The sequence below is a fragment of the Pseudomonas sp. P4_C8 genome (assembly GCF_056401975.1).
Genome location: NZ_JBFUIH010000019.1, coordinates 57,672 through 115,342 on the forward strand (window position 1 = coordinate 57,672; position 57,671 = coordinate 115,342).

At 58.8% G+C, this 57,671-nt stretch carries 41 protein-coding genes and 3 pseudogenes (2 of these 44 cut by a window edge); 23 read left to right on the forward strand and 21 right to left on the reverse strand.

Annotated elements, in window-relative coordinates:
• Positions 1 to 764 carry the 3' portion of an MFS transporter gene (locus tag AC1DWM_RS13935; RefSeq protein ID WP_477795436.1) on the forward strand. 436 nt of this gene lie to the left of the window's left edge, so the window shows 764 of its 1,200 coding nt (coding positions 437-1,200); its start codon lies beyond the left edge, outside the window; the stop codon is at positions 762 to 764.
• A 73-nt stretch (positions 765 to 837) separates the two neighbouring features.
• Here the strand turns inward: AC1DWM_RS13935 and AC1DWM_RS13940 are convergent, their stop codons facing one another.
• The 11 genes and pseudogenes from AC1DWM_RS13940 to AC1DWM_RS13990 form a co-directional block, all read right to left on the reverse strand.
• The gene (locus AC1DWM_RS13940) at positions 838 to 1,494 is read right to left on the reverse strand and encodes an SDR family NAD(P)-dependent oxidoreductase (RefSeq protein ID WP_477795464.1); all 657 of its coding nucleotides are present in this window, start codon (positions 1,492 to 1,494) and stop codon (positions 838 to 840) included.
• A pseudogene (locus AC1DWM_RS13945) lies at positions 1,461 to 1,856 on the reverse strand (transposase); the annotation flags it as partial. The gene AC1DWM_RS13940 and the pseudogene AC1DWM_RS13945, both read right to left, overlap by 34 nt.
• Before the next feature lie 155 nt (positions 1,857 to 2,011).
• Positions 2,012 to 4,132 (reverse strand): 3-hydroxyacyl-CoA dehydrogenase NAD-binding domain-containing protein, encoded by a 2,121-nt coding sequence (locus AC1DWM_RS13950; RefSeq protein ID WP_477795437.1) that lies wholly within the window; start codon positions 4,130 to 4,132, stop codon positions 2,012 to 2,014.
• A 72-nt stretch (positions 4,133 to 4,204) separates the two neighbouring features.
• Positions 4,205 to 5,983, reverse strand: a complete 1,779-nt coding sequence (locus AC1DWM_RS13955; RefSeq protein WP_477795438.1) for an acyl-CoA dehydrogenase C-terminal domain-containing protein — start codon at positions 5,981 to 5,983, stop codon at positions 4,205 to 4,207.
• Between the two features lie 7 nt (positions 5,984 to 5,990).
• Positions 5,991 to 8,483: an efflux RND transporter permease subunit gene (locus AC1DWM_RS13960; RefSeq protein ID WP_477795439.1), complete on the reverse strand. Its 2,493-nt coding sequence runs from the start codon at positions 8,481 to 8,483 to the stop codon at positions 5,991 to 5,993.
• 31 nt (positions 8,484 to 8,514) lie between these two features.
• Positions 8,515 to 9,585 carry a WD40/YVTN/BNR-like repeat-containing protein gene (locus AC1DWM_RS13965; protein WP_477795440.1) on the reverse strand — a complete coding sequence of 357 codons (1,071 nt, stop codon included), beginning with the start codon at positions 9,583 to 9,585 and terminating at the stop codon, positions 8,515 to 8,517.
• 110 nt (positions 9,586 to 9,695) lie between these two features.
• Complete coding sequence (locus AC1DWM_RS13970) at positions 9,696 to 11,054, reverse strand: DUF1329 domain-containing protein (protein WP_477795441.1); 1,359 nt, start codon at positions 11,052 to 11,054, stop codon at positions 9,696 to 9,698.
• A gap of 39 nt (positions 11,055 to 11,093) precedes the next feature.
• Positions 11,094 to 13,100, reverse strand: a complete 2,007-nt coding sequence (locus AC1DWM_RS13975) for a DUF1302 domain-containing protein (protein ID WP_477795442.1) — start codon at positions 13,098 to 13,100, stop codon at positions 11,094 to 11,096.
• Between the two features lie 251 nt (positions 13,101 to 13,351).
• On the reverse strand, positions 13,352 to 13,828 hold the full coding sequence (locus AC1DWM_RS13980; protein ID WP_477795443.1) for a 2,4'-dihydroxyacetophenone dioxygenase family protein: 477 nt from the start codon (positions 13,826 to 13,828) through the stop codon (positions 13,352 to 13,354).
• A gap of 114 nt (positions 13,829 to 13,942) precedes the next feature.
• Positions 13,943 to 14,812: a TauD/TfdA dioxygenase family protein gene (locus AC1DWM_RS13985; RefSeq protein ID WP_477795465.1), complete on the reverse strand. Its 870-nt coding sequence runs from the start codon at positions 14,810 to 14,812 to the stop codon at positions 13,943 to 13,945.
• 271 nt (positions 14,813 to 15,083) lie between these two features.
• Positions 15,084 to 16,136 carry an AraC family transcriptional regulator gene (locus AC1DWM_RS13990; RefSeq protein ID WP_477795444.1) on the reverse strand — a complete coding sequence of 351 codons (1,053 nt, stop codon included), beginning with the start codon at positions 16,134 to 16,136 and terminating at the stop codon, positions 15,084 to 15,086.
• A 108-nt stretch (positions 16,137 to 16,244) separates the two neighbouring features.
• Here AC1DWM_RS13990 and AC1DWM_RS13995 point away from each other — a divergent pair, with 108 nt between their 5' ends.
• The 7 genes and pseudogenes from AC1DWM_RS13995 to AC1DWM_RS14025 all read left to right on the forward strand — a co-directional run bounded on the left by AC1DWM_RS13995 (position 16,245) and on the right by AC1DWM_RS14025 (position 24,411).
• Entirely contained in the window at positions 16,245 to 17,267 is a 1,023-nt protein-coding gene (locus tag AC1DWM_RS13995) for an alpha/beta fold hydrolase (protein ID WP_477795445.1), read from the forward strand.
• Positions 17,268 to 17,304: 37 nt separating this feature from the next.
• The gene (locus AC1DWM_RS14000; protein WP_317849419.1) at positions 17,305 to 18,960 is read left to right on the forward strand and encodes a 3-(methylthio)propionyl-CoA ligase; all 1,656 of its coding nucleotides are present in this window, start codon (positions 17,305 to 17,307) and stop codon (positions 18,958 to 18,960) included.
• Between the two features lie 141 nt (positions 18,961 to 19,101).
• Entirely contained in the window at positions 19,102 to 20,418 is a 1,317-nt protein-coding gene (locus AC1DWM_RS14005; protein WP_223521733.1) for an MFS transporter, read from the forward strand.
• A 58-nt stretch (positions 20,419 to 20,476) separates the two neighbouring features.
• On the forward strand, positions 20,477 to 21,487 hold the full coding sequence (locus AC1DWM_RS14010) for a YeiH family protein (protein ID WP_223521731.1): 1,011 nt from the start codon (positions 20,477 to 20,479) through the stop codon (positions 21,485 to 21,487).
• Between the two features lie 339 nt (positions 21,488 to 21,826).
• A pseudogene (locus AC1DWM_RS14015) lies at positions 21,827 to 22,623 on the forward strand (transposase); the annotation flags it as partial.
• 127 nt (positions 22,624 to 22,750) lie between these two features.
• A pseudogene (locus tag AC1DWM_RS14020) lies at positions 22,751 to 23,883 on the forward strand (aminotransferase class V-fold PLP-dependent enzyme).
• 339 nt (positions 23,884 to 24,222) lie between these two features.
• Positions 24,223 to 24,411, forward strand: coding sequence for an AbrB/MazE/SpoVT family DNA-binding domain-containing protein (locus AC1DWM_RS14025; protein ID WP_223521727.1), 189 nt, complete (start codon positions 24,223 to 24,225; stop codon positions 24,409 to 24,411).
• A gap of 671 nt (positions 24,412 to 25,082) precedes the next feature.
• On the opposite strand, the gene AC1DWM_RS14030 is transcribed toward AC1DWM_RS14025, so the two are convergent.
• On the reverse strand, positions 25,083 to 25,997 hold the full coding sequence (locus AC1DWM_RS14030) for a LysR family transcriptional regulator (protein ID WP_477795446.1): 915 nt from the start codon (positions 25,995 to 25,997) through the stop codon (positions 25,083 to 25,085).
• Positions 25,998 to 26,232: 235 nt separating this feature from the next.
• Between AC1DWM_RS14030 and AC1DWM_RS14035 the strand changes: the two genes are divergently transcribed.
• From AC1DWM_RS14035 to AC1DWM_RS14050, 4 genes are all read left to right on the forward strand, one after another.
• Positions 26,233 to 27,408, forward strand: coding sequence for a M20 aminoacylase family protein (locus AC1DWM_RS14035; RefSeq protein WP_477795447.1), 1,176 nt, complete (start codon positions 26,233 to 26,235; stop codon positions 27,406 to 27,408).
• Positions 27,409 to 27,454: 46 nt separating this feature from the next.
• On the forward strand, positions 27,455 to 28,234 hold the full coding sequence (locus AC1DWM_RS14040) for an ABC transporter substrate-binding protein (RefSeq protein WP_223521721.1): 780 nt from the start codon (positions 27,455 to 27,457) through the stop codon (positions 28,232 to 28,234).
• Between the two features lie 10 nt (positions 28,235 to 28,244).
• On the forward strand, positions 28,245 to 29,108 hold the full coding sequence (locus tag AC1DWM_RS14045; RefSeq protein ID WP_477795448.1) for a phytanoyl-CoA dioxygenase family protein: 864 nt from the start codon (positions 28,245 to 28,247) through the stop codon (positions 29,106 to 29,108).
• 224 nt (positions 29,109 to 29,332) lie between these two features.
• Positions 29,333 to 30,199 carry a patatin-like phospholipase family protein gene (locus tag AC1DWM_RS14050; protein ID WP_223521716.1) on the forward strand — a complete coding sequence of 289 codons (867 nt, stop codon included), beginning with the start codon at positions 29,333 to 29,335 and terminating at the stop codon, positions 30,197 to 30,199.
• 180 nt (positions 30,200 to 30,379) lie between these two features.
• Here AC1DWM_RS14050 and wrbA read toward each other — a convergent pair whose 3' ends face one another.
• Both wrbA and AC1DWM_RS14060 read right to left on the reverse strand, forming a co-directional pair.
• Positions 30,380 to 30,982, reverse strand: a complete 603-nt coding sequence (gene wrbA / locus AC1DWM_RS14055) for an NAD(P)H:quinone oxidoreductase (protein ID WP_223521715.1) — start codon at positions 30,980 to 30,982, stop codon at positions 30,380 to 30,382.
• A gap of 354 nt (positions 30,983 to 31,336) precedes the next feature.
• Positions 31,337 to 32,242 (reverse strand): pirin family protein, encoded by a 906-nt coding sequence (locus tag AC1DWM_RS14060; RefSeq protein WP_477795449.1) that lies wholly within the window; start codon positions 32,240 to 32,242, stop codon positions 31,337 to 31,339.
• 128 nt (positions 32,243 to 32,370) lie between these two features.
• Here AC1DWM_RS14060 and AC1DWM_RS14065 point away from each other — a divergent pair, with 128 nt between their 5' ends.
• Positions 32,371 to 33,282, forward strand: a complete 912-nt coding sequence (locus AC1DWM_RS14065) for a LysR family transcriptional regulator (RefSeq protein ID WP_223521711.1) — start codon at positions 32,371 to 32,373, stop codon at positions 33,280 to 33,282.
• Positions 33,283 to 33,300: 18 nt separating this feature from the next.
• Here the strand turns inward: AC1DWM_RS14065 and AC1DWM_RS14070 are convergent, their stop codons facing one another.
• Together AC1DWM_RS14070 and AC1DWM_RS14075 are read right to left on the reverse strand one after the other, a co-directional pair.
• Entirely contained in the window at positions 33,301 to 34,206 is a 906-nt protein-coding gene (locus AC1DWM_RS14070) for an NmrA/HSCARG family protein (protein ID WP_477795450.1), read from the reverse strand.
• 456 nt (positions 34,207 to 34,662) lie between these two features.
• A complete protein-coding gene (locus AC1DWM_RS14075; protein ID WP_223521707.1) occupies positions 34,663 to 35,340 on the reverse strand; it encodes a dTMP kinase in 678 nt (225 codons plus the stop codon).
• Between the two features lie 303 nt (positions 35,341 to 35,643).
• Between AC1DWM_RS14075 and gfa the strand changes: the two genes are divergently transcribed.
• Entirely contained in the window at positions 35,644 to 36,222 is a 579-nt protein-coding gene (gfa, locus tag AC1DWM_RS14080) for an S-(hydroxymethyl)glutathione synthase (RefSeq protein WP_477795451.1), read from the forward strand.
• Between the two features lie 282 nt (positions 36,223 to 36,504).
• The gene (locus tag AC1DWM_RS14085; RefSeq protein ID WP_477795452.1) at positions 36,505 to 42,120 is read left to right on the forward strand and encodes a putative Ig domain-containing protein; all 5,616 of its coding nucleotides are present in this window, start codon (positions 36,505 to 36,507) and stop codon (positions 42,118 to 42,120) included.
• A gap of 135 nt (positions 42,121 to 42,255) precedes the next feature.
• Here AC1DWM_RS14085 and AC1DWM_RS14090 read toward each other — a convergent pair whose 3' ends face one another.
• Positions 42,256 to 43,626: an HlyD family type I secretion periplasmic adaptor subunit gene (locus AC1DWM_RS14090; protein ID WP_223521571.1), complete on the reverse strand. Its 1,371-nt coding sequence runs from the start codon at positions 43,624 to 43,626 to the stop codon at positions 42,256 to 42,258.
• Positions 43,619 to 45,340 (reverse strand): type I secretion system permease/ATPase, encoded by a 1,722-nt coding sequence (locus AC1DWM_RS14095; protein ID WP_223521569.1) that lies wholly within the window; start codon positions 45,338 to 45,340, stop codon positions 43,619 to 43,621. The genes AC1DWM_RS14090 and AC1DWM_RS14095 overlap by 8 nt, the downstream gene beginning before the upstream one ends.
• Before the next feature lie 604 nt (positions 45,341 to 45,944).
• Between AC1DWM_RS14095 and AC1DWM_RS14100 the strand changes: the two genes are divergently transcribed.
• Entirely contained in the window at positions 45,945 to 46,385 is a 441-nt protein-coding gene (locus tag AC1DWM_RS14100) for a hypothetical protein (protein WP_477795453.1), read from the forward strand.
• A gap of 79 nt (positions 46,386 to 46,464) precedes the next feature.
• On the opposite strand, the gene AC1DWM_RS14105 is transcribed toward AC1DWM_RS14100, so the two are convergent.
• A complete protein-coding gene (locus AC1DWM_RS14105) occupies positions 46,465 to 47,367 on the reverse strand; it encodes a LysR family transcriptional regulator (protein WP_477795454.1) in 903 nt (300 codons plus the stop codon).
• A 106-nt stretch (positions 47,368 to 47,473) separates the two neighbouring features.
• On the opposite strand from AC1DWM_RS14105, the gene AC1DWM_RS14110 reads away from it, so the two are divergent.
• Positions 47,474 to 48,871 (forward strand): MFS transporter, encoded by a 1,398-nt coding sequence (locus AC1DWM_RS14110; RefSeq protein ID WP_223521563.1) that lies wholly within the window; start codon positions 47,474 to 47,476, stop codon positions 48,869 to 48,871.
• Positions 48,868 to 50,142, forward strand: a complete 1,275-nt coding sequence (locus AC1DWM_RS14115; RefSeq protein ID WP_223521558.1) for a glucarate dehydratase family protein — start codon at positions 48,868 to 48,870, stop codon at positions 50,140 to 50,142. The genes AC1DWM_RS14110 and AC1DWM_RS14115 overlap by 4 nt, the downstream gene beginning before the upstream one ends.
• Positions 50,143 to 50,310: 168 nt before the next feature.
• Here AC1DWM_RS14115 and AC1DWM_RS14120 read toward each other — a convergent pair whose 3' ends face one another.
• Complete coding sequence (locus AC1DWM_RS14120) at positions 50,311 to 51,081, reverse strand: ParA family protein (protein WP_477795455.1); 771 nt, start codon at positions 51,079 to 51,081, stop codon at positions 50,311 to 50,313.
• A gap of 202 nt (positions 51,082 to 51,283) precedes the next feature.
• Positions 51,284 to 51,784 (reverse strand): Lrp/AsnC family transcriptional regulator, encoded by a 501-nt coding sequence (locus AC1DWM_RS14125; RefSeq protein ID WP_223521549.1) that lies wholly within the window; start codon positions 51,782 to 51,784, stop codon positions 51,284 to 51,286.
• A 119-nt stretch (positions 51,785 to 51,903) separates the two neighbouring features.
• Here AC1DWM_RS14125 and AC1DWM_RS14130 point away from each other — a divergent pair, with 119 nt between their 5' ends.
• From AC1DWM_RS14130 to AC1DWM_RS14150, 5 genes are all read left to right on the forward strand, one after another.
• The gene (locus AC1DWM_RS14130; protein WP_477795456.1) at positions 51,904 to 52,938 is read left to right on the forward strand and encodes a histone deacetylase family protein; all 1,035 of its coding nucleotides are present in this window, start codon (positions 51,904 to 51,906) and stop codon (positions 52,936 to 52,938) included.
• Between the two features lie 50 nt (positions 52,939 to 52,988).
• Positions 52,989 to 54,044 carry an ornithine cyclodeaminase gene (locus AC1DWM_RS14135; RefSeq protein WP_477795457.1) on the forward strand — a complete coding sequence of 352 codons (1,056 nt, stop codon included), beginning with the start codon at positions 52,989 to 52,991 and terminating at the stop codon, positions 54,042 to 54,044.
• A 175-nt stretch (positions 54,045 to 54,219) separates the two neighbouring features.
• Complete coding sequence (locus AC1DWM_RS14140; protein WP_223521545.1) at positions 54,220 to 55,635, forward strand: amino acid permease; 1,416 nt, start codon at positions 54,220 to 54,222, stop codon at positions 55,633 to 55,635.
• A 276-nt stretch (positions 55,636 to 55,911) separates the two neighbouring features.
• Entirely contained in the window at positions 55,912 to 57,249 is a 1,338-nt protein-coding gene (locus tag AC1DWM_RS14145) for an MFS transporter (RefSeq protein ID WP_223521778.1), read from the forward strand.
• Positions 57,250 to 57,497: 248 nt separating this feature from the next.
• A protein-coding gene (locus AC1DWM_RS14150) for an amino acid synthesis family protein (RefSeq protein ID WP_201112043.1) crosses the window boundary here: on the forward strand, positions 57,498 to 57,671 show its start. It continues 417 nt past the right edge of the window; only the first 174 of its 591 coding nucleotides appear in the window; the start codon lies at positions 57,498 to 57,500; the stop codon falls past the right edge of the window.

The following is a 57,671-nucleotide window of genomic DNA, read 5'->3' on the forward strand; positions in this document are numbered from 1 at the left end:
GCAACGCTTTGGCGACAGTTATTGCTGCGCCATTGGGTAGTTTTCTTGGCGCCCTGATTGGCTGGCGCGGTGCATTCTTGTGCGTCATCCCAGTCGCGATAGTCGCCTGTGTCTGGCTGTTGTTAAGCCTTCCAGCAATGAAATCGCACAACGGTTCAGGCACTGGCAACGTCTTCAAGCTAATGAAAAGCACGCCGGTTGCGTTAGGCATGGTGGCGGTCAGTGTGTTTTTCATGGGCCAGTTCATGCTGTTTACCTATTTGCGCCCATTCCTTGAAACGGTCACTCATGTCAGTGTCTCCATGCTGTCGCTGATGTTGCTCGTGCTGGGTCTGGCGGGCCTTGCCGGAACCTTCCTGATTGAAGCGTTCTTGAAAAATGGCCTGTATCGAATCCTCATCGTCATCCCGATCCTGATGGCAGTGATTGCACTGGCGCTTGTTTCATTCGGTAGCTCGGCAGCCACTACGACTGTCCTGCTTGGCCTATGGGGACTGGTTGCGACTGCGGCGCCCGTGGGATGGTGGATATGGCTGGCAAGAACGTTGCCAGACTCTGCTGAAGCGGGAGGCGGTTTAATGGTGGCGATCATCCAACTCGCTATTGCGTCTGGCGCAACCGTTGGCGGGCTGGTCTTTGACTCGAGCGGCTATCAAGCGACCTTCGAATTGAGCGCCACTTTGCTAGGCGTGGCGGCCGTTCTTGCCTTCCTGGCTGCACGCGCAGCATTGCGGGAGCCTGTTGCATCGGTAAGCATTGCTTGAAATAACCGCAAGACACGCCAAGGCATGTCTTGCGGTTTCGGTGGAGGATACGCTCGAAAATTGGACGTGACCGTCAGCGTGCGCTGTCGATGATTTGGCCACCATCCGGAGTAAGGCTGTAACCCGTCAGGAACTGCCCATCCTTGCTGGCAAGGAACAGCACGACCGGCGCAATATCCTCTTCGGGCGATCCATAACGGCCAAGTGCGTTAGTGGGTGCGGGCGCATTGGCCGCTACCCTCCAAGTGTCTGCGACCGGCATGGCATTGTTTACCGTTATCTTGTCAGCGCCCCACTCCCTCGCCGCCGAACGGGTCAGGGCACGCACCGCCTCCTTTGCCATGTTGTAAGGGGCGTAACCCTGCAAGCCGATGACACCGGCCAACGATGCAAAGTTGATGACTCTACCCTCCCCGCTGGCTTTCAGGTGTGGGTAGCAGGCTTGCATCGTCCGCAGATAGGCAATCGGCCCCATTTCCAGATTGCGTTGCAATTGCTCGGCCGACAGTTCGAGTACCGACGAAAAGACCGCCGAAGGGTCGAAGGCATTGTTCACCAGGATGTCGATCCGGCCATATTCAGCAACGACCTTTTCCACCGCGCTTTTGATCTGATCCGGGTCGGCGATATCACACACCACTCCGAAAGCGATGCCGCCCGCCGCCTGGATCTCGGCGACGACACCCGCGACATTTTCAGCCGTGCGGGAAACACTACGAACTGGCGGCAGACACTACGAATGGCTTTACCGTTGTCCTTGCGAAAGTCGGCAATGGTTTTAAAGTCCGGGGCCAAACGCCCCGTGAGCCACATCAGTTCGACGTTGCGCTCGGCTTCACGCTCAAGCCGGCGACTGGACTGAATCCGATTGAGATAGCCGTAGATATAGATCTTCAGCAAGACCGCTGGGTGGTAGGCCGGACGACCCGTTGCAGCAGGATCGACACCCTCAAACCCAAGTACACCCAGGTCGAGTTCATCGACGAAAACGTCGACCACTCGCACTGGATTTTCTTCGGCTACGTAATCGTCCAAGCACTCAGGCAGCATCGTGACTTGCGTCCGAGCCTCACCCTCAATGAATCGCTTCATGATCGCCCCCGATACGATCTAGGCGATCAGAAGGTTAAACAATCACTGGCGTTTTCACACACTCTGGGCCATAAGCAGACGGTCAGGGTTGCATTTGATTAGACGTTAAGTGCTAAGGGCGGCCAGTTTGCGACGACCGCCAATAGTCACAAAGATCAGATACGTTCGACGCCGGTCTTGCCAGATGCGACCAGGCGCTCCAGCAAATGTGCTGGCTGGAACCACATGGCTCCATAGGCACCAAGTACCTCTCGGTAATGACCGATTCGCTCCAGCACATGCGCAAGCCCCAGCCCTTCGGCGTAGTGCAATGGGCCACCGCGCCAGGCCGGGAAGCCGTAGCCATTAATCCAAACCAGATCGATGTCGCTGCTGCGCTGGGCGATGCCTTCGTCGAGCAACTGGACACCTTCATTGATCAGCATCAACAGGCAGCGATCGTGGATTTCCTGATCGCTGATCACTCGGCGCTGGATGCCCAACTCACCGGCGATTTTCTCGGCCAGTGCGACCACTTCCGGATCATCCTTGCGCTCGCGACCTTCATAGAGGTAATAGCCGCGACTGGTTTTCTGACCGAAACGGCCGAGGGCGTAGAGCGCATCGGCAAGTTTGCAGTAACCGGGATCATAGGCAATGACCTCGCGGCGCGACTCACGAACCAGAAAGCTGACATCGATGCCCGCCAGATCGTGCATGGCAAAGACGCCCATCGCCATGCCCAGACCAGTGAGTACCTTGTCAATCTGTGCAGGCGTGGCGCCCTCCAGCAGCATACGATGCGCCTCGCGGGAATAGGGTTCGAGCATGCGATTGCCGATGAAGCCGAAGCACACCCCGGAAACCACCGGGATCTTGCCAATGCGCTTGGCCACTTTCAGCGTGGTGGTCAGGACATCGGCGGCCGTGGCCGCGCCGCGCACTACTTCAAGCAGGCGCATGACGTTGGCCGGGCTGAAGAAATGCAGGCCGACCACGTCCTGCGGCCGGCGGGTGACAGCAGCAATGGCATCGAGATCCAGGGTGGAGGTATTGCTGGCAAGAATCGCGCCTGCCTTACACACCTCATCCAGGGTGCGAAACACCTGCTGCTTGATCGGCAGATTCTCGAATACGGCTTCGATCACCAGGTCAGCGTCGGCGATATCGGCGTAGTCCAGAGTGCCGTGGATCAGCGCCAGTCGCTCATTCACTTGCTCGGCTGTGAGCTTGCCGCGCTGGACACTGGTGTCGTAGTTTTTGCGGATTAGTGCCAGGCCGCGCTCCAGAGCATCAGCCTTGAACTCCAGCAGCGTCACCGCCATGCCCGCATTGGCGAAGTTCATGGCAATCCCTCCGCCCATGGTGCCGGCACCAATGACCGCGACCCGGTTGACCGGACGAATCGACGCGCCGGCGTCCAGCCCCGGCAACTTGCCGACTTCACGTTCGGCGAAGAACACATAGCGCAGGGCCTCGGACTCGGTGGAAGCCTCGGCCTCTTTGAACAACTCGCCCTCACGGGCCAGACCCTCGGCCAGCGGCAGATTGCAGGCTGCTTCTATCGCCGCCACCACCCGCTGCGGCGCGCTCTGGCCTTTCCAGCGCGACTGATTCGCCGCGCGGTAGTCGGCAAAATAGCCCGGCAGCAAGGCTGCGCCCGGGTTTGGGTGCGGCCAGTTCGGGCGGCACGGGCGGCCCGGCGCCTGTCTGGGAATCAGTGCTAAGGCCAATGCCTTGGCCGTTTCTAGCAAACTATCAACGGTGGGTGCCACCCAATCCAGCAGCCCCAGCACTTGTGCTCGATGGGTGCCGATCGGCTCGCCGGACGCAATAAATTTCAGCGCTGCAGCGGCGCCAATCAGACGCGGCAAACGTTGCGTACCACCAGCGCCAGGCAGCAAGCCAAGCTTGATTTCCGGCAGGCCAAGGCGCGCGCCGGCTTCAGCCACCCGGTACCCGCAGGCCATGGCGAGCTCAAGCCCACCGCCCAATGCCAGCCCACCGATGGCGGCGATTAGCGGTTTGTCTAACTCGGTCAGACGGGTCAGCAGACTTGGCAGGTCCGGCTTGGCGAATGACGCCGGGCTACCAAACTCGGATATGTCAGCGCCGGCGCTAAACACAGAACCTTCACCGTGGAGAATAATCGCTTTCACACTGGCGTCCGCGACGGCACGTTCACAGGCCTCCAGCAATTGTTCGCGCAAGGCCTGGCCGAGAGCGTTGACGGGAGCATTGGCGAGGCCGATCAAGGCCAGCGGACCTTCGCAGCGATAATTGATTAAGCTATTCATATGTGATCTCTCTGTCGGATGAAGCAAATAAGCTGTCTTCACCCAGTTGGTTCTTCCTGAAACTGATCATGTTCAGAACTGTGCGGCATCCAGCGAATAGAGGCAGTCACTGCCAGCCTTGACCGAGACGCTGAGCGAGTGGATACGTGGTAGCAAGCGAGCGAAATAGAAGCGTGCCGTGCCCATCTTGCTGGCGTAGAAATCATCCTCGGCCTGTTTGCCCATAGCCGCCTTGGCCATGCGCGCCCACATATAGGCGTACGCGGTGTAGCCGAACACGTGCAGGTACTCGACAGAGGCCGCGCCGATTTCATTCGGGTTGCTTTGCGCCCGGTCCAGCAGCCACGCAGTCAGCTCATCGAGGGTATCGACAGCTGCGTTCAGCGGCTGGGTAAACTCGCCGAGATCGGCACAGGTATTGGCGGTGAAGTGGCGGATTTCCGAAGCGAACAAGCGGTAAAGCGCCCCGCCGCTGCCGACAATCTTGCGCCCGGCCAGGTCGAGAGACTGGATGCCATTGGTGCCTTCGTAGATCTGGGTAATGCGCACGTCGCGCACCAGTTGTTCCTGACCCCATTCGCGAATGTAGCCGTGGCCGCCGAAGATCATCTGACCGTGCAACGTGGTTTCCAGCCCCATGTCGGTGAGGAATGCCTTGGCCACCGGGGTCAGCAGCGCCACCAAATCCTGGGCGCGGTTGCGGGTGACTTCATCTTCGCTGTACTTGGCGGTGTCCAGTTGCAGAGCCACATAGCTGGAGAAGGCACGTCCACCTTCATTCAAGGCTTTCATGGTCAGCAGCATGCGTCGCACGTCCGGGTGGACAATGATCGGGTCGGCGGTCTTGTCCTTGTTCTGCGCACCGGTTGGCGCACGACTTTGCAGGCGGTCGCGGGCGTACTCGACGGCGTTCTGGTAGGAGCGTTCGCCCTGTGCCAGGCCCTGGATACCGACGCCCAGACGCTCGTAGTTCATCATGGTGAACATCGCCGCCAGCCCCTTGTTCGGCGCGTCGACGATCCAGCCTGTCGCGCCGTCAAAGTTCATGACGCAGGTGGCGGACGCCTTGATGCCCATCTTGTGCTCGATGGAGCCGCAGGACAGCGAGTTGCGATCGCCCAGTGAACCGTCTGCATTGACCATCATCTTGGGCACCAGAAACAGCGAAATGCCTTTTGCCCCGGCGGGAGCACCTGGCACTTTGGCGAGTACCAGGTGGATGATGTTTTCACTCAGATCGTGTTCGCCGCCGCTGATGAAAATTTTGCTGCCGCTGATCTTGTAACTACCATCGGCCTGGGGCTCGGCCTTGGTGCGGATCAACCCCAGGTCGGTACCGGCATGGGCCTCGGTCAGGCACATCGAACCGGTCCAGGTGCCGGCGTACATGTTTGGCAGATAGCGTTCCTTGAGTTCCTGGCTGGCGTGGGCCTTGAGCGCCAGGCAGGCACCCGCCGTCAGCATCGGGTACAGGCCGAACGAGAGATTGGCCGAGTTGACCATTTCTTCAATCTGGGCGGAGATCGCCTTGGGCATGCCCATGCCGCCAAACTCCGGATCGCCACCGATACCGCCCCAGCCACCTTCGGCAAAGGCCCGATAGGCTGCCGGGAAACCGTCCGGCGTGGTCACTGCACCGTCGTTCCAGGTGCAGCCTTGCTCGTCGCCACTGCGTAGCAGCGGCGCGATGATATCGGTGCTGATTTTGCCGGCCTCTTCAAGGATCGCGGCAGCCGTCTCTTCGTCGATAACCTCGGCTAAACCGGGCAATTGAGCCCAGAGCCTGGACACCTCGAAGACTTCATTGAGAACGAAGCGCATGTCGCGCAGGGGGGCTTTGTAAACAGACATGATTGGCTTACTCGGACATTGTGAGGGCATGTGGCACGCCCGGTTTTTTGGAATTGTCGGTATCGTTGAGTTGCCCCTCCGGTTCAGCCGGAGCAGCAGCACGGCTCAGTGAGGGCCCACGCAGCAGAAAGTAGGACAGGGCCGGAATCAGGATCAGTGCACCAAGCATGTTCCACAGGAACATGAAGGTCAGCAGGATGCCCATGTCGGCCTGGAACTTGATCGGCGACCAGGCCCAGCACACCACACCGGCCGCCAGAGTGATGCCGACCAGGCCGACCACACGGCCGGTGAAGGCCACCGCGTTGCGGTAGGCTTCGGACAGCGGCATACCGCTGCGTTGGTAGTGCAATTGCACGCTGAGCAGGTACAGCGCGTAATCCACACCGATGCCCACACCCAGGGCAATCACCGGCAAGGTGGCGACTTTCACGCCGATGCCCATGGCGACCATCAAGGCCTCGCAGAGGATCGAGGTCAGTACCAGCGGCAACAGCGCCACCAGCGTGGCGCGCCAGCTGCGGAAGGTGATCAGGCAGAACAGTGTCACCGCCAGGTACACGTACAGCAGCATGGTGTGATTGGCTTCGCGGACCACAATGTTGGTCGCCGCCTCGATCCCGGCAGTGCCGGCGGCGAGCAGGAACTGGCGATCCGGGGTGCTGTTTTCCCTTGCGAACTTGTCGGCGATCGCCACCACGGCATCCAGGGTTTCGGCCTTGTGGTCCTTGAGGTAGGCAATGACCGGCATGACCGAACAGTTGTTGTTGAACAACTCCGGCGCATTGACCGATGCCTGTTGCGCGCCGTAGTTCAACACGTCCTGGTTGCGCTGGATGTTGTTGAGTTTGGGGTTGCCCTCGAAAGATCCAGCAGTGATCTGGCGCACCGCATTGACCAGCGATGAGGTCGCTTGCACACCCGGATATTGCTGCAGTTCCCAGGCCAGGCGATCGGCCAAGACCAGCGTCTGATAATTCAGGCAGCCCTCGGGCGGGGTCTTGATCATGACCGCGAACAGGTCGCTGGACAGCGCGTAATGGTCGGTGATGTAGGCGTTATCGCGATTGTAGCGCGAGTCGGCACGCAGCTCCGGAGCTCCACTGTCGAGGTCGCCGATCTTCAGATGCGTACTGACCGCGAAACCGGCAATACCCAGCACCAAGGCACCAAGTACAGTGCCAATGGCCCAGTTGCGGGTGGTGAAGCGATCGAGCAAGTCCCACAGCTTACCGAAGCCACGATGCGCGGCAGCGCGGCTGTCGATCTTCAAGGCGCGCTCGGCGGCCTTCTTGCCAACGCCGACGTACGACAGCGCGACCGGCATCAGCAACAGTGAGGTGAAGATCAACACAGCCACACCGATACTGGCGGTGATCGCCAGGTCCTGGATCACCGGAATATCGATCAGCATCAATACGGCGAAGCCCACCGCATCGGCCAACAGCGCAGTGACACCGGCGATGAACAAACGGCGGAAGGTGTAGCGTGCCGCGACAAGTTTATGAGTGCCGCGAGCGATGTCCTGCATGATGCCGTTCATCTTCTGCGCGGCATGGGACACGCCGATGGCAAAGATCAGGAACGGTACCAGCACCGAGTACGGATCGATGGCGTAACCCAGCCAGGCGACGATGCCCAACTGCCAGACCACCGCCGTCAGCGAGCAGAAGATCACCAGCAGGGTGCTGCGGATGCAACGGGTATAGCAGTAGATGATGGCGAACGAGGTGACCACGGCCAGGCCGAAGAACATCATCACCTGGATCAGGCCGTCGATCAGGTCACCGACCAACTTGGCGAAGCCGATCACGTGAACCTTGTACTTGCCGGAGCCCTCCTTGTCATGCATTTGCCTTTCAAGTTTCTTGGCGAACGTGTGGTAGTCGATGCTGTGACCGGTCGCCGAAGCAGTGTCGAGCAACGGCACGATCAACATGGTGGATTTGAAGTCGCTGGCCACCAGGCTGCCGACAATGCCAGAGCGGTTGATATTCTGGCGCAGCTGTTCGATATCCGCAGGCGTGCCCTGATAGGTATCGGGCATCACCGGGCCACCCTGGAAACCTTCCTCGGTGACTTCAGTCCAGCGTACCGCCGGGCTCCACAATGACTTCATCCAGGCACGGTCGACGCCCTCGGTGAGGAACAGTTCGTCGTTGACCTGTTTGAGCACGTTCAGGTATTCGGGGTCGAAGATGTCGCCCTCGGTGTTTTCGACCACTACCCGCACCGAGCTGCCCAGGCCGCGCAAGGACTGGCGGTTTTCCAGGAAGTTTTTGATGTACGGCTGGCTCTGCGGAATCATCTTCTCGAAGCTGGGACGCAGCTCGAGGCGGGTCGCCATCATGTAACCCAGTACCAGGGTGATCACTGCCATGAGCAACATGAACAGGGGGCGGTGATTGAAGACCCACCTTTCCAGCCGGTTACCGGAGCTGCGATCGAAGTCTTGCAAATTGCAAATCACCGGCATCGTGTCTTGTTGGATATTGCCCATGTCTGGGTACCTCAAATTGATACAGTTCTTATTATTGTGAAAGCACGCGTGCACCACGATTGCCGACCAACACCAGTGCGCCATCGGCTGCCTGAACGGCGCCGGCGACCGGTGACGGGTTCTGCTGCGCCATCAATTTCAAGCCTTGCCCGCCATCCTGGCTGACCAAGCGTTGCCCGGCCTGGGTAAACAGCTCGTAATGACCGTCGGTGTCCAGGGTGGCGGCGGTGATGTTCACTTGAAGACCCGAATTGAGTGGGGTCCAGCTGGCGCCGCCATCGGTACTGCGAAACACATGCCCGCGCAGGCCGTAGGCCAGGACTTCGCCGGGCTTGCCGACCACACCGAAAAAGCTGCCTTGATAAGGCGTTGGCAGGGTCAGGAAACGCTGCTGCGCGTCATCGAACTTGAGCAGCAAGCCCTGTTCGCCGGCGATGTACAGCGCATCGCCGGCGGCGGCGATGGCATTGAGGTGCAGGCCCTGCGGGTTATCGGTACGGTCCTGGAATGGGGTCCAGTGCTTGCCACCGTCTTCAGTGCGCAGGATCAGATTGAATACACCCACCACGTAACCGAGTTGGTCATTGGCGAACCAGACGTCGAGCATTGGCTTGTCGGCGCCCTCTTTCGTCAACCGCTGACCGTCTTCGACGAGCTGCGGCCATTGTTCATTGCCAGGTTCTGTCTGAGCCAGGGCGCTGTAGTGCTTGACCAGCAAGTCGCCGATCTGGCGGCCATCGAGTTGTTTGCTCCAGGTTGCGCCGGCATCGCTGCTGTGCAGTACGACGCCATCGCTACCCACGGCCCAACCTTGCTGCGGCGTAGGAAAGGACACGGCATTGAGGTCGGCGCTGACCGGCACGCTGGCCTGAAGCCAGTTCTTGCCGCAGTCGTCGGAGTAGAGAATGTGACCACGCTGCCCAACAGCGACCAGGCGCTCACCCGCGCGAGCCGTGGCCAGCAACGGGCTGCGCACTGCCAGGGCGCTGAGCCTGGCTGGCTGGTCCAGCACGTCAACGAAGTTGGCGGCCTGGGCGATTCCCTGCGCCAGTACCAGCGAGGCGCCCAGCGCTAGCAACAGGCACTTTTTGTAAGAACCCATAGTGCATCCTCTTGAGAAAACTGCGCCGGGGGGCGCAAAGGCGCACCCCGGCGTTGGAGTCAGGCGCCCAGGTATGGAGTGGATCACCTGGGCGCTTTATCACAGAGTGCTTAGCGGATGCCTGCACCGGCCAGGGACTCAGCTGACCACTGCGCCTTGGAGAGCGGCTCGATGTACTTGATGCCGCCGTGCGGGCCTACCACACCATTGATGTTGTAGGAACCGCCAACCAGGTCGTAGATCATGAACGGCGTAGAGTCCGGCACCTGCTTGTCATAGCTTTGGCTGAGGAAGGCGAAGGAACCACGGTAGAGCTGACCATGTGCGTCGTACTGGTCGGAAGCCAAAGCTGTCCAGCTGTCTTCGTCCAGGTAGAAGCGACGCTTCTGGTAGATGTGACGAGCACCGGCCTTGAGGTTGCCTTCAACGATCCACACACGGTGTTTCTCCCAACGCACGAAGTCGGGTGACAGATGGTTAGGGGTAGTCAGCGACTTCGGGTCCTGGACGTAAGTCAGCTTGTAGGTGTTGTAAGGCAGGATCATTTCCTGCTTGCCCACCAGCGTCCAGTCGTAGCGGTCCAGCGCGCCGTTGAACACAAACCCGTCGTCGAAGGTCCCGGCACCGGCGGTACCTGGGTTAGGCGTGTCATAGGCCAGGCTGGGAGCCAACTTGACTCGCCGCTGGCCCGGCAGGTACTGCCAGGCGCGGCGTGGTTGTTGCAACGGGTCGGCGGCGTCCTTGATCATCAGCGCCTCACCGGCACGGCGGGCTGGGCCGGTGTAAGACACCTTGATCTGGTAGTACACGTCCGCGCTGCTGATCGGCTGCGACATGTTCTCGTAGATTGGGTAGCTGATGAAAGTCTGTCCGGCAGTGGCCAGGCTTGGCACGCCCGCCGAGTCAACGTTCCAGGAGTCATACTTGGTGCTGATGTTGACGCCCTGGTAACGCAGCAGGAAGTTCCACATCGCCTCGGCACCGTTGTGCGGGACCGGGAACGGCACACCAGGCAGAACGTTGTCGATGGCCAGGCCGCCTTGCAGGGATTTGGCGCCGCTGGCGTTCTTCACGCTGTTGTCCAGGACGGCCTGGGGCAACGCTACGGTGCGGTGAGTCGGGTAGACATCAACGCGAAACGTGGGAAAGCGCTTGGCCAGTTCAGCCGTGGTGGCAGTGAGCATGCCCTTGTATTGATCGACGTTCTTGCCATCGATCACCAGCAGCGGCTTTTCGCTGGCAAAGGGGTCCGGACGCATGGTGTCGCCCGATTTGAAGCTGGCCGGCGCGGTGGTCAAGCCACCGGCGTAGGCAGGAATCGATCCGTCGGCATTGGCGGCCTTTTCAGCGCCTACCAGGGTCAGACTGCTGCCGAGCTTGGCAGCTTCTACGGCGGTTACGGCCGCCTGCGCATGTGCGCCCAAAGTCATGGCCATAGTAGCGGCCAACAGAGTTTTGACGAATTTCATTTTGTTGTTCTCCTGCTTAGTATCTAAGCAATGGGTGTATCAGAAGGTGGTTTTCAGCGTCAGGTAAACGGCACCACGGTCTTCTGTGGTTGCGCCGCCACCCGAGAAGGCCGAATAGCCACCGGCGAAGCATGCATAGTTCTCGTTGCCACTGAAGGCGTTCGGGGTCGATCCATCGCCACTTCCGGCGTTGGCTGCACCGGTGCTGTTGCCGCTGACGTTGCACTTGTCAGTCTTGCCAAAGGAATCCACATACTTGAGATCGACAAAGTATTTGTTGTAAACGATGGCGCCGATGCCAGCGGCATAGTTGCCGGTGTCCTTGGCGCCACCGCCGACCACAGGGGAAACACCATCGAGGCCCACGTTGACGGACATCGGCGCGTTCAAGTCCACGCCCGGGAACACCTGGTACCAGGTCGGTGTGAAGTTGACGGCGATACCCCAGTTGTCGCGGGTCGGCGCATCGATACCGCGGTAAGTGCTCTTGCCTTTGTAGAGTGCCGAGTTCTTGTCATCGAGCTTGAGCAGATTGCTGTAATACAGTTCTGCGAGCAGCACGGCCTGGTCGTACACCGGCGTCTTGGGCAGGGTCATCAAACCGTTGAGCGTCCAGTGCAGCGTATCGCCGGTGGCGCTCATGCTGTCGCCGTTGTGCGGGACGTCGTAGATGACACCGGTGGCCGCGGTACGTGCCGGCAGCAGGCCAAGACCTTGCCCGAAGCCCAGCGGGCTGGTGGAGCTGACGATGGCCGGGATACTCGCCAGCGGCATGTTTTTGCGAATGTTCAGGTCGCTGCCGACACTGATGCCGCCGAATTCCTTGGACAGGCTCAAACCGTAGATATCGACGTCGTCGGAGTACGCCAGTTGATAGGTGGCGGTGCTCAACGAATTCAGCGTGTTGACAACAGCCGGCACCTGGCCCGCTGGACGCGTGCCATTGGGGTTGGCCGAGGTGACCCCGCGAGTGTCGAGCCAAGCCTGCGGCAGGATGTCCGAGGTCTTGCGGTAGTAGACGCCGAGGGTGCCGTCCAGCCACTCCGGTGACCACTTGGCCATTACGCCCCAGTCGCCTTGATTGCCAGGGGTCAGGTCATGACCACGAACCACGTTGGTCAATGCGTTACAGGGGGCGACGCCGCAACCGAGCGGGCTGCCCGGCGTGATGGAGTTGGTGTTGCCCAGCAGGAACGACTGCGCACCGAAGCCCACCAGGTCGGAACCGCCATAGTAGGTGCCCGCTTCCGGCAGACGCGCAGCATCCCAATTCAGGAAATACTGGACCCCCACGGTCAACTCGGGATTGACGGTGAACGACATCGACACCTGGTTACGCGGGACGAACAGCTCCTTGGCTTCAGTACCCGGCGAGGCGGCGAGCTTGGCAAGATCGAGGCCGGACTGGCCGTAACTGACCGAATGCACCGGGTTGAGAATGGTCTCGCCCCAAAACACGTTGTGCTGGCCGGCCTTGACGCTCAGCATCGACTCGTCGCCCACTTCGGTGCTGTAGAACACGAAGGCATCGAGAATTTCGCCGGACGGACCGGTGTAATAACGCTGGGCGTAGTTGCTCAGGTGCGGGCTGCCAAAGCCGACGTTGTCGTTGGTGACGCCGGCCAGGCGTGGGTCGTTAGCGACCAGACCGGACCGTGAATCATTGCCGTTGACGAACGGGTTGGAATTGGAACCGGTGTTCTCATAGGCCTTGTCGTACCAGCTGGCGGCGCTGACACGAAAGCCCATGTTTTGCTTGTAGACAACATCCATCTCGGTTAACAGGTCGACACGGTTGGTGATGTTGGTCCCGGACTTGCGGAAGTTGTAATCACCATCGTTGTTGTTCGGCGAGCCGAGCATGCGCTTGTCGGCGCTTTCGGTGCGTACGCCGTAGTTGTACTTGACGGTGTTGTCCAGGCGAACAGACCAATCCGGGCTACCGGTATCGAACTCGAACGCGTGGCCGGCGACCGGCATGATTGCAACGACAACAGCTATGGCCAGCGGACTGCGACGCAAGGTGAAAGGCTGACTGTGTTTCATATGGCTAGCTCCACTTCTTATTATTGTTAGGGATGCTTGGATCGACGAAATCCCGCCCACGGCCTGGCAAACAGGAACTGACTGGTCGACACCAGAGATCGCTGTCGTTGAACTTGACACCTGTTACCGGCAAGCAGCGGAAAGGACGTAGTAACCTGACACCAGAACAGTTAATCGAACTGCTCGGTCAAGATGGGCGGCCCCGACACCAGCTTCGTGGATAGCTATCGGTGTCGAGGGCCCGTTTAGCCTTAGTGGAAGGCTGTGAGATCCTGTGGTTCGATCCCGTTCGCCTCGCAGTAATCCAGGTAGCGCTGAAGCGAGGTTTTCCAGTTCTCGATGGCCATGACCTTATCGTTTTCATCGACGAAGATGAGGTCTCCGCTCACGATCACCAGCGTCACCATGTATTCACCACCCTCAGTGCTGACTACTTCCGGCTGGTGAGTGGATGCGGCGGTCTCGTAGACAATGCTGCCCGGCCCGGCGACCCAGTCGTGCTCTTTGTACTTCCAGTGGCCTTCCATGGTGTAAACGATGACGGTGCCGGAGTGATGGTGCTTGGGCAGTACCATGTCGATGGGCGCCTTCATCATGACGATGATCTCGCCGCGAATCGGGTCGAGCTTGAAGTACTTCAGCAAGACGTTGTCTGCAAAAGGGGTGAAGGGAACCCAAGGCAGCGACTCGCCGTGCATGACGGCAGTTTCAACTTGTTGAAAAAGCATGACTATCTCCGTTTCTATTGTTTTTGCCAGAAGCTGATCGCTCGGTTTGACCGACGACGATGTACGCGCTCGACTGATCCAGCACGAGGCGCAGACCTCTGGGAATGGGGTGGATCAGTTAAGAGGGGTACCGGTCAACGTCGCGCGGAGCATCTTGCGCGGCGCATTGCCGTAATCGGCTACTGCGTAGTGCTGGCACAGCAGGTTGTCCCACATCGCGACGGTGTTGGGTCGCCACTTCAGGCGTACCTGGTATTCCGGAATCGCAGCCTGGGAAATCAAATAGTTCAACAGATTATTAGCTTCCGGCTTGAAGTCCTGGCCGCAACGGACGTCCTTGAAGGTGTAGAAGTTCGAGAAATGGGTGGTGAACGCCGAGTTGACGAACAACACCTTTTCGCCTGTCTCAGGATGGATAAGCACAACCGGATGCTCGGCGACGGGGTTCTTCGCGGCCATCGCGTGACGATCGGCGATCGGCATCTGGGCGAAAAAGGCGTGCTCGGCATCGTGCTTGGCGTACAAGCCATCGATTCGTTGCTTGATGGTGTCGGGCAGGCTTTCATAAGCCATCACCATGTTCGACCAAATGGTGTCGCCGCCGGCCTCAGGACCCAGTTCGCAGCGCAACACCGCGCCGCGGGGCGGTGCCTTCTTGAAGGTGACATCGGCATGCCAAAGGTTTTCGCGGCTGATCTTTTCGACCATGTTCTGCTTGTTGGGGTCGAGATTGCGGTACAGCATCAGCAACTTGTCCGCCTGCGGATGGCTAGGCGCAACGGGATGGGCTTCCAGTTCGGCGAATTGCGCCGCGAAATTCTGCTGCTCCATCGGAGTAATGTCCTGGTCGCGAAAGAACAGCACTTTGTGCTTGAGCCACAGTGCCCGGATCTCCGCGATCATTTCAGGGTCCTGGGCAGCGTCGGCCAGGCTGATGTTGCTGATCTCGGCGCCGATGTTAGGCGTGCAAAGCTCGACCTTGATCGAATGTTGAAGAGCCGAAGGACGGATAATCGCCGGTGATGGCGATGAACTGTTTTGGAAAGCTGTTTTTTTTATCATTGAAGTCTCCAGTCTCTGGTGTACGCCGGCATGCAATCGCATGCCCGGCAAATCAGACAGGATCAAAGCGAGCCAATGGCACCGTTTCGGTTCCTTGGAGAGATGCTAGGGATTGCCGTCGCCCCAGCTTTTGCAAGACGGGACAACATGTTGGCATTTTCGGACAACGAGGGCGGCTGGGTATCCGACTTCGTCAAGGCTTCCCGGGAGGGGGGGGCGGCATTTGGGTGGACCCAGCTGCCGCATGCGCACGATGCTGTATCGCCCACTCCGACGGGGACATGCCGAACTGGTGACGGAACCAGCGAGAGAAGTCGGCGCCTGATGAAAAACCCACCAGGCCCGCGATTTCGTAGAGCTTGCGCTTGCTGGTCAACAGGTACTCCTCGGCGAGTTCGACACGCACCGCATTGACCACAGAAAGCCCACTCTCGCCGACTTCCGCCAAGCGCCGATTGAGTGTGCGGCGATGCAACCCCAAGTGCTGGGCGACACGATCGACCGAACAGGTTCCGGTGGGCAGCAGTACCCTGATGACCTGGCGCGCCCGATCCAGGGGCTCATCGCCTTGGTCCGTCAACTGCATGTCCAGCCAGCGCTTCACTTCTCGATTGAGCTTGGGTGTGGCTGCGACAATGGGCAAGTCCACGTCGCGAGCCCGGCAGACAATGCCGTTAAACTCCTGCCCAAAGTCGATTGCCGTTCCGAGCACGCGGCGATGAACGTCCAGCTTGGCTGGACGTTCGTGGCTGAAACAGATGTTCACCGGTTTGAAAGCATCGTGCGCCAGCGCCCGATAGGACCGAAAAATAATACCTGTCGAGATTTCGACCACCTGGCGCAAAAGCCCCGGGTACTTCTGCTGTATATCCACATGCAGAAGCACCAGGTCTCCGGCGTCTTCAAGGCGCAATTGCACACCGGCGTTATGAAGTCGCATATAGCGCGCGGACGACTCCATCGCAGCGCGCAGGGTGGGTTCCTCGCGCATCATAAGGGCAAGCATGCCAAAGTCGGCCAAGTCTCGGCGCTCCGCCATCAGCAGGCCGAAGGCTTCCTGGCCGGAAAGCCGTGCCGACTCTTCCAACAGCCAGCAGACCGAATAGCCGTTGATCAGAAGATTCGGATCGTCAAGCACGCGGGGTGGCAATTTGGCCAGCCGCAACATCCGGAACGGGTCCAGCCCGACTGAGTGGGCAATGGAGGCATAGCCGGTCAAACAGGCACTGCGAATCAGGCTGGACATGCGGTCACCCCGTCCCGTTTTGATAAGTTGGTGTCCTGAATAGCCAAACTCAACCACCCCTATCTCGTCAAGCTCTTCCCATACAACAACAATATGACGAGTACTGCGATGAATTTGGAACACTTCCAGGACCAGCCCCTGCGGGACGTTGACGCTCCCCTCGCGTTCGCTCACAACTTCGTTGAGATCAACGGCATCCGGATGCACTACGTCGAGGAAGGTCAGGGCCCCCTGGTCATCCTCCTGCATGGATTCCCCTACCTCTGGTACATGTGGCGACGACAGATCCCGGCCTTGGCATCTGCTGGTTATCGGGTGGTCGCTCCTGACCTGCGAGGTTTTGGCATGTCCGACAGCCCTGCTGCGGTCGAGGCCTACGATATGAGCCAAGCGGTGGGTGACATCGTCTGCCTGATGGAGGCCCTGGGCGAAACCTCCGCGATCGTCGTCGGCCACGACCTCGGTGCCTGGGTAGCCCAGTCCTGCGCCATGCTGCGCCCCGAACTGTTTCGTGCACTGGTCATGCTCAACACGCCAGTGCCTCCGCGCGGCCGGATCAGGCCCACGGATGGGCTGCGGGCGATGGCCAAGGGCAAGGGCTACCACCACCTGTACTTCCAGCAGCTGGAAAAGCCAGACCGTGAACTGGCCGCCGACACGCGCAAGACCTTGCGCAGCATCTACTACTCGGTCTCGGGTGATGCGGTCGGTGCCGAGCGCTGGCGACTGTTCATCGAGCCTGATGAACCCATCCTCAATGCCTTCACCGACCCTGTAGCATTTCCCGCTTGGTTGAGCCCCCAGGCGATCGACTACTACGTGGATGAGTACACCCGTGCTGGCTTCACCGGTCCCCTGAACTACTACCGTTGCCGCGACCGCAACTGGGAGATCTCCGCCTTTCTCGATGGCGCGGTGGTGCGCCAGCCCAGCATGTTCATCGGTGGCGCCAACGACCCATCCATCGAGCCGCCACAGATTCGTGGGCTGTATGACCAGCTCGAAACCTATCTGGTCGGGCTGCGCAAGAAGGTATTGCTACCCGGTGTGGGCCACGCCGCGGCGGAAGAAACGCCAGAGCAGATCAACGCGTTGCTTCTCGAGTTCCTCGAACAACTGGACGACAACTGAGTCGATCCCTCGTTGGCTATTCGCCAAGGTATTTCACATGAACAACAATAAGACGGTGTCCAACATGAATGGACTGATGCAGCAACAGCAGCTGCTTATTTCGACGCTCCTCACCCATGCCGAGCGCCACCATGGCTACCAGGAGGTCGTCTCCCGCCGCGTCGAAGGCGATATCCATCGACAAACCTATCGCGACCTTGGGCAACGCGCACGCTGCCTGGCCAATGCGCTCGCCACGCTCGGCGTCAGCTTTGGTGACCGCGTCGGCACGCTCGCCTGGAACGGCTACCGCCACATGGAGCTGTACTACGCCGTATCCGGCTCGGGTGCCGTGCTGCACACGTTGAACCCACGCCTGCATGCCGACCAGGTGCAGTGGATTGCCGACCACGCAGAGGACCGCGTGCTCTTCTTCGACCTGACCTTCCTGCCGCTGGTCGAATCCATCGCCGGAAAAGTCTCGACCATCACCCGTTTCGTGCTCATGACCGACCGAGCGCATATGCCGGCGGTTACCTCGATCCCCGATCTGCTGTGCTACGAAGATTTGATCGAAACCCACACCGACGACTTCGTTTGGCCAACCTTCGATGAGAACAGCGCATCGTCGCTGTGCTACACCTCCGGTACCACCGGCCATCCCAAAGGTGTGCTCTACAGCCACCGTTCGACGCTTCTGCACACCTACGCCGCCGCCCTCCCCGACACCTTGAACTGTTCGGCGCGCGACACCATCCTGCCGGTGGTGCCGATGTTCCATGTCAACGCCTGGGGTTTGCCGTACATGGCCTGCATGGTCGGCGCCAAGCTGGTTTTTCCCGGGCCAATGCTCGACGGCGAATCGCTCTACGAGTTGTTCGAGGCGGAGAAAGTCACCCTGTCCGCCGGCGTGCCCACCGTCTGGCAAGGTTTGCTCGCCCATGTCGAGGCAACGGGCAAGACATTCTCGACCATGCGCCGGACGATTATCGGTGGCTCGGCCTGCCCTTCGGCCATGATGGCGGCTTTCGAGGACCGCTATGACGTACAGGTGCTGCACGTCTGGGGCATGACCGAGCTGAGTCCGCTCGGGACCGTTTGCACCCCCAAGGCCAGGCACCTCGCCATGGACAGCGCCGAACGCCGCGTCCTGCAGGCCAAACAGGGTCGGGTCGTATACGGCGTCGACATGAAAATCGTCGGCGATGATGGCAAGGAACTCCCCCGCGACGGCAAAACCTCGGGCGAGCTGATGGTGCGCGGTCCCTGGATCATCTCCTCTTACTACAAGAGCGACACTGGCGATTCGCTGGTCGATGGCTGGTTCCCAACAGGCGATGTCTCGACCATCGATGCCGAGGGCTTCATGCAGATCACCGACCGCAGCAAGGATGTCATCAAGTCCGGAGGTGAGTGGATCGGTTCCATTGACCTGGAAAACATCGCCATGGCCCACCCGGCGGTGGCGATGGCCGCGTGTATTGCGGCCTACCATCCGAAGTGGGATGAGCGCCCGCTCCTGGTCGTGACCCGCAAGCCCGGTAGCGAAGTTTCGCGCGACGAATTGCTTGGCTTCTATGAAGGCAAGATCGCCAGATGGTGGACCCCGGATGACGTGGTATTCGTCGACAGCATCCCGCTCGGCGCGACCGGCAAGATGCTGAAGAACAAGCTTCGCGAGATGTTCCACGACTACCGTCTGCCCACCGCCTGAGGGCCGGCCTCGCTCAATGCGCTCGGGCGGGCAGTGACACGCGCCGATGCTTGCCCGAGCCGCACGCAGGTCAAGGCCCGGTTCACGAGTCCGATCAGGGCCGTGCAATAACAACAAGAAGCCCAGATTCAAGGAAACGCCATGAATGTTCACCACGCCCTTGCTGACAATATCGAAACTTCGACCGTCAGCGTGCCCCGGCTGTATGCCTGGTGCGTATTTGCACTAAGTTTCGGTTTGCTGATTTCAGACTACATGTCGCGACAAGTGCTCAACGCAATCTTTCCACTGCTCAAGTCCGAGTGGACCCTGAGCGACTCCCAGCTCGGCCTGCTGAGCGGCATCGTCGCTCTGATGGTGGGCCTGTTGGCCGTACCCTTGTCAATAATGGCCGACCGCTGGGGGAGAGTCCGCAGCCTGGTACTGATGGCCGCGCTTTGGAGCCTGGCTACTCTGGGCTGCGGCCTTGCGCAAAATTACCAGCACATGCTCCTCGCCAGATCGTTGGTCGGCATCGGCGAGGCGGCCTATGCCAGCGTTGGCGTCGCGGTGGTGCTTTCGGTGTTCCCCAAGCAGCTGCGTGCGACCCTCATCAGCACCTTCATGGCTGGCGGCATGTTTGGCTCAGTACTGGGCATGGCACTCGGTGGCGTCATCGCCCAGCACCTGGGCTGGCGCACCGCTTTCATCATCATGGCGATTTTTGGCATGACGCTCGCCATCCTCTATCCACTGGTAGTCAAGGAGTCGCGCCTTGGCAATTGCGATAAGGGCGCAGGCCAATACGCCGAAGCAAGCGGCAAGAATCCTCTGCGTACGCTGTTCGCCAGCCGCTCGGTCATCAGCGCTTATATCGGCAGCGGTCTGCAGATGTTCATCGCCGGCTCGTTGATTGCCTGGTTGCCCAGCTACCTTAACCGTTACTACCACATGGGCACCGATCGGGCTGGCATGATTTCCGCCATCCTGATCCTGGCGGGTGGCGCCGGCATGATTCTCTGCGGCATCCTTAGCGACCGCCTATGCCGTAAAGCTCCCGGGCGCAAGATTTCCCTCGCCATCGCCTACTGCCTGATTACTAGCCTGTTGCTGTCAGTGGCCATGCTATTGACCCCAGGCCTGGCGCAACTGGTATGCATTGCTCTGGCCATGCTGGTGGTCACCGGCACGTTTGGCCCCGCCGGCGCCGTGATTGCCAACTTGACCCACCCTTCGGTGCACGGCACGGCCTTTGCCATTCTGGCCCTGGCCAACAACCTGCTCGGTCAGGGGCCCGGTCCCTATGTCACCGGCCTGCTGGCTGACGCCTTTGGTCTCGATCGCGCTTTCCAGTTGATCCCGCTGGTCAGCATCGCTGCAGCCTTGGTGTTCTGCTACGGCAAGCGCCACTACCACCGCGATATCCAGAGACTCGTGACGACTGTCACAGGTACATCGCCAGCCGGAAGAATGTCATGAGCGCCCCCGTCGAGCTGCCCGTGGCACAACCACTGCCCTGCCCTCAGGAGAGTCCTGCATGAGCTCCGCAACCATTGCCTCGCTGGGGGTACGCAGCCAATTGCTGATGCCCGGCTTTATCGTCAGCGCCATGGTCGCCGCTGCGGCCACGTTCCTCTCCGAGCACTACGGTGCACCGGTGATGCTCTTCGCACTGCTACTGGGCATGGCGATGAATTTTCTTTCCGGTGACGGCGTATGCAAGCCTGGCATCGAATTCACGGCCCGCGAGATCCTTCGGGTCGGTGTTGCGTTGCTCGGCATCCGCATCACCCTGGAGCAGATCGTTGCCCTTGGCTGGCAGCCAGTTTTGATGGTGGTGACGCTGGTGGTGGTGACTATCCTGGTGTCCATCGTCGCGGCTCGTGCCATGGGCTTCAGCACCTTGTTCGGCCTGCTTACCGGCGGTGCCACCGCAATTTGTGGCGCTTCGGCAGCCCTTGCCCTGGCGGCAGCGCTGCCCAGCCATGAGAAGAAAGAGCGGGCGACGCTGTTCACGGTCATTGGCGTTTCGGCGCTATCCACCATGGCAATGATCCTTTACCCAATGATCGCCCAATTTTTCAACCTAAGCCCACTCCATGCAGGCTTTTTCCTCGGCGGAACCATTCACGATGTCGCCCAGGTGGTTGGCGCCGGCTACGGCATGTCACACGAGACCGGCGACAGCGCCACGGTCGTGAAACTGATGCGCGTGGCGATGCTGCTACCGGTGATTCTGTGTGCGGCCATGATCACCCGCGCCCGCGGCGTCGAACCTGGCAGCAAGCGACCACCGCTGCTGCCGTGGTTCGCGGTGGGATTCGTAATCCTTGCCGCAGTCAACAGCACCGGGTTCATTCCACAGATGGTTCAGGACGCCGGCAACAGCCTGTCACGCTGGTGCCTGGTGATCGCCATCAGCGCACTGGGCATGAAGACGCAGCTCAAGGAGCTGGCCTCAGTGGGGATCAAACCCATTCTATTGATGGTGGGAGAAACCGTATTCCTTGGCGCACTGGTGCTGGCAATGCTGCACTGGGCCATGTAAACCGAACCCCTGCGGGGTTATCGACGCTCTCGTCAAACAGAGCTTTTTGCCGCATCGGAGTTGTGTACCAGCTGCTCCGTTACGCGGCATTTTTTATCTCGAAATTTGCTTGTTCGGGCTTATCTGCCGCGAGGAACTATTACGAGCGCCTGAGCAGTCGGGTCGGTTACCGCTTGCATGAAAGAAACATGACGCTATAACGCGGTGTCAGAGGTGTTTTTCTCCGGACGCAACAGAGCCGCCCCGCCTTCTTACGAATGTCCGCTCTGGGTCCAGGCTGTGTGAAAACGCCTGCGATTGTCTAACCTTCAAATCGTCGAGATCGTGGCGGGGACGATAATGAAGCGATTCATTGAAGGTGAGGCCCGGACGCAAGTCACGTTGCTGCCGGAGTGTCTGGACGATTACGTAGCCGAAGAAAACCCAGTGCGAGTGGTCGACGTTTTCGTCGATGAACTCGACCTGGGTGCACTTGGGTTTGAGGGTGTTGATCCTGCTGCAACGGGGCGTCCGGCCTACCATCCAGCGACCTTGCTAAAGATCTATATCTACGGCTACCTCAATCGGATTCAGTCCAGCCGTCGGCTTGAGCGTGAGGCCGAGCGTAACGGCGAGTTGATGTGGCTGACGGGACGTTTGGCTCCAGACTTCAAAACCATTGCCGACTTTCGCAAGGAAAACGGCAAAGCCATTCGCAGCGTCTGCCGCCAGTTCGTAGTGCTTTGCCGTAACCTCGACCTCTTCTCTCAATCGATCATCGCCATCGATGGCAGCAAGTTCAAAGCCGTCAACAACCGTGACCGTAACTTCACCCAGGGCAAAGTGAAGGCGCGCATGCAACAGATCGAACAGCGCATTGATCGTTATCTGGTGGCGATGGATTCGGTGGATCGGGCAACGCCCGAAGTGGCCGAGGCCAAAGCCGAGCGGCTGAAAGAAAAAATCGAAACCCTGAAACAGCAGATGCAGAAACTCAAGGACATCGAGGCGCAGCTCCACGACAGTCCAGACCAACAAATCTCTCTTACCGATCCGATGCACGCTCAATGGCCACGAGCGGCCGAGGCACCGGAACGGTTGGCTACAACGTCCAAACAGCTGTCGACGACATGCACCATCTGATCATTGCCCATGAGAGTTGCCGCCCACAGGTGATGCCAGCCGCTCGACAGAAGTCGCAATTCAATCCCGAGCAATCTTGTCATTTGCCAAGGCTTAGGGCAGGGTCGATACCACTGACATCTCTGCCAAAGGAGTCACCCCATGTCAAAGCTATATCCCAGTATCGACCCTGAGGGGCTGGTCGAGTACTCAGTGGTCTACACCGACCGCTCGCTCAACCACATGTCGCAGTCATTTCAAGCCGTGATGAAGAACATTTCCAGGACCCTGAAACAGGTCTACAACGCCCAGGCTGTTGCGGTGGTCCCGGGCAGCGGCACATTCGGCATGGAAGCGGTGGCGCGACAGTTTGCCACCGACCAGCAATGCCTGGTGATACGCAACGGCTGGTTCAGTTATCGCTGGAGCCAGATCCTTGAGATGGGCAACATCCCGGTGGCCACCACGGTGCTGAAAGCCCGACCGGTCGACACTGGTCGCCAGGCTGCCTACGCCCCCCCCCTCTGGACGAAGTGCTGGCAGCCATTCAAGCGCAGAAGCCGCAGATTGTCTTCGCCCCCCACGTTGAAACCTCATCAGGAATTATCCTGCCCAACGACTACCTGCGGGCCGTCGGCGACGCCGTGCATGCGGTGGGTGGCCTGTTCGTGCTGGACTGCATCGCCTCTGGCACGCTTTGGGTTGATATGCAGAAATGCGCAGTCGACCTGCTGATCAGCGCACCGCAGAAAGGCTGGAGCGCCTCCCCTTGCTGCGCCCTGGTGATGCTCAGTTCCTTGGCCCTCGAGCGCATCGAACAGACACATAGCAGCAGCTTCGCCTGCGACCTGAAAAAGTGGCTTCAGATCATGCAGGCCTACGAACAGGGCGGACATGCCTACCATGCGACCATGCCCAGCGATTCCCTCGCGCGATTTAACGAAGTGATGAAAGAGACGCAAGCCTACGGTTTCGACAAGGTCCGCGGCGAACAACAGGCTCTGGGCGATCGGGTGCGCGCAATGTTGACCGGCAAAGGCATCAAAAGCGTGGCCGCAGCCGGCTTTCAGGCCCCTGGCGTAGTGGTGAGCTACACCGATGATGCCGACATCAAGAGCGGTAAGAAATTTGCCAACCACGGCCTACAGATCGCCGCCGGAGTGCCGTTGCAATGCGACGAGCCGGCTGACTTCCAGACCTTCCGCATCGGTCTGTTCGGACTCGAAAAGCTGCACAATATCGAGCGCACGGTCAGCACCCTCGAGCAGGCACTGGACGAGGTGATGGTTAACTAAGCCCTCATCTTGCCCTCAGCACATACCGAACTTGTGAATTCCAGGAAGGCATCCTGCCCTGGGCACTGCCGGCCCATGGCGCTGATCTTCGACGAATATGACGCTGGTCGCCCGGACGTCATGTTAGAACCATAAGGGAAAGCCCGTGCACGCGTCTTACTGACACGTGCGCCCTTCAGCGCTATCAAAAAAGGGTTCCAACGAAGCCTTTCACGGGGCGGATGATTGGCGGCTGTATGACTTGGATCGGCCAGGAGAAGTCATCACCAGTCAGCAGCACGCTTCAACCGGCAAAGACATTGCGAGCATAATGAGTCATCCCCGCATGTGAGTAACATCATGACCGAAGCCCAACGCTGGACAGTGAAATGCCAAGATCCTGCGGATGGAAGTGGCGACGTCATCGTCGACTTGCCACCTGAACTACTCGCCAGTTTAGGATTGAGCGTCGGCGACGTACTGACCATAGAAGTGATCGACGGCGCGATAGTTCTGACGCCGAAGTCGAGCCACTCAGCTACACGCTGAATCGAACTGGCGCGCTTTACCTAGTCTTCAAACGGGCATACGCGAACGGCACATCTGAGCGGCAACGATCGGACTAAATTGCCGTCGGCGAAAGTCCGCTACATTGGGTCGCAAGCCGTACTTGCTGACAGGCAGCAATCGACCATGTGAAATCATTAGTAGTTGCCATCCCCGCCGATGTCCAGGCCGGAAAGACGTGAGGATGTGGGTAGCAAACGCAAACCGTAGCCAAAACAACACGCTCGAATCCGGGAGCACACTGCATTGAAGAAACACGGCCTACAGAAGCGGGTAGGTCCGGAAGTCGCTGGCCAGCTCCATGAACATAGATCGATGAACATTCGCCCACGGCATTAGCCCTAAACCCCCAGCAGGACGAGGCACCGGCCCACTTATGAACAGTAAACATCGCCCATAAATGATGTGTCTGGATGGAACTTCTATCGCTGTCACAGGTACCTAAAAACCGGACTTTGCCGTTAATCACCAGAATCCCCGGAAATCAACAGCATACGCGCCCTACCCGACGTACCTGACAAGCGAACTGGGCATGAAGTTCTGCTCAATGACCGGTTACATGGTCGGTCACGACAGGCAGGGCTCGGCCAGGAGCGGACAGTGAGGTATGACTATGAAACCAGTGACGTTCCACTCAGTTTCGATAACCGCTCTCAGACCAGTAAATCGACGGTCTGCAACATCCGTCGATAAGGAGAATGCGCATGCCCCATCTCCAGGTGAATGGTTTCGATCAGACACTCCAGAAACCGTTCGGCCGCCGGCCGCAGGGGCTGCCCGCTTCGGCTGATGGCGCCCACCGAGGCACTGCTGACCGGCTCGCGCAGAGGCAAGGCGCACAAGCCTTCGCGCTGAGCGCATATCTCCACCAGCGGCCAGGGAAAGATGCTCAACATGTCGGTTTCACGCAGCAAGCTCAAGATGATCGAGAGCGAATGGGCGAAATGCACATGCCCCTGCGTCGAAATCGTTCCGTCTTGTTGCGAGGCCAGTATCCAGTCAGCCGACGCCAGATCCTCCATGGTCCTGCTGTTCGACAACGGGTGTTGCTGACGGGCTACCACCGCACAATCGGCCGTGAACAGCGGCAGATAGGTCAGGTCGGTGCTGGAAAACCGGGTATCAAGCCGTCCGATAAACAGATCGACACTCGCATCCCGCAGCAGCGGACACGCGACCGATGAAAGCCCCTCATACAATTCAAGTTGTACCTTTGGAAACAGCTGGCGAAAACGCACGACGGATTTTGGCATGAGCGTCATCGCCAACCAGGGTGTCACGGCGACCGACAAGCCCCCCTCCAGTTCCCCCTTGCAATCAGGCAACACCTGACGGGCACAGACCATCTGTGCCACCAGCAGACGTGCCTGAATCAACAGCTTCTTGCCGAGTTCGGTAAACACAATCCCTGAGGTATTACGGATCAGCAATTGTGTCGCGGTGTCTGCCTCCAGCTTCTGGATGGCCTTGGTGACCGCTGCCGGGGAAGTGTCGAGCCTTTTTGCAGCGCCGCGGATACTGCCCGCATCGGCCACCGCTACCAGTGCATTGAGTTGATAGAACTTCATAGTGTCCGCCGGTGTTAACCCTGGGTTGCCTTGTTCACTTTCGATTGCCTGTCAGCTGCTGCCTTGGCCCACTACTCTCGGACCAACACCACCTGGGCTTCGAACCTCACCAGAAGACCGTACCAGAAAAAGCCCAGGCACTTTGATGAAACGCATGATGCCGTAAGCCATCGTGGATTGTGGCCCTTGCGACAGATTGGTTTCTCCTCTTGGTCACCAAGGAAAAACACTGCCAATGACACAGACCATCACGCTGTTAAAAGAGATTGAGCAGGAAATGCGCGAACTGCGCCACCAGATCCATGCCAACCCTGAACTCGGTTATCAGGAGGTCGAGACTAGTGAGTTGGTAGCCGGACGATTGATCAAATGGGGTTACGACGTGACGCGCGGCTTCGCCGAAACCGCAGTCATCGCCACGCTGAAGAAAGGCACCAGTTCGCGTGTGATCGGCATACGGGCTGATATGGACGCACTGCCTATTCTGGAAAAAACCGGGCTCCCCTATGCAAGCCGGATACCGGGCAAGATGCACGCGTGTGGCCATGACGGGCATACGGTCATGCTCCTCGCCGCCGCCTACGCCCTCGCCCATGGCCATCCGTTCGATGGCACGGTCCGTCTGATTTTCCAGCCGGCCGAAGAAGGTCTGGCCGGCGCCCGACGAATGATTCAGGAAGGCGTGCTGCAACAGTTCCCCTGCGATGCAGTGTTCGCTGCACACAACATGCCTGGTTACCCTGTCGGAAAACTCGGGTTCCGAGCCGGGCCCTTCATGGCCTCCGCCGACCAGGTCAATGTCACGATTCACGGAAAAGGCGGTCACKGCGCGATGCCGCATCTGAGCGTCGACCCCGTGGTGGTCTGCGCAAGCATCATCATGGCCCTGCAGACAATCGTCTCGCGCAACACTTCACCTCAGGAAATGAGCGTTATCACCGTCGGGGCCATTAACGCAGGTAAGGCGTCCAACGTGATCCCGGACAGCGCGCACATGCTGATTTCCGTCCGCTCACTGAACAATGCCGTCCGGGACCGTCTGGAGAGCCAGATAAAACACCTCATTCACGCCCAGGCGCAGGCATTCGGCGCGACCGCCGAGATCGACTACAGTGCCGACTACCCCTTGCTGGTAAATGACGAAGAAATGACCCGGTTTGCCAGCCAGGTGGCCATCGACTGGCTCGGTGAGGACGAGGTGATGAACGACATCGTGCCCTTCAATGGCAGCGAGGATTTCGCCTACTTCCTGCAGCAATGCCCTGGCAGCTATCTGATTATCGGCAATGGCGACGGTGAAAAGAGCTGCATGGCTCACGACCCTCGCTACGACTTCAATGACGACATCCTGATACGGGGCGCTGGCTATTGGGTCAAGTTGACTGAGGCCTTCTTGCCACTCGACGCTTGAGCAAAGACCTGCCAAACCGTGAAAACCAATAAAAAATGAGGTCATCATGCAACTATGCAAATTTCAATACATCACCCTGCTATTCGGGTTGATCATCACCCCGCTATCGCAGGCAGAACCGGTGATCAAATTCGGCGTCGACCCTAGCTACCCACCTTTCGAGCAAAAGCAGCCAGATGGTTCATTGAGTGGTTTTGATATCGATCTGGGCAATGCCCTATGTGCCGAGTTGCGGGTCAAGTGTATTTGGGTCGAGCAGACCTTCGACAGCATGATCCCTGCGTTAAAGGCGAAGAAATTTGACGCCATCCTGTCTGCATTCAGCGCCACCGAGGCACGTCGCCAGCAGGTCGATTTCAGCAACAAAATCTACACCGCGCCGTCTTCTCTCGTTGCCAGAAAAGACACCGGATTGCTGCCGACGGCAGAATCATTGAAAGGCAAGTCGGTTGGGGTGGTTCAAGGCTCGCTACATGAAAGTTATGCCAAGTCGCAATGGGGCCGCCAAGGCGTCAATATCCTTTCCTACCAAACCCAAGACCAGGTGTTTTCAGACCTCATCACTGGACGCCTGGATGCCTCGTTCCAGGCTTCGGTACAAGCCGACATCGGATTACTGCAAAAGCCTCAAGGCCAGGGCTTTGCCTTCGCCGGTGAGCCCATCACCGACAAAAGCATCATTGGCGATGGCGTTGCTATCGGTGTCCGAAAAAACGAGCCTGATCTCAGAGAGCAGCTGAACACGGCCATTGCCAGTATTCGCCAATCAGGCCAGTACGACCAGATCGCGAAGCAGTACTTCAACTTCGATATTTACGGCGAATGAGGTAATCCCCATGGACGAAATGACACAACGCGGTGAATCTCGTTTTGCCTTCCCCGTCAGCGACGAGACTGTGCGTGCCTTTCAAACTGATGGTGCAGTGTGTATCCGTAATGCGTTTACTGCGCAGCAAATCAGCGAACTGACGCAAGGCATCGAGCGCAACCTTGCCCATCCCAGCCCTCGCGCAAAAGTGGCGAGCAGCCCTACAGATCCGGGATGGTTCTTCGAGGACTTTTGTAACTGGCAAGAGAATGCACACTATCGCGACTTCATCTTCAACTCCGCCATCGCCCCAATCGCGGCCGCCCTGCTGAACAGCCAACAGGTGCGCCTGCACCATGATCACTTGCTGGTGAAAGAGCCCAATACGCGCCAACGCACGCCTTGGCACCAGGACCAGCCTTACTACAACATCACYGGTTCGGACACCGTGAGTTTCTGGATTCCAGTTGACCCCGTGCCCAGGGAATCGACCCTCGAATTCATCGCCGGCTCACACAAGGGCCCCTGGTTGATGCCTCGGTCCTTCATGGACAGCCAAGCCAAATGGTTCTCCGAGGGAACACTAGGCGAGCTACCGGATATTGAAAGCCATCGCGAGGACTTTCCCATTCTCGGATGGACGTTGTCGCCGGGGGACATGGTGTGTTTCAACATGTTGACTTTGCATGCCTCTGCTGGCGTGGGCGGGAATAACCGTCGCCGCGCGTTTTCAGTGAGGGTCATAGGCGATGACGTGCGGCATGCGCCGAGACCTTGGGCCACCTCACCCGACTTTCCAGGGCTGAAAGATGCTCTGGCATCAGATGTACCTATGGAGCACGAGCTTTTTCCGACGCTCTGGCATCGAGAAACCAGAATCTCCGAGCGATAAGTTTATGATGCAGAATGGCTCAAAAACAGGTGATGGGAGTGGGTCGGTTGTTTCACGGAACAGGAAAGCCGGGGCATGTTACGCATTCATCCCGTTTCCGTTGGGATTCGGCATGGTCCGTAACTCCTGACTTGCGAAATATCGATCATGTGGCGGGCTGCCGGAAGTAATGCCGACCCGCCAGCTACACTCATTCGATACATTTCCGCACAGAGACTTCCGCCATGGCGACCAAAACCGCAATCGTATTCGCTGGCGGTGGCAGTTTGGGGGCGGTGCAGGTGGGCATGTTGCGGGCCCTGGTTGAGGCCAATGTTCGATGCGATATGGTGGTTGGCGCTTCGGTAGGCGCTATCAACGGTGCCTACTTTGCCGCAAGGCCCGACTCCGACGGCGTCGAGGCGCTCGCCGGATTCTGGCGCGGACTGAGTAAAACTGACATCTTCCCCCTCTCTTGGTTCGATACCTGTAGAGGATTGATCAAACGGCGTGGCTATCTGTTGCAGCCGTCGGCCTTGAATCGGCTGCTGGGTCAGGCACTGCCCATTCACCGCATTGAGGATGCGGTGCTGCCCCTATACATCGTCACCACCAACCTGCTCAGTGGTGCCGAGACGGTTCTGTCCAGTGGCGAACTCGAGCAGGCGTTACTGGCCAGCGCTGCCATTCCGCTGGTGTTCCCCTGCGTACAAATCGCCGATCAGTTCCTGGTTGACGGCGGCGTGGCAAGCAATACACCTATTTCGACTGCCGTAGCCTTGGGAGCCACCAACGTCGTGGTAATCCCCACCGGAATGAGTTGCGACCTAAGGCAACCTCCCCGAGGACTGGTCGCCTTAGCCCTGCACACCGTCAATCTGATGAGCATGCGCCAACTGGTGAGCGACATCGAACACTTCCGCACTTTCACCAGTCTGCACATCGTCCCGCCCTTGTGCCCGGTGGATGTCTCGGTTTTCAACTTTGACCAGACCGAGTCTTTGCTGCAGCGTGCCTATGAGCAGACCCTCCGGTGGCTGGAACGTGGGGGGCTCGAACGCACCAAGGTTCCTGGTGCCCTCACCATCCATTCGCATGCCCATGAGCATTGAGTGATGTGAATTACCAAAAAAAAGGCCCGCACCAGCGAACCTTCAGGCCGGAGCACCCAGAACGATGCCTGCTTTGATAGCGCAGATGGTCACGGCGTCTGGTGCAGCGCAGCCGCGCTGTGTGCTTTTTTGTTTGCCAACCGTCGCACCAATCATTTGAAAGTGCTAGTCCATCACGGATTAACCGGCGAGCTTTTTTGCAAGCTCAGCGACGTGCTTACCCTGGAAGCGCGCAATATCCAGTTCGTTCTGTGACGGTTGTCGTTTTCCGTCGGCACCTGCCAGGGTGGTCGCGCCATAGGGCGTACCGCCGGTGATCTCGCTCATGTTGGTCAGCCCTGCACAGGTGTAAGGCACACCCACGATGACCATTCCCTGATGCAGGAGTGTGCTGTGGAACGACGTAATAGTGGTTTCCTGGCCACCGTGCTGGGTGCCGGTCGACGCAAAGACACTGCCGATTTTCCCGACCAGCGCGCCGCTCATCCACAGTCCGCCGGTCTGGTCGAGAAACGTACGCATCTGTCCCGCCATATTGCCAAAGCGCGTAGGTGTACCAAAGATGATGGCATCGTAATTGCCAAGCTCGTCAGGTGTCGCCACCGGTGCCTTCTGGTCGAGTTTGACGCCGATGGCAGCTGCCTGTTCGGCCGGGATGGTTTCGGCGACACGCTTGAGCGTCACATCGGTGCCGGGTACGGATCGTGCGCCTTCGGCCACTGCGCCAGCCATCGTTTCGAGGTGACCGTACATTGAGTAATAGAGAACAAGTACCTTCGCCATGATTTTTTCCTCGGTTCAGAACCATTCGATCGGTTTGAAACACCTTGGATTACCCCGCCGTCGATGGACAACAGCGTAGGCATAGCGCCGGATGCCCCATGAGACTGCTGAGACTTTGACGGCGTGCTGACTAACACTAGCAGCTCAGTAGTTTGCCTGCCGTCAGACATGGCATGGCGCTTCTGAGCAGGATCGTAGCCATCGCCCTTCAAGCGTGATGTCCAATGCGATGCTATGAAACCATTTGGCCTCCAATTGAGTCATTCATTCGGTGAGCGTCGGCTATGGGTCGTTTATAGCCCTTCGCGACAGGCTGAAATCGACCAACAGCAAAAGCATCAGAGTTTCAGTGGGTCACTTGAAAACCGGTACGCTGGCTGACCCGTTTGACTTTTTCAGGTATTCACGCAGCCGGGCGCCAATCTCGGCAATTTTCGCCTCCCCCGACCGCAAGGCGTGCGGGTTGGTGTGCACCGAGTAGTTCCCCAGAGCCAGATCGTAGGGATGAGGTTCTGCCGAGCCGATCACGAAGACCGTATCCTTGTGCATGGCCTTGAGCGTAACAGCACCGTTACCTGGCTCGAAGATGACCATTTCTCCCGCCATGACCACACCGGGAACGGAAAGGGTTCCGCGGCTGACACTCAACCACAATGACTCGTGTCCATTGGGTGGAATATAGGTCCAGGATTCCCCGGCGGGCAGCGTGACCAGCAGGTAGTTCATCCCGGCGGGAGCGCGGACCGGGCTTTGAACCCCTTGATACGACCCGAGAATCACACGCGCCGGCCCCACTTCTGGCATCACCCTCGACTCGAGGTATTGGCTGTCGACGCTGGCGTTTTCCAACGCCGGTGGGAGTGCCACCCACAGTTGAAACCCCTGAATCCGCTTCGATGTACCGACCGACATTTCCTTGCCGTGCCACACGCCACCTCCGGCCCGCATCCATTCGACACCGCCATAGTCAATCATCCCCTTGCCCGAATCAGCATCTTCGAAGCGCAAATTGCCTTCGGTAATAACGGTGACGGTGGCGATGCCCGAGTGCGGGTGCATTGGCATGCCGTTGATGAATGAGCTCTCACCTTCAAACAGGTCGAGGAACACAAAAGGCTTGATCAGGTGGCCCAGATCGGAAGGGCTCATCAACCGGACAATAGAGCCATGYCTGCTACCGGGGGTGCGGTAGCTAATTGCGCGGTCGGTGATGGTTTCGCGGTCAGAGCGAGTACCGATTTGAGTTTGTAGTAGGGTCATGGGTAAACCTGCCGTGCGAAGTTGGGAGGCTGTAGGGCCGATGCCTCAAACAATAAGGCCGGGGCGATTACTTGATTAGTCGATACAATTGGATTGCACTCGTCCACCAACGGCAGGAATGTCCCGTTATGATCGACCTCAATGACATCGCCATGTTTGTGCAGGTTGTACGCTGCGGCAGCTTTGCCGAAGCGGCACGGCGGCTGGGCATGCCAGCCAATACCGTGAGTCGCCGCATCCAGCAGCTCGAAGCGCAACTCGGCACGCGGCTGCTGCAACGCTCCACTCGCAAGCTCACGCTCACCAGTGCCGGCCAAGGCTTTCACGAGCGATGCGTGGGTGCCGTCGATGGCCTGCTCGAAGCGGGACAGGCGTTGATGACGGGCAGCAACGAACCCAGTGGGCTGGTGCGCGTGGCAGCTCCGGCCGACTTTTTCGACTTTTTCCTGATGGAATGGGTCACCGGGTTTCTGGCCGCGCATCCGCGTGTGCGACTCGATTTCGTGCTCAGCGATGCGAAGGCCGATCTGATCGCAGAGCAGATCGACGTCGCCTTTCGCGGTGGGCCATTGCGCGACTCGGGCTATGTCGGCCGTCAGATCCTTGCCCCGCTTAGCGTCGGGATGGTGGCCAGCCCCGCCTACATCGCGGAGCGTGGTTCACCCCGCACGTTGCAGGATCTGGCGAGCCACGACTGCGTGATCTCCGCGCAACCCGGCGGCCACGCCACATGGCGTTTGGTCGGTCCCGATGGCGAGGAAGAAGTGCAAGTTGCCGGGCGCTTCAGCGGCAATACCGCCCAGGCCCTGCGCAAGGCTGCCGCGGCCGGGCTGGGCATCGCGCTGCTGCCGCCCGTGATGGCCAGGCTTGAAGTAGAGGCCGGCGTGCTCGTCCCGGTGCTGCCGCAATACCAGCCCAAAGGCTATGGACTGAACGTGCTGTACCCGAGCCGCCGGCAGCTGCCACTTGCCGTGTCGGCGTTCATCGGGCTGGTGATCCAGAAGATGAATGCGCCAGACACGCCGCAAGGGTATCGATAGCGAGTGGCGATTGTTGCGTCAGGCGGACGCCGGAATTTCGAAGTTCTCCCGGGCCCACGCGGCAAATTTCGTCGGCTGTCGGCCGGCGACTCGGTTGGCCAGCGCGATGGCATCGAGCGAATCCGCACCGAGGTAGGTATGGGCCTCGAAGTAGGCGAGCATTTGCGCGACTTCCCCGGCCCCCGGGAACCAGCCGGCAAAAACTTCTTGCGGGACGTGCTTGAACGAGAAATGGTGCCCCAGCCGATTCAACTCGGTAATTACCTCGTTGAAGCTCAGGAAGTCACCGACCATCGGCAGATATTCGCCGTTACCGGCGAGTTCAGGCTGCGTGAATGCCCCGACAACGACGTGGCCAAGCTCGGTGATGTCGCCCATGTGAATAACGCGCTGCTGCGGGTCGATTGGCATCGCCCAGCCAATGGTTCCATCGGCTTGTTGAGTCGGAGCCATTACGCCGAGCAGATTCTGGTAGAAGAACGGCGCGATCACGAAGGTGTGGTGCGCGAATCCGGCTTCACTCACGATTTGGTCGATTTTTGCCTTGTTGGTGAAATGCGGGACATCGAGCTTACCTTGGCTGATCGACTCCACGTTCGGCAACGTCGACCAGATGAAGTGTTGAACGCCGGCAGCTTTCGCCGCGTGGATAGCCGCGAGTGCCTGGGTGTGCTCGTCCGTGCCAGGCTCCCAGAAATTGGTGACCAGAAACACCCCGTGTACCCCGGCAAACGCGGCTTCCAGGGTTTGCGGATGCGTCAGATCCGCCAGCACGACTTCGTCCGCCAACTGCGGATGTTCCGCCGGATTGCGCGTCAATGCACGGACCTTGAATTGACCGTTCGCCTGCAACGCACGCACAACTGCGCCGCCCTGATGACCGGTGGCACCGACAACGGCGATGAGTTTCCGGGTGTCTGACATGGTCGTTTTCCTGTGAAAGTTGGCTGGATAGAAAAATCGGCGGGCCTCACGACCCGATGCCAGAAACAGTAGAGTTGGACCGATTGATTGACTAGCCGAGACAATTGGATTGCACTCATCCACCTGCAAGAGGAATGACCCGTCATGCACCACTTTCGAGAACATTGGCGAGGAGATCAGCGCGCGGCCAAGTGACCTGGAACTGGCGGGAGAGTTGCGGAAAAACACGAGGCTTGCAGTCAACCCGCCACTGCCGCGCCAGGCTTCTACATCTCGCGATAAAGAATCATGCCCGCGTGGTACTCACTTGGCATACATCTCCAGCAATGGACGCTCGAACCGTCTGATCATGTAAGACCCACCCCGGGCAGCTTCGGCTCAGAGTTCGATGACTGGCACCCAGATCAAAGCGTCAGCCGGCTACCGCTGCGGCGACAAATCAACCCTTCGATTCTGCTAACGATCTATATCTACGGCTATCTCAACCGCATCAAGGCCGGCGCAGCGAACTTCGCCTACGGGGCATTGAAGGACTCTATAGATCTCAGAAACCACCTGCATCGTTGCGTCTTCGATCGTTCCTTCATTACGGCATAAAACCCAGCCGTGATCTGCAATCGCTTGCTCGAACGCCTGGGTACAAGCGACATGTTCTTCCAGCTTATGGATCACCGTACTGCTCAGCCCACGCCGTCGTGCCGCTGCCCTTGCCCATGAAATTTCAGGGTTGGTGACAACCCCGACATGCAGGTCTGGCACTTGCACGTTTCGATCAATGTTCAATTGTAGAATTTCTGCAAACGGTACTATCCGGCGAAACGCGGCATCAGATGGGTACCAGCGATCGATCAAGATAATGCTGCCTGGTGGCTGTTTAGCCAGCACGTGCTGGGAAATCCAGGTACGGCTATCAGCAAAGCGCTCACAAACCTCCAACTCCAAATCCCGGGTGGGATTTCTGACGAGTTTGTTAACGAGGGTCATTGTTTCACCCCTATAGGGATCGCTTTTTTTCTCGCAAAGCCGGATCACCTTTTTGTTGTCTGCCCTCAGTACTTTCGTAACGGCCTCCAACAGTGTGGTTTTACCGGCTCCCTTGGGCCCATCTAAAGAAACAAACAGCGGACGATTCATTCTTCACATAACGATTGATATACGGTTTTTTTTGCTCGGTCGTTCGCTGGAGCCGCTTGGCGTGACTACGCGAATCGAGTGGAGGGCCCTTATGAACAGACATTGATGAACACTCTAACCTGCTTTCTGGCTAACGGGTCTCAAATCAGGGTTACCGCCGCTTATGAACATCGGTCATCGCCCATAAGTTAAATGATGTGTCTGGGCAGAACTTCTCTCGCTCGAGGTTTTATCCGCCAAGAGGAACGCTTCGAACGACGAGCTATCCTTTATCTGGGGACAAACTGCAAAGGAGACGCCAGCATGACCACCTTGAAACTTCACCCTGCACTGGACAATGGTATCCAACCCGCCGCCACGAATTTCACAGGTGGCACCCTGCAATGCCTGTGTGCGACCGACAAGGTCGAGGTCAGGATTGACGCACAAACGCTGCATAACCACGCGTGTGGCTGCAGCAAATGCTGGAAACCGCAAGGCGCGACATTCGCCGTCATCGCCGTGGTACCTCGGGACAAAGTCAGCGTCACTGCCCACGGCGAGAAACTGGCAATTATCGACGAAACCGCCACCATTCAGCGCCACGCCTGTAAGCAGTGCCACACCCATCTCTTCGGGCGCATCGAGAACAAGGACCATGCGTTTTATGGCCTGGACTTCGTCCACACCGAACTATCTCCACAAAGCGGATGGGCTGCGCCGGGTTTCGCCGCGTTCGTGTCCTCCATCATCGAAACCGGCACACCGCCAGCGCAAATGAAGGCGATCCGTGAGCGCCTGCGCTCGATCGGCCTGGAGCCCTATGACTGCCTGTCCCCGGACTTGATGGACGCAATGGCGACTCATGTTGCGAGACAGAAAGGTCTGCTCCCCGCCGCCTGATTGATCGGCCATCGCGGCGACCCTGTCGGTGGCATGAGCTTTTTCGTTTTCCAGTAAGGCAATGCGGGCCTGCTCGGCCAGGGCACGATCCTGGCCGATGCTGCGATAGTGGCACTTTAAGCAAGCGTCAACAGAACGTTACTTATTTGAAACACCTCACAACCGCTGATCAGTTAGTTCGGTTTTCTGTCAAAACTTTTGCGCTCCGCTGGGTCATAACACGGTGGCCGCCGATGGAATATTGGCGCCTATCGAGGTTTTAACCTGATACGGAGTAAGTTTATGATTTTCAACGTACAGAATTTTGGCGCCATAGGAGATGGCATCACAGACGACACAGCGGCGATACAAAGTGCGATTGATGCAGCGGCTGCCGCAGGCGGCGGGCAGGTGTATATGCCGACCGGAACTTATATCGTTTCGGGAGGCGAGGAACCCTCCGACGGCTGCCTGATGCTCAAGAGCAACGTCTACCTGTACGGCGACGGCATGGGCGAAACCACCGTCAAGGTGGCTGACGGCTCTGACACCAAGATCACGGGGGTCATCCGCTCGGCCTATGGCGAGGAAACCCACGACTTTGGCGTCAGCAACCTCACCATCGATGGTAACCGCGACAACACCACCGGCAAGATCGACGGTTGGTTCAACGGCTACATTCCCGGCGTAGAAGGCTACGACTCCAACGTCACCCTCGACAGCGTTGAAATCAAGGATTGCTCCGGGTACGGTTTCGACCCCCACGAGCAGACCATCAACATGGTCATCAAGAACAGCGTGTCCCACGGCAATGGCCTGGACGGCTTCGTGGCTGACTTCCTCAGCGACAGCACCTTCGAAAACAACGTCGCCTACGACAATGATCGCCACGGTTTTAACGTCGTCACCAGCACCCACGACTTCACCCTCACCAACAACGTTGCCTACAACAATGGCGGCACTGGCATCGTGGTGCAGCGCGGCAGCGAGAACATCCCCTCCCCCAGCCACATCACCATCACCGGTGGCGAGGTGTACGGCAACGGGGCCGAAGGGGTGTTGATCAAACTGTCCAGCGAGGTGACCGTCAGCGGCGTCGATATCCACGACAACACCAGCGCCGGGATCCGAGTCTACGGAAGCAACCACGTCGAAATCATCGACAACACGCTCAACAACAATTCCTTGGGCAGCCCCGTGCCGGAAATCATCATCCAGTCCTACGACGACACCTTGGGCGTGTCCGGCAAGTACTTCAACGGCAGCGACAACACGATCCAGGGCAACATCATCAGCGGCAGCAACCTGTCGACCTACGGTGTTGCAGAGCGTAATGAAGACGGCACCGATCGTAACGCCATCATCGGCAACACCATCAGCCACACCAGCAATGGGGCCACGCTGGTCTATGGCGACGGCAGCTACGTCAGCGCCACGGTGCCGATGACCACCGTGCAAGGCACGGCTGGCAACGACACCCTGCTGGGCAGCACCGCCAGCGAGATTTTCTACGGCGGTGCCGGCAACGACACCATCAATGGTGGGGCCGGCGCCGACATTCTGGTAGGCGGTGCAGGCATCGACAAACTCACCGGCGGTACCGGCGCGGATACGTTCCGTTTCGCCGCTCAGTCCGACAGTTACCGCAACGCAACCGCAAGCTTCGATGACACCATTACCGACTTCGATGTCACCCAGGACAAGATCGACCTCGCCGGCCTCGGTTTCACCGGCCTGGGCAATGGCCGTGGCGGCACCTTGCAGGTCAGCTACAACGCCAGCAACAACCGCACCTACATCAAGGACTACGATGCCGACGCCAGCGGCAATCGCTTCGAGTTGATTCTCTCGGGCAACCTGGCCAGCACCCTGACCGCCAGCCACTTCATTTTCAATCGGGTGGTCACCGGCACCAGCGGCAGCGACTCGCTGTCGGGTAGTGATTCGGCCGACACCTTGCTCGGCCTGGCGGGCAACGACAGCCTCAGTGGTGGCGCGGGCGACGACAAGCTCGATGGCGGCGCCGGCATGGATACTCTCACTGGTGGCGCCGGGGCGGATACTTTCGTGTTCTCCAACCGCCTGGACAGTTATCGCAACTACAACACCGGCGGCGTCAACCTTGGCGACCTGATCACCGACTTCGATATCACCGCCGACAAGATCGACCTCTCGGCCATGGGTTTCACCGGCCTGGGGGACGGCAAAAACAACACCGTGTACCTGGTGCTTAATGCTGCTGGCACCAAGACTTACATCAAGACCCTGACCGCCGACGCTAATGGCAACCGGTTCGAGGTGGCACTGGACGGCAACTACGTCGACAAGCTGAGCAGCGCCAACTTCGTCTTTGCCACGTCGTCACCGACTAACCAGGCACCGGTGGTGGCAACGGCGTTGCTGGATCAGAACGCCACCGAAAACACCCCGTTCAGTTATGTGGTGCCGGCCACCAGTTTTACCGACCCGGATAACGACAGCCTCAGCTACACCGCCAAACTGGCTGATGGCAGCGCCCTGCCCGGTTGGCTCACCTTCGACGCCGCCACCCGCACCTTCAGCGGCACGCCAAGCGACACGGCGTCGGGCACTTACTCGATACAGGTCACCGCGTCCGATGGCAGCAATGCAACTGTCAGCGACAGCTTTACCTTGGCCGTACAGGATGTACCCGGCGCACCCACTATGATCAATGGCACGCCGAACAACGACACGCTGACGGGCACTGCTGCCAACGAACAACTGTTCGGTGGCAGCGGTAACGACACCCTTAATGGTGGCGCCGGCAACGACATTCTGATCGGCGGCACTGGCGTGGACAAACTCACCGGCGGCGCGGGTGCCGACGTATTCCGCTACACCTCAAAGCTCGACAGCTACCGCACCGGTTCCACCAGCGCCAGTGACCAGATCCTCGATTTCGACGTGACCGCCGACAAGATCGATGTCTCGGCGCTCGGCTACACGGCCTTGGGCAATGGCCTGAACGGCACGCTGCAAATGACCTACAGCGCTTCGACCAACCGCACCTACCTCAAGGATCTCACCGTCGACGCCAACGGCAACCGCTTCGAAGTATCGCTGGCGGGCAACCTGGTCAACAGCCTGACGACGAGTCATTTTGTCTTCGCCGACCAGAACACCCCCAGCAATATAGCGCCGGTGGTGACCATCCCCCTCCTCGACCAGAACGCCACCGAAAGCACGCCGTTCAACTACACCGTGGCCCACGACAGCTTCACCGACGCCAACCAGGATGTGCTGACCTACACCGCGACCCTCGCCGACGGCAGAGCCCTGCCCGCCTGGCTGAGTTTCAACGCCACCAGCCTGACGTTCACCGGCACGCCGATCAGCACAGCGTCTGGTAATTACAACGTACTGGTCAAGGCCACCGATCCTTCAGGTGCGTCGGTCAGCGACAGCTTCGCCCTGGCGGTGGCCGATGCGCCCGACAACACCATCACTGGCACCAACAATGCCGAAAGTCTCAACGGCACGGCGGGCGCCGACCTGATCCTCGGCCTCGGTGGCAACGACACCATCAAGGCCGGCACCAGCGCGGACATCGTCGACGGCGGCGCCGGACGCGATTCGCTGTACGGCGGCGACGGTGCTGACACCTTCCGCTACACCAACGTCCTCGACAGCTATCGCGACTATGACACCGGCGGCGTCACGGCCACCGACACGATTTATGACTTTACCGTGGGCGTCGACAAGATCAATGTTTCCGGTCTTGGCATTCTCGGTCTTGGCGATGGCAGCAATGGCACGTTGTACACGACCCTCAATGCCGCCGGCGACAAGACCTACATCAAATCCGCCGAGGCCGACGCCGATGGTAATCGCTTCGAAATCGCCCTCAACGGCAACTACCTCAACACCCTGACCACCAGTGATTTCGTGTTCGGCGAGCGAGCCCAGCAAGACATCCTCTACCTGCCCACACTCGGCCAATCCAATGCGCGCCTGCTGCGCATGACGGAGGACGACGATCAGTCCGGCACCTCGATGCTGGTCAACGACCTGGACCGCTACACCCCCTATGACGTGCGCAGCCAGTTCACCGACGCCGATGGCAACGGCATTGACATCGCCGTGGGTGGAAGCACAGTCAACGGCCTGTCGACCCTGAGCGCCGAGGAACTCAAGTTGTGCTGGTGGCTGACCGACACCAACCAACCCGGACCTGCGCTGTTGCGTGCCGTAGCGTTGCTGCAGGACCAGCTCACCGAACTCCAATCCATCGATAACGTCACCATGGGCATCATTTGGGGCCAGGGCGAGGAAGCCGCCCAAGAGATCGGCCGCGCGACGGACAAACCGGCGGCCGCAGCGGCGTACAAGGCCGCGACCCTAAAAGTGTTCGATTACCTGCATGCCCAGTTCGGCAACTTCAGTGTGTACATGATGGAAACCGGTCACTACGAGCAGGACGCGGCGCGTGCCCGTGGTTATTCAGAAGAGAAGATTGCCTCCATCGTCGAGGGGGTCGGCTATGTCCGCGCCGCCCAGGAAGCCATCGCCACCGAGCGCGCCGACGTCAAGCTGGCAGTGGACTACACCGACCTGCCCTTGCGCTATGAAGTCGATCCGCTGGTGTATCCCGATGACGTCTGGCACCTTCACGAGGAATCGGCAGAAATCGTCGGCCAGCGCCTGGCCGACTACATCGCCGATGACCTTGGCTTCCAGGGCGACCCCAACGACAACAACAGCGTGCAGGACATTTTCGACAACGCTCAGAACCAGGGCGGGATGATTTCCGGCACCGATCAAGCGGACACTCTGGTAGGCAGCTCGGGCAATGACACACTGGATGGAGACCTGGGCGCCGACACCATGACCGGGGGTGATGGCAACGACATCTACGTGGTCGATAACGCGTTCGACAGCGTGGTAGAAACCAACACCTCGACCTCGCAGATCGATACGGTGCAGGCCTCGGTCAGTTGGACGCTGGGCGCCAATCTCGAGAACCTGGTGCTCACCGGTGTGTCGGAGATCGACGGTACCGGCAATGAGCGGCGCAACTTCATCACCGGCAATGCCGCCGACAACGTGCTCGATGGTGCCGCAGGTGACGACAGCATGAGCGGTGGCGATGGCAACGACACTTACTATGTCGACAACGCCGACGACAGCGTGATCGAGACCAACAGCAATAGGGTGCCTGGAGGGATCGACAGCGTGCACAGCAGCCTGGCGGCCTATACCCTCGGCAGCAACGTCGAGAATCTGTATATCGATAGTGCTGGCGCTGCCAATGGCACAGGGAATGCGCTGGACAACACGCTGTTCGCCGGTGCCGGCAACAACGTGCTGGACGGGCGCGATGGCAATGACACAGTGTCCTATGAGCGTGCCTCGGCGGGGGTTACCGTAAGCCTATCGACGTCCGCACAACAAAACACCGTGGGTTCCGGGCTCGACACCCTGAAATTTATCGAAAACGTGACGGGAAGCGCTTACGCCGACAATCTGTCGGGCAACAGCTCCGGGAACATTCTGAACGGTGGTGCGGGTAACGACACGCTGGTGGGTGGTTCGGGCGATGATCGGCTGATCGGCGGTGCAGGCACTGACAGCCTTACCGGTGGCACTGGCGCGGACACTTACGCGTTTGCTGCCCTGTCGGACATGGGCGTCGGGGCTTTGCGTGATGTGATCAGCGGCTTCAAGACCACCGAGGGTGATCATCTGGACCTTACCGGCCTGGATGCCAACCCCCTGACGGCCACCGTCGACGCCTTCACGTTCATCGGCAGCAACGCCTTCGACCCCACCAACGCCACCGGCCAACTGCGCTTTGCCGATGGCATCCTCGAAGGCAGTGTCAACGCCGACGCCACCCCTGAGTTCGAATTCGAACTGGTGGGCGTCAAGGAGCTGCACGCCAGCGACTTTGCAGCCTGAGTTGCACATTGCTCGCGAAGGCGGCGGAACATTCAGCAAGCAGGCTGACTGATCTACCGCTTTCGCGAGCAAGCTCGCTCCTACAGGGGATATGGCGTGTCGCGACCGCCGCGATAGCGGCAACGGCGGTCATGCTCATTCCTCTTTGAAGGCCGCTAGCAGGCGTTCACGCAAAGGTTTCATCAGGTAATTCATCAAGGTGCGTTCCCCCGTTACCACCGTGACATCGGCGAGCATGCCGGGGCGCACCAGAAGGCCGGAGGCCTGCAGCGAGGCGACGGTGTCGGCGGGAATTTCGACCTTGGCGGAAAAGTACGGTTGGCGCGTCTGTTCATCGATCAACTGGTCCGCCGACACCGTAGTCACCGTGCCGGTGACGGTCGGCGTATCCACCCGTTGCAGCGCGGTGAAATGCACATGCACCGGCAGCCCCGGGCGCAACTTATTGGCCATCAGCGGCTCGAAGCGCGCGGTGATCGCCATCGGCGCGTCCAGCGGCACCACCTGCATCAGGGTTTGGCCGGCCTGCGCAACGCCCCCGACCGTATGAATGCTCACGTCCATGACCTGCCCGGACACCGGCGCACGGATCGCACCGTTGTCGACTTCAAACTGCAAGGCATTAATCTGATCGGCATAACCTGCGGCCTCGGCAGAGACCTCGCTGAGCTGGGTTTCGGCATCGCGGCGAAATTCCTGCTTCGCCTGCAAGGCCTTGAGCCCGCTTTCGTTGATCGCCTGGCGGGTCCTGCCGACATCGCCCACCCCGGAGGCAATCTGCCCGGCCAGTTGGGCTGCGTTGCGTTCGGCCTCTAAAAGCTTGTTCCGCGGAATGTAGCCTTCACTGGCCAAACCACGCAGGCCTTCCAGCTCCTGCTGCTGGAAACGCATCTGCGCGTCGTAGTTACGTTTGACACCTTCGTAACCTTGCAATTGCTGCTGCAATGCCGCGACTTCGTGTTCGATGATCTGCAAGCGGCTGCCCAATTCTGCGCGGCGGGTCAGAAACAACTGGCTCTGCAAGACCATGGCGGCCTTGACCCGTGGCTCGTCGGCACGTTCCAGCAGTTCAGCGGGCCATTGGATCTCGGCTGAGCCCAGGCGCTCGGCAATCAATCGCGCCTCGACGCTACGATCGTTGAGCAACTTGCCCAGGGTCACATCCCGTTGCGACTGCGCCTGCACCGTATTGAGCTGCACCAGCAACTGTCCCTGCGTGACGCGGTCGCCATCGCTGACCAGCAGCTTTTCCACCACCCCACCGACCAACGACTGCACAGCCTTGCGTTCGCCCGCCACCACCACAGTGCCGCTGCCCACGACCCCCTGGTCGAGCGGCGCCAGGCAGGCCCAGAGCAGGAAGCCGCCCAGTGTCAGGACCAGGAAACCCACACCATAGCGTGCCGCCCCCCCGGCGTCGGTACTGGCGCAGGGCTGCGGCGTGGTGCCGCGCACGGTCAGCCCCTGCTCGCTGTACATTTGTGTCCCGGGGGTCAGATCACGCATTTCTGCCAGCCTCCCTGACTGCGGCCGGTCTTGGCCCCGGCATCAATGCCTTGAGTACCCGATCCCGTGGACCGAATGCTTGTTGAGTGCCGTCCTTGAGCACCAGGATGTGATCGACCACCGCCAGCACATTAGGCCGGTGGGTAATCAGCACCACGGTGCTGCCAGCAGCCTTGAGCGCATTGATGGCCTGCACCAGCGCCAGCTCTCCGGCTTCATCGAGGTTGGAATTGGGCTCGTCGAGCACGATCAGCGACGGGCACCCATAGAGCGCGCGAGCCAGGCCGAGGCGTTGCTTTTGTCCACCGGACAAGCCAAGCCCGCCGGGGCCCAGCGGCGTGTCGTAACCCTTGGGGAACCTCAGGATCATCTCGTGAATGCCGGCGTGACGCCCGGCGGCGATGATCTTGTCGGCGTCCTGCTCGCCGAAGCGGGCAATGTTGTCGGCCACACTGCCGTCGAACAGCTCGATGTCCTGAGGCAGGTATCCGAGGTGTGGGCCCAGGGCGTCGTGGGACCATTGACTGATCTCGGCATTGTCCAGGCGCACCGACCCGCCCATGGCCGGCCATACCCCGACCAGCGCTCTGGCCAGCGTTGATTTACCACTGGCGCTGGGGCCGACGACGGCGAGTACATCACCTTTGGCAAGGCTGAAATTGATGCCCCGCAGGACCGGTTGCGAGGCGCCGGGCGGGCCGACATACAACTGCTCCAGGCGCACCGCGCCGGTGGGCGGTGGCAAAGGCATGCGCAGGCGCTCGCGCGGATGCTGGGCAAGCAGTTGGCTCAGGCGCTGGTAGCTCTGGCGGCCGGAGTTGAATTGCTTCCACGAGCCAATGGCGATTTCCACGGGCGCCAGCGCCCGCCCCAGCAGCAGCGACATCGCAATCATCATGCCCGCCGACAATTGGCCTTCAAGCACCAACAACGCCCCCAGCCCCAGGGCCAGCGACTGTCCGGAGATGCGTACAAAACGGGTCGTCGAAGTGATACGCGCGCTACGATCGCTGGCATGGGCCTGGGCGGCAATGATGCGTTGCTGCAGCAGGCTCCAGCGCTGGCGCAAAGGCCCGAGCATGCCCAGGGCCTGGATGACTTCGGCATTGTGTAACGTGCTGTTTACATAGATCGATGACTGCACACCCAGGCGATTGGCTTCGCCCAAGCGCGTGCGAGTCGCCAACTCGCCCCACAGCGCCAGGCCAATCAGCACCAGGGCCAGAACCAGCGTCAGCACGCCGAACCAGGGGTGAAAGATGAACGCCACCAGCAGGAAGATTGGCAACCACGGCGCATCGAGCAAGGCTATCAGACCTTGGCCGGTGATTAACTGACGCAGTGTCGCCAGATCGGTGAGCACCTGCGCCGGATTGGCGTTGTGCTCGCGCAGGCTGCGGGCGAAGGCAGCGTCGAAAATCCGCTCGCCCAAGGCATCGTCCAGCCCCGCACTCATGCGAATCATCACCACACCACGTGCCCACTCGATCAGGGCGCTGAACATGAACAGTCCCAGGGCGATCAATGTGAGCATTAACAAGGTGGTTTCGTTGCGGCTGGTGAGGACCCGGTCGTACACCTGCATCATGTAGAGCGACGGCACCAGCACAAGCAGGTTGATCACGCCACTGAACAGCGCCAGCGACCAGAACACCCGGCGATAGCTTAATAAAGCGGCATCAATGTCATGACGCGGATCGAGAAGTAAACCCATAGAGTGTCGCCCGCAAAAGGAATAGTCGGTCCAAGAGCAATCCGTCGCGAGTTTTTTTGCCGTAAGGCATTGGAGAAAACACTACACGTAGCTTGATGTGCCGCTATCAGTGACGATCCTCGTCGCTACAGGTGCCAATTACTGACAACGCAACGACGGGTTAGTGCCGGTTCGACAGGCTGGGGGTTCATGTGGGTGACGGGCGGGAATGTTGCATTCGCCCAAGGGGACCTGAGGGCCTCAAGGTGGGGATTGACGGCTCAGGGACGACGTACCGCCCTGCAAAGTTGCCTTTTCCTTTGAACCTTCGGGTTTAAAAAGATTTTTAAAGGCCAGTAGAACGAGAGAATCCAAGACGCTCGGGTGCCGCTGTGAGATTCTTTTTGAAACCTCGGGCGTTCATGCCCAGGAGTAAATCAGGACAAAATTTTGAACCCGGTTCATCTGCTCCTAGCTATAGTCAGTAAGTCAGTTCCAGGTTGCACCGTCGGTGGCAGGAGATCGACAGCCCCTTAAACTGACGTAAATGCTACGCTTTGATCTCATCGACATGAGATGAAGCGACGCCTATCGAAAACTCACTTCATAGAGACCAAGAGTGGCCATGAAGCGGATCCTGAGCGGTGCTATCACCTTGGCAATTATCGGCACGATGACCGTTGGTCTACTCCAATGGAGAGCCGTCGCAAAGCAGAATCAAGAGGTTTCTTGCAGTGAAGCCAGGCACGCCTTAAAAGGAGTGGAAATTCGAGCGCGAGCCTTGGCTGCCGGGATGACCGTAGAGGCGTACGCTAACGCTGAAGAAGAGGAAGTGGCGAAACTGATCCGCGCTCTCGAAGGTGCGAATAGCGCGGCAGATGTTGATACGGTCATGGAGAGTCACTCTGCCGCCATAGAAGCGGAGGACGCCGCTGTCGAGGCCGAGGTGGACGCTCGAGGCAATCAAGCATTCCTCGAACAACGATTAAAGAAGCAGCGGATACCCGTCGATGTTAAACAACAACTCGAACGCGCCGCAAAGGCAGTCAGTCTCACTTGTAGCTAGCGCTCTGCGCTAACCAGATCACCGCTCAATAACTGCGTAACCCAGACTTACATTTGAGCCAACAAAAAAATGGCCAAATTCACAAGCCCCACCCTTCCCTCACAGCCTTTCGAATCCCCTCCAGCAACATCGCAAACGCCGGGTTGTCATTATTCTCGCGCCAGATTAAATGCAGCTCGCTCTGTACGCCTTCCCCCAGATCGATATCCCGAAACACCACGTTCTTGAACACCACGCTGGTGGCACAGCGAGGGACCAGGGCCAGGCCCATTCCGGCGTTGACCAGCGCCAGAATAGTCAGTGACGAACCGAGCCATTGCACGTATTCCGGAGCGACGCGGGCTGAACGCAGCATGCCGGTCAGCAGTTCGTTGAACGGTGGATAGGCGGCGTGGGAGTACATCAGGAACGGTTGCGCATCGAGGTCTTTGACGGACACGGTTTCGGCACTGGCCAGCGGGTGGCGACTGGGGACAGCCAAGACAAATGGCTCGCGCACCAGGCACTCGGTGGCGTAGCCCGGTTCCAGCAAGGGCGCACGGACGATGCCCAGATCGATACGCCGGGCGCGAAGGGCTTCGTGCTGTTGGTAGGTGTTCATCTCCGACAGATCGATTTTGACATGAGGCTGTTTGAGCCGTGCTTCAGCAATGACCTTGGGCAGGAATTCGTACACCGCGCTGCCAACGAAGCTGATGTTGACCGAGCCGATGTCGCCTTCGGCAAAACGTCGGGCAGTGACGGCGGCTTGCTGGGCGCGCTCCAGCAGATTCTGCGCTTCGATGAAAAAGGCGCGACCGGCGGCGGTGAGAGCAACGCTGCGGGTGGTACGGGTGAACAGTTCGACACCCAAGTGGTGCTCCAACAGTTGGATCTGTCGACTGAGGGGCGGTTGCGTCATGTTCAGGCGCTCGGCGGCGCGACGAAAGTTGAGTTCGGTGGCCACCGTGGTGAAGCAGCGCAGTTGAGTCAGTTCGAACATTGATCTAATCCAGGTATCAATCGAATGCCAAGTTAGATTAGACGGGATTAATTGCCGCGTCCATGATCGGCTCGTCCCTAAAAAAACAATGATCGGGAGTTGCCTCTTGAATACCCTCCAGAATCCGCCGGACCCGAATGTGCTTGCCCGCGCCGCAGCCAAGGTAAAGCGCCATGTGTTGCCGCTGTTTGTGGTGATGTTCATCGTCAACTACATCGACCGGGTCAACATCGGCTTCGTACGCAGCCACATGGAAACCGACCTGGGCATCGGCGCAGCGGCCTATGGACTGGGTGCCGGGCTGTTCTTCATCGGTTACGCGATATTCGAAGTGCCCTCCAACATGCTGCTGCAACGCTACGGTGCTCGCGCCTGGTTGACGCGCATCATGTTCACCTGGGGCGCAGCGGCCATGGCCATGGCCTTCGTGCGTGGCGAAACCAGCTTCTATGTGCTGCGCTTCATTCTCGGCGCGGCCGAAGCGGGTTTTTTTCCGGGCATCATTTACTACTTCACCCAGTGGCTGCCGTCGACTGAACGAGGCAAAGCCATGGCGATCTTTCTCAGCGGTTCCGCCATTGCTTCGGTCATTTCTGGCCCGGTGTCCGGTGCGCTGCTGAACGTCAGCGGTTTCAGCCTGCATGGCTGGCAGTGGATGTTCCTGATTGAAGGCTTCGCCTCCATCGTCCTGTGCGGTTTTGTCTGGTTCTGGCTGCAATCCCATCCGCGTGAAGCGAAATGGCTGAGCGCCGAAGAAAAGGACGCGCTGGTTGGCGCCATCGCGCTGGAGCAGCAGGCTCGCGAAGCCGCGCAGACGATCAAACCGTCGATGTTCAAATTGCTGGCCGACAAGCAAATTGCCCTGTTCTGTTTTATCTACTTTTCCATTGCCTTGACCATCTATGGCGCCACGTTCTGGCTGCCGAGCATGATCAAAAAAATGGGCAACCTCGGCGACTTCCAGGTCGGCCTGTTCAACTCGATTCCGTGGCTCATTTCCATCGTTGCGATGTATGGCTTCGCCGCCATGGCCAGTAAATGGAAACACCAGCAAGCCTGGGTGTCGTTGACGCTGGTGATTGCGGCCTTCGGCATGTTCATGTCGACCACGGGCGGACCGATCTTCGCCTTCGTCGCCATCTGTTTTGCGGCCATAGGTTTCAAGGCTGCCTCGGCGTTGTTCTGGCCGATTCCGCAAGGCTATCTGGATGCGCGCATCGCCGCCGCAGTGATCGCCCTGATCAACTCCATCGGCAACCTTGGCGGTTTCGTCGCCCCGACGGCGTTCGGATTTCTGGAACAAAAAACCGGCTCTATCGAGGGTGGACTTTACGGCCTGGCCGCCACATCACTGGTAGCGGCCGTGATGATCTTTTTCGCCCGCACGGCACCCCGTGGCGACGCCTTTCGCTCGCTGACCGGCAAACCCGTCGCAGACGCAGCCTGCAAAAAATCCATCAGTCAACAAGCCTTGAGTTCAGGTTCAAAGGGAGCAGCCTCTTGAAAATCAAACGAGTCACCGTCACCCCCATCGCTTTCCGTGATCCGCCACTGCTCAATGCCAGTGGTATCCACGAACCGTTTGCGCTGCGATCGATCATCGAGATCGAGAGCGACAATGGCTACATTGGCCTGGGTGAGAGCTACGGCGACGCTCCGGCGCTGGCGATCCAGCAGCAATTGCAAGCCAAGTTGATCGGCCTCGACCCGTTCAATCTCAATCAGCTGCGCGCCATCGTGCAGGCCACTGTGGCGGCGAACAAACCGGCGAGCATCGCCGGCGCAGAACTGGCACCCGGTTCGCACGCCAGCAAAGCGGTGAGCAATGCGTATTCGGCGTTCGAAGTGGCGTTCCTGGATTTACAGGCACACTCGCTGAACGTGCCGTTGGTGGACTTGCTGGGCGGTGCGATCCGTGACGAGATTCCGTTCAGCGCCTATCTGTTCTTCAAATACGCCCAGCATATCGATTCGCCTTACAAACCAGACAGCTGGGGTGAAGCGCTGAACGAAGAGCAGATCGTCGCCCAGGCGAGGCGCATGATCGAGACCTATGGTTTCAAGAGCATCAAGCTCAAGGCTGGCGCGCTGGAGCCAGAGCATGAGGTTGCGTGCATCAAGGCGCTGAAAAAGGCCTTCCCGGGGTACCCGCTGCGGATCGATCCGAACGCTAACTGGTCCCTGGAAACCTCGATCCGCATGGCCGAACTGCTGGGCGACGACCTGCAATATTACGAAGACCCGACGCCGGGCCTGGAGGGTATGTCCGAACTGCACAAACGTACCGGCCTGCCGCTGGCGACCAATATGGTGGTCACTGATTTCGATGAGTTTCGCCGCAGTGTGGCATTGAACAGCGTGCAGATCGTCCTCGCCGACCACCACTATTGGGGCGGGCTACGCGACACTCAGGCGCTGGCGAAAATGTGCCAAACCTTTGGCGTGGGCGTGTCCATGCATTCCAACTCACACTTGGGTATTAGCCTGATGGCCATGGCGCATGTCGCCGCCTCGGTGCCCAATCTCGATTACGCCTGTGACACGCATTACCCTTGGCAGGAGCCGGACGAAGAGGTGATCAAGGGCGGCAAGCTGCCCATCGTCGATGGTTGCGTGAAAATTACCCGAGCGCCCGGGTTGGGCCTGGAGCTGGATCACGATCAATTGGGCAAGCTGCATGACCAATACCTGACTTGTGGCATTCGCCAGCGCGATGATGTGAAACAGATGCAGCGTTACAAGCCTGATTGGAAAACCATCAAACCGCGTTTTTGAGGGTGTCCGGTGCCCGGCTGTCAGGGCAAGGCACCGGTTATTCAGCACCGATAAAACATACGCGGACACCCTCGCCTAATGCCGATCAGTTAAAGGGCAAGAACCTGTGGGAGCGAGCCTGCTCGCGATGGCGGACTGTCAGGCAACGCAGTGTTGACTGCTCCACCGTCAGGCCCGCTCCAGGGCATCCAGCAAGCCAACAAATTCCAGTGAAAGCTTATGGCGAGGAGCTAAATGGATGAGGGGGACTGAAACTTCGTGAGATTCGCGCATCTTGACGGAGCTGCTCAGGTAAACCGGCAGTACTGGTAATCCTTCTGCCAGCAGCTCATCAACGAGACTTTGGTGCAAGCCAGTGTGCCCAGTGAACTGGTTAACCACCACCCCTTCCACTTTCAGTGATTCATTGTGATCACAACGTAGATCTTCTACCTGCGCGATGACGCGATACAGCGCCTGACGAGAAAAACTGTCGCAATCAAACGGAATCAGCAACCTGTCCGCAGCCACCAGCGCGCTGAAGGTATAAAAATTCAGTGACGGAGGTGTATCGATGTAGATGCGCTCATAATCCTCGGAAAGCTCTACCAGCAACTTGCGCAGCTTATTGATCTTGAACTTGCTCTCCAGTTTTGATTGGAGGTCTGACAGTTCGGGGCTGGCAGCCACCAGGTGGAGGTTGTCGTAACGGGTCTCGATGATGTTCACGCGACTCTTTCTGCCTTCGAAGCCGCCAGACAATGTTTGTTTGAAAAAATCGGCGATGCCCGTCGGAATACTCTCGTTGATCAGGCCAGTGAGATAGTGAGTCGAATTTGCCTGGGGGTCGAGATCTACCAGCAGCGTTCGGTAGCCTTCGGCAGCACTCACAGCGGCAAGGTTGCAGGCAATGCTGGATTTTCCAACACCACCTTTCTGATTGAATACGACACGACGCATGGGGGCTTGCTCATCCGTGAAAAAGGCCAGAGGCCAGCTTAGGTCAAATGTAAGAAGTCGTGTCAATTCTATGACCGTAACATTACAGTTTTACGACAGTGATTAGCCGAAGCCGCGGATTAGAGCGTTTGACTGCCAAGTGCCGTCGAAACAATACAGTCTCCTAACACGCCCCTGAAAAGGTGATCTAACCCCTGCCCGCTCAGTCCTTGCTCGATTTGGGTATCGCAATGCGGCTACTGGTCTTGACCTCGCGTAAAGCCAGGCTGGACTGGATGGAGGCAATACCCACCTGACGCCTGAGCACCTGCTCTATAAAGTCACTGTAGCTATCAAGATCCTCTGCCAACACTTGCAGCACGTAATCGGCATCCCCGGTGATCTTGTGACAGGACAACACTTCAGGCAATTGCGCAATCACCGCCTCGAAAGCGTCGGGAGCGTGATCAGCGTGGGTGGAAAAACGGATGTGCACGAACGCCAGGATATCCAGCCCCAGCATTCGTCGATCAAGGTTCGCCTGATAGCCCTTAATCACGCCCGCCTCCTCCATTCTCTTACGACGCCGCCAGCAAGGCGTAAGGCTTAACGACAGGCGCTCACTGAGCTCGGCGTTGGAGATACTCGCATCCTCCTGCAACAACGCGAGAATCGCCAGGTCGGTGTCGTCGAGACTGATGCGTTTGGATATTTTTTTCTGCATAGCGCCATTCCTGAGTAAAACAACCCGCCATATCTACCAAACCATGAAAACAAAGCAAAGAAATCGCATCCGCAGCAGAACAAAATATTTGCACTGGCTCACTTCAACGGATGCGCACAATGTTTACAGTTTTCAGTGATTCCCACCGTTTGCACCACGGCACCGAATTGAAAGACGGCGTGCTCAAACCGTCCTTCGAACAGCCCAGTCGGGCTGATACCGTCCATCATCGGGTTAAACAGGTAGGGCTAGGCCAGATCATCGAACCACGAGCATTTGACCGGTCGTGCTATGTCAACGCGCACAGCGAGCGCTACGTAACTTTTCTGGAATCCGCCTGGTCTGAATGGAGCGCAACCGGACGCACCCACGATGCCTTGCCGCTGGTATGGCCAGTGCGCGATCTGGCGAACGAGCAAGTCCCGACGTTCATCGACGGCAAGCTGGGTTTCTACGCCATGGACGCCGGCTCCCCCATTACCGCAACCACATGGCAAGCGGTAAAAACCAGCGCCGATATCGCGCTGACCGGACTGGCGCTGATCGATGAAGGCCACGACAGTGCCTTTGCCCTGTGCCGCCCGCCCGGCCATCACGCCGCACGTGAATACATGGGCGGCTACTGCTATCTCAACAACGCCGCCATTGCTGCACAGCAGGCCATTACCCAAGGCGCCAAGCGTGTCGCGGTACTGGACGTCGACTTTCATCATGGCAACGGCACCCAGAACATTTTCTACGGGCGCAGCGACGTCATGTTTGTCTCGCTGCACGGTGAACCGGCAGTGTCCTATCCGTACTACTCAGGCTTCAGCCACGAAGTCGGCGCAGGCCACGGCGAAGGTTACAACCTGAACTATCCGATGCCGAAGAACACCACCTGGGAAAGTTACCGCAACGCCTTGTTCCACGCCTGCAAGAAACTCCAGCAATTTGCCCCTGAAATGCTGGTTATTTCACTGGGCGTCGACACGTTCAAGGACGATCCCATCAGCCACTTCCTGCTGGAAAGCGAAGACTTCATCGGCATCGGCGAGCTGATAGCAGGTGTGGGCTGCCCCACCCTGTTCGTGATGGAAGGCGGCTACATGGTCGATGAAATCGGGATCAATGCGGTAAACGTGCTGCATGGTTACGAGAGCAAACGCGCCTGAGTCATCCCCTGAATCGCAGCGTTTCAACTATTGAACCGGAGAATAAAAACATGACTCTTTTTATCGATGTCGATCATGCCGCACGCCTGTTCGCCAAGGTGGGAATACGCCGGGCAATCCGCGAAATGGCGGCTTACATCGAAGCTGACTACTCACGCTGGGCGCAGTTTGATAAGTCGCCCCGCACCGCCAATCATTCTGCCCACGGTGTAATCGAGTTGATGCCGACCGACGATGGCCAACAGTACTCGTTCAAATACGTGAATGGTCACCCGGACAACGGTCAAAGGGACTTGCTGACGGTCATGGCCTTCGGTGTCCTGGCTGATGTCCACAGTGGCTATCCAACCTTGCTCAGCGAACTGACGCTGACCACAGCCGTGCGCACTGCCGCGACCTCCGCTCTGGTCGCGCAGTCCCTGGCGCGCCCTGGCTCAAGCATCATGGCAATCATCGGCAATGGCGCCCAGAGCGAATTTCAGGCCCTAGCCTTCCACGAAATGCTGTCCATCAAGGAAATCCGCATTTTCGATATCGATCGCGACGCTTCACTAAAGTTGAAGCACAACTTGGCCGCATTTCCGGATATTGAGGTGATTCTGGCCAACTCGGTACAAGACGCGGTCAAGGGCGCGCACATCATCACCACGGTCACGGCAGACAAGGCCTATGCAACGATTTTGACGCCCGAGATGATCGAGCCCGGCATGCATATCAATGCCGTCGGCGGTGACTGCCCGGGGAAAACCGAGCTGCACGTCGACATCCTGCGCAAAGCCCGCGTCATCGTTGAGTTTGAACCTCAAACCCGGATTGAAGGCGATATTCAACAACTGGAGCCCGACTTTCCCGTCATCGAGTTCTTCCGGATTGTTCAAGGCGAAGTCCCGGGGCGCGAGAACGACGCACAGGTCACTGTGTTCGATTCAGTGGGTTTTGCCCTGGAAGACTTTTCGTCACTGCGCTACGTGCACGACCTGGCGCGGGAGCATGCAATCGGTGAGCGCATCCACTTGGTGCCGACGCCTGCCAACATAAAAAATCTCTACCAACTGCTTGATCCGCAGCCAGCAATCGCCCCCTCGCGCCTGCGCACAGTCAGCTGATCGCCATAGGTGAGGCCCCCTGAGCAAGGTGCCAAGGGGCCGCGCACCTTGTCTCGGACGAGAAACCCTGCCACCCGCAAACCACCACCGTCAGTAGCCGTTGCATCTCTAACAAGAACGCTAGACATCCACTTTTCTGCCAAAACTCAAAAACATAAAATCAAGAGGTTTTGTAATGAAATCGACTCCGTCCGGGCTGGTTGAACAGCCCGCGCTGCAGCGCACGCTCAGCAATCGTCACATTCAGTTAATGGCCATGGGAGGTGCCATCGGGACAGGTCTGTTCATGGGCTCCGGGAAGATCATCGCCCTCTCCGGCACGTCGATCATCCTCATCTATATGATCATCGGTCTGTTCGTCTACTTCGTCATGCGCGCCATGGGCGAACTGTTGCTCTCGAACTTGAACTTCAAAACCTTCGCGGATTTTGCCGGTGCCTACCTCGGCCCGCGAGCGGCTTTCTTCCTTGGTTGGTCGTACTGGCTGAGCTGGAGCGTCGCGGTGGTAGGCGATGCAGTAGTGGTCGGCGGATTCTTCCAGTACTGGTTCCCCGATGTACCCGCCTGGATACCGGCCATCGGTATGTTAATGACGCTGTTTGCCTTGAACGTGCTGACGGTCAGGCTTTTCGGTGAAGTGGAGTTCTGGTTCGCGATCATCAAGATCATTGCCGTCGTCACCTTGATTGGCGTCAGCATGGTGCTGATTGCCAGCTCCTTCGTCTCACCCAATGGCGTCACTGCATCCCTGAACCACCTGCTGGATAAACAGGCGGCTTTCCCCAACGGCCTGTTTGGTTTCTTTGCCGGTTTCCAGATGGCAATCTTCTCCTTTGCCGGCACCGAGCTGATCGGCACCGCAGCCGCCGAAACCCGTTCCCCCGAGAAGACCCTGCCTAAAGCCATCAACTCGATTCCGCTGAGAATCATCCTGTTTTATGTGCTGGCACTGGCCTGCATTATTGCAGTGACTTCCTGGCAACAGGTTTCGCCCAACAAGAGCCCTTTCGTCGAGCTGTTTCTGGTGGCAGGGTTTCCCGCAGCAGCAGGTATCGTCAACTTCGTGGTGCTGACGTCTGCCGCTTCATCGGCCAACAGTGGCGTATTTTCATCCAGCCGCATGCTGTTTGGGCTGGCCAGTCATGACAATGCTCCGGGAATTTTTCGGCGTTTGTCGGGCAATAGCGTGCCTCTGCTGAGCCTGGCGTTCACCACACTGTTGATGCTGGTGGGTGTACTGCTGCTGTTCATCGTTCCAGAAGTCATGACAGCGTTCACCATCGTCTCTACCGTGTCGGCGATCCTGGTGATTTTCACTTGGTCGACCATCCTCGCGTCGTACATTGCCTATCGCAGAAGCCGGCCCGACCTGCATGCTCAATCAGCCTACAAGATGCCTGGAGGCGTACCGATGGCCTGGTTCTCTTTGGCGTTCCTGGGCTTTGTTCTCTGTTTGCTGGCATTAAGACCTGACACCCGTATTGCCTTAATGGTGATGCCGGGTTGGTTCATATGGCTGGCAATTGCCTATCAGCTGACCCACAACTGGAGGCCCAAACCCGCAGCTGGATCGACAAGTCAGTACAGCTGATGTTCACCTGGAGCCTTCGGGTGCCGATGCAGTGAAACGCCCTTGAGCGAAGTTGCATTTGTGGGGCACCTGCGGATCGAAAAGCTGCAAGCCAAGGCCGTCAAATATCACTGACGGCCAACTCTTTGGATGAACGACCAACCCATCTGGCGCGAGTAATGCTTAATTCAAGTGCATGAAGTCGGTACTGACTATGTGGATGACACTTTTGAAGTGAACCGCCCTAGTGCCTGCCCCGATAATCGAAAGCTTACTAACGAACTCTCGAGGTCCAGCATGACGAGCGCAACGACAGAACAAGTCAGCCCAAGAACCCTGAGAAGAGTGATTGTGGCCGCCGGCATCGGCAATTTCGTCGAGTGGTTCGACTTCGCCGTCTACGGCTTTTTGGCCACAACCATCGCCCAGCAATTTTTCCCAAGCGGCGATGCCAGTGCCGCGCTGCTGAAAACCTTTGCGGTATTCGCCGTGGCTTTTGCGTTTCGGCCTCTTGGAGGGATTTTCTTCGGCATGCTGGGCGACAGGATCGGCCGCAAGCGAACCCTTGCGATGACGATTCTACTGATGGCCGGTGCAACGACCTTGATCGGTCTGCTGCCCACTTATGCCGCGATCGGGGTCATGGCGCCGATTCTGCTTTCCCTGATCCGTTGCGCCCAAGGCTTTTCCGCCGGGGGAGAATACGCAGGTGCCTGTGCCTATCTGATGGAGCATGCACCGAATGATAAACGCGCCTGGTACGGCAGCTTCATTCCGGTGTCTACTTTTTCCGCCTTCGCCGCGGCAGCCGTGGTGGCCTACGCACTCGAGGCATCATTATCGGCCGAAGCGATGGGTAGCTGGGGCTGGCGCCTGCCATTCCTGATTGCCGCGCCGCTGGGCCTGGTGGGCCTGTACTTGCGCTGGAAGCTCGATGAGACACCGGCATTCCAGGCGGTGACTCAGGAGCATGCAGTAGCCCATTCCCCACTTAGGGAAACCTTGCGCAACCATGGTGCGGCAATCTGTTGCCTGGGCGCTTTTGTGTCGCTCACGGCGCTATCGTTTTATATGTTCACCACCTACTTCGCTACCTACCTGCAAGTCGCGGGCGGCCTGAGCCGCGCAACAGCGTTGCTGGTGTCACTGATTGCATTGCTATTCGCTGCGGCGATCTGCCCACTGGCCGGGCTGTATTCGGACCGGGTCGGGCGTCGAAAAACGGTGATGACGGCTTGCGCTCTATTAATTGTGGCCGTGTATCCATCATTCCTGATGGCCAGCTCCGGCTCGTTCGCAGCATCCATCGCCGGCGTTATGCTCTTGGCGATTGGAGCGGTGTTGTGCGGTGTGGTAACGGCGGCCTTGCTCTCGGAAACCTTCCCTACCCGTACTCGATACACCGCATCGGCGATTACCTACAACATGGCCTATACCATTTTCGGCGGCACTGCACCGCTGGTGGCTACGTGGCTAATCAGCACCACCGGCAGCAACTTGTCGCCGGCGTTCTACCTAATCGCTGTGGCTTTGCTTGCGCTGGCGGGTGGACTGGCATTGCCGGAGACTTCAAGGATTTCCCTTCATGACATTCCGACGGAGGGGAAAGGCGCAGGAGTGAGCGCTGCGGCCTGAAACACGAAACGAGCCGAGACGGTGGGTCGCCCATTCTTGCCGACGATCCACCGCACGGAGCACCGGGTATTGCTGCAGGCCCATGTCTGAGTAGCAGTGCTTTGGTGGAGACGCTTAAAAGCTACTGCGCCCTTCCCCCCCTCTTTTCATCACCTTCCGACCAGAAACTCATTTCAGGGTCTTGCGCATCCGGTATTATGGTATACCATCATACGCACAGACACTTTCAACCTGAAACGGAGCAGCTCATGAGTTTCGAAATCCGCAAGATCGTCAGCTATGTCGAAGAAACCTTTATCGAAGGCGGCAAGGCCACCGATACGCCAGTGACCATGGTCGGCCTGGCTGTGGTGATGAAAAACCCTTGGCTGGGTCGCGGCTTCGTCGAAGACCTCAAGCCGGAAATCCGCGCCAACTGCTCG

What these genes read in the sequence shown, in the direction of transcription:
- AC1DWM_RS13950 (WP_477795437.1), bottom strand. Translation starts at nt 4,132, where the DNA reads ATGAATAGCTTAATCAATTATCGCTGCGAAGGTCCGCTGGCCTTGATC.
- AC1DWM_RS13955 (WP_477795438.1), bottom strand. Translation starts at nt 5,983, where the DNA reads ATGTCTGTTTACAAAGCCCCCCTGCGCGACATGCGCTTCGTTCTCAAT.
- AC1DWM_RS13960 (WP_477795439.1), bottom strand. Translation starts at nt 8,483, where the DNA reads ATGGGCAATATCCAACAAGACACGATGCCGGTGATTTGCAATTTGCAA.
- AC1DWM_RS13965 (WP_477795440.1), bottom strand. Translation starts at nt 9,585, where the DNA reads ATGGGTTCTTACAAAAAGTGCCTGTTGCTAGCGCTGGGCGCCTCGCTG.
- AC1DWM_RS13970 (WP_477795441.1), bottom strand. Translation starts at nt 11,054, where the DNA reads ATGAAATTCGTCAAAACTCTGTTGGCCGCTACTATGGCCATGACTTTG.
- AC1DWM_RS13975 (WP_477795442.1), bottom strand. Translation starts at nt 13,100, where the DNA reads ATGAAACACAGTCAGCCTTTCACCTTGCGTCGCAGTCCGCTGGCCATA.
- AC1DWM_RS13980 (WP_477795443.1), bottom strand. Translation starts at nt 13,828, where the DNA reads ATGCTTTTTCAACAAGTTGAAACTGCCGTCATGCACGGCGAGTCGCTG.
- AC1DWM_RS13990 (WP_477795444.1), bottom strand. Translation starts at nt 16,136, where the DNA reads ATGTCCAGCCTGATTCGCAGTGCCTGTTTGACCGGCTATGCCTCCATT.
- AC1DWM_RS13995 (WP_477795445.1), top strand. Translation starts at nt 16,245, where the DNA reads ATGAATTTGGAACACTTCCAGGACCAGCCCCTGCGGGACGTTGACGCT.
- AC1DWM_RS14000 (WP_317849419.1), top strand. Translation starts at nt 17,305, where the DNA reads ATGAACAACAATAAGACGGTGTCCAACATGAATGGACTGATGCAGCAA.
- AC1DWM_RS14005 (WP_223521733.1), top strand. Translation starts at nt 19,102, where the DNA reads ATGAATGTTCACCACGCCCTTGCTGACAATATCGAAACTTCGACCGTC.
- AC1DWM_RS14010 (WP_223521731.1), top strand. Translation starts at nt 20,477, where the DNA reads ATGAGCTCCGCAACCATTGCCTCGCTGGGGGTACGCAGCCAATTGCTG.
- AC1DWM_RS14025 (WP_223521727.1), top strand. Translation starts at nt 24,223, where the DNA reads ATGACCGAAGCCCAACGCTGGACAGTGAAATGCCAAGATCCTGCGGAT.
- AC1DWM_RS14030 (WP_477795446.1), bottom strand. Translation starts at nt 25,997, where the DNA reads ATGAAGTTCTATCAACTCAATGCACTGGTAGCGGTGGCCGATGCGGGC.
- AC1DWM_RS14040 (WP_223521721.1), top strand. Translation starts at nt 27,455, where the DNA reads ATGCAACTATGCAAATTTCAATACATCACCCTGCTATTCGGGTTGATC.
- AC1DWM_RS14050 (WP_223521716.1), top strand. Translation starts at nt 29,333, where the DNA reads ATGGCGACCAAAACCGCAATCGTATTCGCTGGCGGTGGCAGTTTGGGG.
- wrbA (WP_223521715.1), bottom strand. Translation starts at nt 30,982, where the DNA reads ATGGCGAAGGTACTTGTTCTCTATTACTCAATGTACGGTCACCTCGAA.
- AC1DWM_RS14065 (WP_223521711.1), top strand. Translation starts at nt 32,371, where the DNA reads ATGATCGACCTCAATGACATCGCCATGTTTGTGCAGGTTGTACGCTGC.
- AC1DWM_RS14070 (WP_477795450.1), bottom strand. Translation starts at nt 34,206, where the DNA reads ATGTCAGACACCCGGAAACTCATCGCCGTTGTCGGTGCCACCGGTCAT.
- AC1DWM_RS14075 (WP_223521707.1), bottom strand. Translation starts at nt 35,340, where the DNA reads ATGAATCGTCCGCTGTTTGTTTCTTTAGATGGGCCCAAGGGAGCCGGT.
- gfa (WP_477795451.1), top strand. Translation starts at nt 35,644, where the DNA reads ATGACCACCTTGAAACTTCACCCTGCACTGGACAATGGTATCCAACCC.
- AC1DWM_RS14085 (WP_477795452.1), top strand. Translation starts at nt 36,505, where the DNA reads ATGATTTTCAACGTACAGAATTTTGGCGCCATAGGAGATGGCATCACA.
- AC1DWM_RS14090 (WP_223521571.1), bottom strand. Translation starts at nt 43,626, where the DNA reads ATGCGTGATCTGACCCCCGGGACACAAATGTACAGCGAGCAGGGGCTG.
- AC1DWM_RS14095 (WP_223521569.1), bottom strand. Translation starts at nt 45,340, where the DNA reads ATGGGTTTACTTCTCGATCCGCGTCATGACATTGATGCCGCTTTATTA.
- AC1DWM_RS14100 (WP_477795453.1), top strand. Translation starts at nt 45,945, where the DNA reads ATGAAGCGGATCCTGAGCGGTGCTATCACCTTGGCAATTATCGGCACG.
- AC1DWM_RS14105 (WP_477795454.1), bottom strand. Translation starts at nt 47,367, where the DNA reads ATGTTCGAACTGACTCAACTGCGCTGCTTCACCACGGTGGCCACCGAA.
- AC1DWM_RS14120 (WP_477795455.1), bottom strand. Translation starts at nt 51,081, where the DNA reads ATGCGTCGTGTCGTATTCAATCAGAAAGGTGGTGTTGGAAAATCCAGC.
- AC1DWM_RS14125 (WP_223521549.1), bottom strand. Translation starts at nt 51,784, where the DNA reads ATGCAGAAAAAAATATCCAAACGCATCAGTCTCGACGACACCGACCTG.
- AC1DWM_RS14130 (WP_477795456.1), top strand. Translation starts at nt 51,904, where the DNA reads ATGTTTACAGTTTTCAGTGATTCCCACCGTTTGCACCACGGCACCGAA.
- AC1DWM_RS14135 (WP_477795457.1), top strand. Translation starts at nt 52,989, where the DNA reads ATGACTCTTTTTATCGATGTCGATCATGCCGCACGCCTGTTCGCCAAG.
- AC1DWM_RS14140 (WP_223521545.1), top strand. Translation starts at nt 54,220, where the DNA reads ATGAAATCGACTCCGTCCGGGCTGGTTGAACAGCCCGCGCTGCAGCGC.
- AC1DWM_RS14145 (WP_223521778.1), top strand. Translation starts at nt 55,912, where the DNA reads ATGACGAGCGCAACGACAGAACAAGTCAGCCCAAGAACCCTGAGAAGA.